The 55,868-nt window shown below is 59.1% G+C and carries 52 protein-coding genes, 2 pseudogenes and 1 riboswitch (1 of these 55 running past the window's edge); of the genes and pseudogenes, 26 read left to right on the top strand and 28 right to left on the bottom strand.

The window, feature by feature from the left end; translation table 11 throughout:
• The 3 genes from ACJ8OK_RS05850 to adhP form a co-directional block, all read left to right on the top strand.
• Positions 1–482: the 3' portion of a sulfite exporter TauE/SafE family protein gene (locus ACJ8OK_RS05850; protein ID WP_238545856.1), read on the top strand. 430 nt of this gene lie to the left of the window's left edge; the window shows 482 of its 912 coding nt (coding positions 431–912); its start codon lies beyond the left edge, outside the window; its stop codon occupies positions 480–482.
• Positions 483–498: 16 nt separating this feature from the next.
• Positions 499–1,788, top strand: coding sequence for a bifunctional sulfur transferase/dioxygenase Blh (blh, locus tag ACJ8OK_RS05845; protein WP_033633070.1), 1,290 nt, complete (start codon positions 499–501; stop codon positions 1,786–1,788).
• A 197-nt stretch (positions 1,789–1,985) separates the two neighbouring features.
• Positions 1,986–3,002, top strand: a complete 1,017-nt coding sequence (adhP, locus tag ACJ8OK_RS05840) for an alcohol dehydrogenase AdhP (protein WP_261456362.1) — start codon at positions 1,986–1,988, stop codon at positions 3,000–3,002.
• A gap of 56 nt (positions 3,003–3,058) precedes the next feature.
• On the opposite strand, the gene exaC is transcribed toward adhP, so the two are convergent.
• Positions 3,059–4,579, bottom strand: coding sequence for an acetaldehyde dehydrogenase ExaC (gene exaC, locus ACJ8OK_RS05835; RefSeq protein ID WP_442530447.1), 1,521 nt, complete (start codon positions 4,577–4,579; stop codon positions 3,059–3,061).
• Between the two features lie 276 nt (positions 4,580–4,855).
• Between exaC and ACJ8OK_RS05830 the strand changes: the two genes are divergently transcribed.
• Positions 4,856–6,631, top strand: coding sequence for a sigma-54-dependent Fis family transcriptional regulator (locus ACJ8OK_RS05830; RefSeq protein ID WP_442530446.1), 1,776 nt, complete (start codon positions 4,856–4,858; stop codon positions 6,629–6,631).
• Between the two features lie 53 nt (positions 6,632–6,684).
• Here ACJ8OK_RS05830 and ACJ8OK_RS05825 read toward each other — a convergent pair whose 3' ends face one another.
• Positions 6,685–7,602, bottom strand: a complete 918-nt coding sequence (locus ACJ8OK_RS05825; RefSeq protein ID WP_021504584.1) for an ABC transporter substrate-binding protein — start codon at positions 7,600–7,602, stop codon at positions 6,685–6,687.
• Between the two features lie 149 nt (positions 7,603–7,751).
• Between ACJ8OK_RS05825 and ACJ8OK_RS05820 the strand changes: the two genes are divergently transcribed.
• Positions 7,752–8,948: an MFS transporter gene (locus tag ACJ8OK_RS05820; protein ID WP_099982545.1), complete on the top strand. Its 1,197-nt coding sequence runs from the start codon at positions 7,752–7,754 to the stop codon at positions 8,946–8,948.
• Here the strand turns inward: ACJ8OK_RS05820 and ACJ8OK_RS05815 are convergent.
• Positions 8,945–11,038, bottom strand: a complete 2,094-nt coding sequence (locus tag ACJ8OK_RS05815) for a putative bifunctional diguanylate cyclase/phosphodiesterase (protein WP_048323433.1) — start codon at positions 11,036–11,038, stop codon at positions 8,945–8,947. The genes ACJ8OK_RS05820 and ACJ8OK_RS05815 overlap by 4 nt on opposite strands.
• A gap of 947 nt (positions 11,039–11,985) precedes the next feature.
• On the opposite strand from ACJ8OK_RS05815, the gene ACJ8OK_RS05810 reads away from it, so the two are divergent.
• The gene (locus ACJ8OK_RS05810; RefSeq protein WP_213929701.1) at positions 11,986–13,425 is read left to right on the top strand and encodes a serralysin family metalloprotease; all 1,440 of its coding nucleotides are present in this window, start codon (positions 11,986–11,988) and stop codon (positions 13,423–13,425) included.
• 98 nt (positions 13,426–13,523) lie between these two features.
• Entirely contained in the window at positions 13,524–13,838 is a 315-nt protein-coding gene (locus tag ACJ8OK_RS05805; RefSeq protein ID WP_004928502.1) for an AprI/Inh family metalloprotease inhibitor, read from the top strand.
• Between the two features lie 157 nt (positions 13,839–13,995).
• Here ACJ8OK_RS05805 and pqqF read toward each other — a convergent pair whose 3' ends face one another.
• The 11 genes from pqqF to ACJ8OK_RS05750 all read right to left on the bottom strand — a co-directional run bounded on the left by pqqF (position 13,996) and on the right by ACJ8OK_RS05750 (position 26,497).
• Entirely contained in the window at positions 13,996–16,308 is a 2,313-nt protein-coding gene (gene pqqF / locus ACJ8OK_RS05800) for a pyrroloquinoline quinone biosynthesis protein PqqF (RefSeq protein WP_306403568.1), read from the bottom strand.
• 2 nt (positions 16,309–16,310) lie between these two features.
• The gene (pqqE, locus tag ACJ8OK_RS05795; RefSeq protein WP_374930283.1) at positions 16,311–17,447 is read right to left on the bottom strand and encodes a pyrroloquinoline quinone biosynthesis protein PqqE; all 1,137 of its coding nucleotides are present in this window, start codon (positions 17,445–17,447) and stop codon (positions 16,311–16,313) included.
• The gene (gene pqqD, locus ACJ8OK_RS05790; protein ID WP_004929309.1) at positions 17,440–17,718 is read right to left on the bottom strand and encodes a pyrroloquinoline quinone biosynthesis peptide chaperone PqqD; all 279 of its coding nucleotides are present in this window, start codon (positions 17,716–17,718) and stop codon (positions 17,440–17,442) included. The genes pqqE and pqqD overlap by 8 nt, the downstream gene beginning before the upstream one ends.
• Positions 17,718–18,473, bottom strand: coding sequence for a pyrroloquinoline-quinone synthase PqqC (pqqC, locus tag ACJ8OK_RS05785; protein ID WP_085058685.1), 756 nt, complete (start codon positions 18,471–18,473; stop codon positions 17,718–17,720). The genes pqqD and pqqC overlap by 1 nt, the downstream gene beginning before the upstream one ends.
• A gap of 9 nt (positions 18,474–18,482) precedes the next feature.
• Positions 18,483–19,394, bottom strand: a complete 912-nt coding sequence (pqqB, locus tag ACJ8OK_RS05780) for a pyrroloquinoline quinone biosynthesis protein PqqB (RefSeq protein ID WP_135637835.1) — start codon at positions 19,392–19,394, stop codon at positions 18,483–18,485.
• A gap of 58 nt (positions 19,395–19,452) precedes the next feature.
• Positions 19,453–19,530 (bottom strand): pyrroloquinoline quinone precursor peptide PqqA, encoded by a 78-nt coding sequence (pqqA, locus tag ACJ8OK_RS05775; RefSeq protein WP_004937827.1) that lies wholly within the window; start codon positions 19,528–19,530, stop codon positions 19,453–19,455.
• 117 nt (positions 19,531–19,647) lie between these two features.
• Positions 19,648–20,697 (bottom strand): dipeptidase, encoded by a 1,050-nt coding sequence (locus tag ACJ8OK_RS05770; RefSeq protein WP_261237883.1) that lies wholly within the window; start codon positions 20,695–20,697, stop codon positions 19,648–19,650.
• Between the two features lie 136 nt (positions 20,698–20,833).
• Positions 20,834–21,757: a LysR family transcriptional regulator gene (locus ACJ8OK_RS05765; RefSeq protein ID WP_442530445.1), complete on the bottom strand. Its 924-nt coding sequence runs from the start codon at positions 21,755–21,757 to the stop codon at positions 20,834–20,836.
• 143 nt (positions 21,758–21,900) lie between these two features.
• A complete protein-coding gene (locus tag ACJ8OK_RS05760) occupies positions 21,901–23,370 on the bottom strand; it encodes a pyridoxal phosphate-dependent decarboxylase family protein (protein WP_442530444.1) in 1,470 nt (489 codons plus the stop codon).
• Between the two features lie 18 nt (positions 23,371–23,388).
• Entirely contained in the window at positions 23,389–24,771 is a 1,383-nt protein-coding gene (locus tag ACJ8OK_RS05755) for a diaminobutyrate--2-oxoglutarate transaminase (RefSeq protein WP_004937838.1), read from the bottom strand.
• A 505-nt stretch (positions 24,772–25,276) separates the two neighbouring features.
• Positions 25,277–26,497 (bottom strand): NADH:flavin oxidoreductase/NADH oxidase family protein, encoded by a 1,221-nt coding sequence (locus ACJ8OK_RS05750; RefSeq protein WP_261440769.1) that lies wholly within the window; start codon positions 26,495–26,497, stop codon positions 25,277–25,279.
• A 72-nt stretch (positions 26,498–26,569) separates the two neighbouring features.
• On the opposite strand from ACJ8OK_RS05750, the gene ACJ8OK_RS05745 reads away from it, so the two are divergent.
• Positions 26,570–26,977 carry a MerR family transcriptional regulator gene (locus ACJ8OK_RS05745; RefSeq protein ID WP_033633044.1) on the top strand — a complete coding sequence of 136 codons (408 nt, stop codon included), beginning with the start codon at positions 26,570–26,572 and terminating at the stop codon, positions 26,975–26,977.
• Here the strand turns inward: ACJ8OK_RS05745 and eno are convergent.
• The 3 genes from eno to ACJ8OK_RS05730 are packed head-to-tail and all read right to left on the bottom strand — an operon-like array spanning position 26,974 to position 29,671.
• On the bottom strand, positions 26,974–28,257 hold the full coding sequence (gene eno / locus ACJ8OK_RS05740) for a phosphopyruvate hydratase (protein WP_033633043.1): 1,284 nt from the start codon (positions 28,255–28,257) through the stop codon (positions 26,974–26,976). The two genes, ACJ8OK_RS05745 and eno, sit on opposite strands and share 4 nt — an antisense overlap.
• Before the next feature lie 16 nt (positions 28,258–28,273).
• A complete protein-coding gene (locus ACJ8OK_RS05735; protein ID WP_235363399.1) occupies positions 28,274–28,702 on the bottom strand; it encodes a universal stress protein in 429 nt (142 codons plus the stop codon).
• Positions 28,703–28,705: 3 nt separating this feature from the next.
• Entirely contained in the window at positions 28,706–29,671 is a 966-nt protein-coding gene (locus ACJ8OK_RS05730; protein WP_260952814.1) for a DHHA2 domain-containing protein, read from the bottom strand.
• A gap of 40 nt (positions 29,672–29,711) precedes the next feature.
• Positions 29,712–29,787, bottom strand: a riboswitch (Fluoride riboswitch).
• Between the two features lie 176 nt (positions 29,788–29,963).
• Here ACJ8OK_RS05730 and ACJ8OK_RS05725 point away from each other — a divergent pair.
• The 3 genes from ACJ8OK_RS05725 (at position 29,964) to ACJ8OK_RS05715 (ending at position 33,225) form a co-directional block, all read left to right on the top strand.
• The gene (locus ACJ8OK_RS05725; RefSeq protein WP_082996800.1) at positions 29,964–31,844 is read left to right on the top strand and encodes a diguanylate cyclase domain-containing protein; all 1,881 of its coding nucleotides are present in this window, start codon (positions 29,964–29,966) and stop codon (positions 31,842–31,844) included.
• A 71-nt stretch (positions 31,845–31,915) separates the two neighbouring features.
• Positions 31,916–32,764, top strand: a complete 849-nt coding sequence (locus ACJ8OK_RS05720) for an AraC family transcriptional regulator (protein WP_015377873.1) — start codon at positions 31,916–31,918, stop codon at positions 32,762–32,764.
• A gap of 53 nt (positions 32,765–32,817) precedes the next feature.
• Positions 32,818–33,225: a DUF2000 domain-containing protein gene (locus ACJ8OK_RS05715; protein WP_049241007.1), complete on the top strand. Its 408-nt coding sequence runs from the start codon at positions 32,818–32,820 to the stop codon at positions 33,223–33,225.
• A 36-nt stretch (positions 33,226–33,261) separates the two neighbouring features.
• Here ACJ8OK_RS05715 and ACJ8OK_RS05710 read toward each other — a convergent pair whose 3' ends face one another.
• Entirely contained in the window at positions 33,262–34,131 is an 870-nt protein-coding gene (locus ACJ8OK_RS05710) for a LysR substrate-binding domain-containing protein (RefSeq protein WP_033633038.1), read from the bottom strand.
• A 180-nt stretch (positions 34,132–34,311) separates the two neighbouring features.
• Here ACJ8OK_RS05710 and ACJ8OK_RS05705 point away from each other — a divergent pair, with 180 nt between their 5' ends.
• The 6 genes from ACJ8OK_RS05705 (at position 34,312) to ACJ8OK_RS05680 (ending at position 40,946) form a co-directional block, all read left to right on the top strand.
• Positions 34,312–35,484 carry an MFS transporter gene (locus ACJ8OK_RS05705; protein ID WP_342139034.1) on the top strand — a complete coding sequence of 391 codons (1,173 nt, stop codon included), beginning with the start codon at positions 34,312–34,314 and terminating at the stop codon, positions 35,482–35,484.
• Between the two features lie 16 nt (positions 35,485–35,500).
• Positions 35,501–36,553, top strand: a complete 1,053-nt coding sequence (locus ACJ8OK_RS05700) for an NAD(P)/FAD-dependent oxidoreductase (protein ID WP_197763559.1) — start codon at positions 35,501–35,503, stop codon at positions 36,551–36,553.
• A gap of 261 nt (positions 36,554–36,814) precedes the next feature.
• Positions 36,815–37,132 carry a cupin domain-containing protein gene (locus ACJ8OK_RS05695; RefSeq protein ID WP_015377878.1) on the top strand — a complete coding sequence of 106 codons (318 nt, stop codon included), beginning with the start codon at positions 36,815–36,817 and terminating at the stop codon, positions 37,130–37,132.
• 356 nt (positions 37,133–37,488) lie between these two features.
• Positions 37,489–38,280, top strand: coding sequence for an AraC family transcriptional regulator (locus ACJ8OK_RS05690; RefSeq protein WP_004937878.1), 792 nt, complete (start codon positions 37,489–37,491; stop codon positions 38,278–38,280).
• Between the two features lie 86 nt (positions 38,281–38,366).
• A complete protein-coding gene (locus ACJ8OK_RS05685) occupies positions 38,367–39,902 on the top strand; it encodes a phospholipase D family protein (RefSeq protein WP_085336899.1) in 1,536 nt (511 codons plus the stop codon).
• 378 nt (positions 39,903–40,280) lie between these two features.
• The gene (locus ACJ8OK_RS05680) at positions 40,281–40,946 is read left to right on the top strand and encodes a hypothetical protein (RefSeq protein WP_134942534.1); all 666 of its coding nucleotides are present in this window, start codon (positions 40,281–40,283) and stop codon (positions 40,944–40,946) included.
• Between the two features lie 84 nt (positions 40,947–41,030).
• Here ACJ8OK_RS05680 and ACJ8OK_RS05675 read toward each other — a convergent pair whose 3' ends face one another.
• The 3 genes from ACJ8OK_RS05675 to ACJ8OK_RS05665 form a co-directional block, all read right to left on the bottom strand.
• A complete protein-coding gene (locus tag ACJ8OK_RS05675) occupies positions 41,031–41,972 on the bottom strand; it encodes a sugar phosphate isomerase/epimerase family protein (RefSeq protein WP_442530443.1) in 942 nt (313 codons plus the stop codon).
• Positions 41,973–41,982: 10 nt separating this feature from the next.
• Entirely contained in the window at positions 41,983–43,158 is a 1,176-nt protein-coding gene (locus ACJ8OK_RS05670; RefSeq protein WP_033633035.1) for a Gfo/Idh/MocA family protein, read from the bottom strand.
• Positions 43,159–43,224: 66 nt separating this feature from the next.
• Positions 43,225–44,148: a substrate-binding domain-containing protein gene (locus ACJ8OK_RS05665; RefSeq protein ID WP_021503698.1), complete on the bottom strand. Its 924-nt coding sequence runs from the start codon at positions 44,146–44,148 to the stop codon at positions 43,225–43,227.
• 317 nt (positions 44,149–44,465) lie between these two features.
• On the opposite strand from ACJ8OK_RS05665, the gene ACJ8OK_RS05660 reads away from it, so the two are divergent.
• The gene (locus tag ACJ8OK_RS05660; RefSeq protein WP_033633034.1) at positions 44,466–45,488 is read left to right on the top strand and encodes a LacI family DNA-binding transcriptional regulator; all 1,023 of its coding nucleotides are present in this window, start codon (positions 44,466–44,468) and stop codon (positions 45,486–45,488) included.
• 34 nt (positions 45,489–45,522) lie between these two features.
• On the opposite strand, the gene ACJ8OK_RS05655 is transcribed toward ACJ8OK_RS05660, so the two are convergent.
• Entirely contained in the window at positions 45,523–46,185 is a 663-nt protein-coding gene (locus tag ACJ8OK_RS05655; protein ID WP_049277824.1) for a hypothetical protein, read from the bottom strand.
• 174 nt (positions 46,186–46,359) lie between these two features.
• Between ACJ8OK_RS05655 and ACJ8OK_RS05650 the strand changes: the two genes are divergently transcribed.
• Entirely contained in the window at positions 46,360–46,740 is a 381-nt protein-coding gene (locus ACJ8OK_RS05650; protein ID WP_033633032.1) for a nuclear transport factor 2 family protein, read from the top strand.
• Between the two features lie 253 nt (positions 46,741–46,993).
• Here the strand turns inward: ACJ8OK_RS05650 and ACJ8OK_RS05645 are convergent, their stop codons facing one another.
• Positions 46,994–47,335, bottom strand: a complete 342-nt coding sequence (locus tag ACJ8OK_RS05645) for a GrpB family protein (protein WP_050501253.1) — start codon at positions 47,333–47,335, stop codon at positions 46,994–46,996.
• Between the two features lie 271 nt (positions 47,336–47,606).
• Between ACJ8OK_RS05645 and ACJ8OK_RS05640 the strand changes: the two genes are divergently transcribed.
• Complete coding sequence (locus tag ACJ8OK_RS05640; RefSeq protein ID WP_033633031.1) at positions 47,607–47,984, top strand: VOC family protein; 378 nt, start codon at positions 47,607–47,609, stop codon at positions 47,982–47,984.
• An 85-nt stretch (positions 47,985–48,069) separates the two neighbouring features.
• Here the strand turns inward: ACJ8OK_RS05640 and ACJ8OK_RS05635 are convergent, their stop codons facing one another.
• On the bottom strand, positions 48,070–48,528 hold the full coding sequence (locus tag ACJ8OK_RS05635; protein WP_411260725.1) for a YbaK/EbsC family protein: 459 nt from the start codon (positions 48,526–48,528) through the stop codon (positions 48,070–48,072).
• Positions 48,529–48,696: 168 nt separating this feature from the next.
• Between ACJ8OK_RS05635 and ACJ8OK_RS05630 the strand changes: the two genes are divergently transcribed.
• Both ACJ8OK_RS05630 and ACJ8OK_RS05625 read left to right on the top strand, forming a co-directional pair.
• Positions 48,697–49,122, top strand: coding sequence for a DUF2231 domain-containing protein (locus ACJ8OK_RS05630; protein WP_021503704.1), 426 nt, complete (start codon positions 48,697–48,699; stop codon positions 49,120–49,122).
• Between the two features lie 10 nt (positions 49,123–49,132).
• Positions 49,133–50,434 carry a PQQ-dependent sugar dehydrogenase gene (locus ACJ8OK_RS05625; RefSeq protein ID WP_048323501.1) on the top strand — a complete coding sequence of 434 codons (1,302 nt, stop codon included), beginning with the start codon at positions 49,133–49,135 and terminating at the stop codon, positions 50,432–50,434.
• Positions 50,435–50,474: 40 nt separating this feature from the next.
• On the opposite strand, the gene ACJ8OK_RS05620 is transcribed toward ACJ8OK_RS05625, so the two are convergent.
• Positions 50,475–51,083, bottom strand: coding sequence for a class I SAM-dependent DNA methyltransferase (locus tag ACJ8OK_RS05620; RefSeq protein WP_033633028.1), 609 nt, complete (start codon positions 51,081–51,083; stop codon positions 50,475–50,477).
• Between the two features lie 230 nt (positions 51,084–51,313).
• On the opposite strand from ACJ8OK_RS05620, the gene ACJ8OK_RS05615 reads away from it, so the two are divergent.
• The 3 genes from ACJ8OK_RS05615 (at position 51,314) to ACJ8OK_RS05605 (ending at position 54,311) form a co-directional block, all read left to right on the top strand.
• Positions 51,314–51,715 (top strand): DUF2946 domain-containing protein, encoded by a 402-nt coding sequence (locus ACJ8OK_RS05615; protein WP_072010104.1) that lies wholly within the window; start codon positions 51,314–51,316, stop codon positions 51,713–51,715.
• A 226-nt stretch (positions 51,716–51,941) separates the two neighbouring features.
• Positions 51,942–54,008: a TonB-dependent copper receptor gene (locus tag ACJ8OK_RS05610; protein ID WP_033633027.1), complete on the top strand. Its 2,067-nt coding sequence runs from the start codon at positions 51,942–51,944 to the stop codon at positions 54,006–54,008.
• A 141-nt stretch (positions 54,009–54,149) separates the two neighbouring features.
• Complete coding sequence (locus ACJ8OK_RS05605; RefSeq protein WP_411750373.1) at positions 54,150–54,311, top strand: hypothetical protein; 162 nt, start codon at positions 54,150–54,152, stop codon at positions 54,309–54,311.
• Positions 54,312–54,330: 19 nt separating this feature from the next.
• Here ACJ8OK_RS05605 and ACJ8OK_RS05600 read toward each other — a convergent pair.
• The 3 genes and pseudogenes from ACJ8OK_RS05600 to ACJ8OK_RS05590 all read right to left on the bottom strand — a co-directional run.
• A pseudogene (locus tag ACJ8OK_RS05600) lies at positions 54,331–54,531 on the bottom strand (LysR substrate-binding domain-containing protein); the annotation flags it as partial.
• Positions 54,527–54,648: pseudogene (locus ACJ8OK_RS05595) on the bottom strand (LysE family translocator); the annotation flags it as partial. The pseudogenes ACJ8OK_RS05595 and ACJ8OK_RS05600, both read right to left, overlap by 5 nt.
• 91 nt (positions 54,649–54,739) lie before the next feature.
• Positions 54,740–55,294 (bottom strand): NAD(P)H-dependent oxidoreductase, encoded by a 555-nt coding sequence (locus tag ACJ8OK_RS05590; protein ID WP_131164679.1) that lies wholly within the window; start codon positions 55,292–55,294, stop codon positions 54,740–54,742.
• Positions 55,295–55,395: 101 nt separating this feature from the next.
• On the opposite strand from ACJ8OK_RS05590, the gene ACJ8OK_RS05585 reads away from it, so the two are divergent.
• A complete protein-coding gene (locus ACJ8OK_RS05585) occupies positions 55,396–55,755 on the top strand; it encodes a winged helix-turn-helix transcriptional regulator (protein ID WP_004937947.1) in 360 nt (119 codons plus the stop codon).
• The last annotated feature ends 113 nt before the right edge of the window (positions 55,756–55,868 follow it).

The following is a 55,868-nucleotide window of genomic DNA, read 5'->3' as shown; positions in this document are numbered from 1 at the left end:
TGACGGACGGGCACCATTTAACCCTGCCTTTCTCTCTGCTGATGCTGGTTGTCGCCGGATTGACGCTGAAAAAAAATCATCGGGCAGGCAACGGATTACCGTCCTCCCATCCGACATTTCATCCCGCCATCGTGTGGCCCAGCGTGCTGGCGCTGGGCGCGGTGGCCGGTTTTTTGGGCATCGGCGGCGGATTTTTGGTGGTGCCGGCGCTGCTCTGGTTCTTCCGCTTTTCGCTGGTTGAAGCGGTGGCGACCTCGCTGGTGGTGGTTTCCGCCATGGGATTATCGACAAGCGCAAGCTATGCCATGTCCGGCAAGGTGTCGCTGGTCATTACCTGCTGGCTCATCGTCGGCGGTGTTCTGGGGGGCGTCGTGGGGGTGGCACTCACCGAGCGCCTGAAAAAACGCGAGGACATTATCCGTGTGCTCTATGCCGGCATGTTGTTGGTGCTGGCCCTTTATATGCTTTTTAAAAGCCTATAAAACAAAAGGAAAAAATATGCACATCCGTACTTACCATCATCAGCTCTCCTTTTCGGGGGCGCCCGCAGCGAATGATTTCGCCATCCTGCATCAACAAGGCTATCGGTTTATCGTCAACAATCGGCCAGATGAAGAGCCGGGCGAGTACCTTAACCATCAACAAGAAAAAGCATTGGCTGAGCAATGGGGAATGGGCTACGTCTATCTGCCTTACACATTCGACACGCTGACCTGGGAGACCGTTTATACCTTCCATTACCTGTTGCGGCGGGGTGAGAAGAGCCTGGCGCATTGCAGGAGCGGAGCGCGTTCTGCCTGCCTTTCCCTGCTGTATGCGCTGCGTGAAGGCCAGATAGACGAAGCGCAATTTCGCAGCCAGTGCGCAGAGTATGGCGCCGATGCCGATAAGGCGCTGGGCTGGTATGGCCGGCATCAGGCCGTTCAGCCTCACGCGCAAGTGCACGCGTTTTATGAGCCGGAAAGCGGCAGCCTGCAGTATGTCGTCGCCGATCCCGCAGCGCGTCGCTGCGCCATCATCGACCCGGTGCTGGATTTTGATCGCCGATCGGGCACGGTCTCGCATCAGCAGGCCCGCACCATTTTAAGCTTTATCCAGCAGCAAGGATGGGGAGTGGCCTGGGTGCTGGATACGCACCCGCATGCCGACCATTTTTCTGCCGCCACCTGGCTGGCGCAGAAAACCGGCGCTCTCACCGGCATAGGCGAAAAAATTACCGCCGTGCAGGGGCTGTGGCAAGACATCTATAATTTGAAAGAATTGCCTCCCGCCGAAACCCTGTGGGATGCGCTATTTGCGGATGGGGACGTCTTTTTTATCGGCAACCTGCGTGCTGAAGTCTTGCTGTCTCCTGGCCACACCCTGGCGTCCGTCACTTATCACATCGCCGATGCGGCGTTTATTCACGATACGTTTTTCATGCCGGACAGCGGCACCGCAAGGGCCGATTTCCCCGGCGGAAATGCGGAAGCCCTGTGGGATTCGTTGCAGCGGATCTTGAGCCTGCCAGCGGATACCCGCCTGTTTACCGGCCATGATTATCGCCCGGCGGGGCGTGAGGCCCGCTGGGAAAGCACCGTGCGAGAGCAGCGCGAGAACAACCCCTGGGTGGCCAACATGGATAAAGCCCAATTTATCGCGCAAAGAAAGCAGCGAGACGCCACGTTGCCGCATCCGGAATTGATGCTGATGGCGCTGCAGGTCAATATTCGCGGCGGCGTTCTGCCAGATTGCGAAGATGATGGGCGGCACTACCTCAAAATCCCAGTTAATCGCTTCAAGGGATAAATCAAGCCATGGAGGCGCGATCGTTCACGGCTGCCAACCTCGAGGCGATCGCGCCGTCTGTTAATGGTTTTTTATGAAATAAGCAGACTGATTCATATTTAATTATTTGTTTTTACACAAAACAGGTGGCACTTGCCCTCACCGAATACAGTCACTACATTAACAACTGTACTTCCCACTCTGCTAAGGAAAACACCATGAAAGCTGCCGTAGTGACGAAAAACCATACCGTAGACATTCAGGATAAAGTGCTGCGCCCGCTGAAGCACGGCGAAGCGGCGTTGAAAATGGAGTGTTGCGGGGTGTGCCACACCGATTTGCACGTGAAAAATGGCGATTTCGGTGAGGTGCCGGGCATTACGTTGGGGCATGAGGGCATCGGCGTGGTCTCCGCCGTCGGTGAGGGCGTCACCTCGTTAAAAGTGGGTGACCGCGCCAGCGTCGCCTGGTTTTACCAGGGGTGCGGCCATTGCGAATACTGCGTCAGCGGCAACGAGACCCTGTGCCGCTCGGTGAAAAACGCCGGCTATAGCGTTGACGGCGGCATGGCGGAAGAGTGCATCGTGGTGGCGGACTACGCGGTGAAAGTGCCGGATGGGCTCGATTCTTTCGCCGCCAGCAGCATCACCTGCGCCGGCGTCACCACCTACAAGGCGGTGAAGATTTCCGATATCAAACCGGGGCAGTGGATCGCCATCTACGGCTTGGGCGGGCTGGGCAACCTGGCGCTGCAGTATGCCAAGAACGTGTTTAACGCCAAAGTGATCGCCATCGACGTCAACGACGGTCAGCTGGAGTTCGCCAAACAGATCGGCGCCGATCTGACCATCAACTCCAAAACGCAAAACGCGGAGGAGATCATTCAGCAGCAAACCGGCGGCGCTCACGCGGCGGTGGTGACGGCGGTGGCGAAAGCCGCCTTCAACTCGGCGGTGAATGCGGTGCGCGCCGGCGGTAAAGTGGTGGCCGTGGGGCTGCCGCCGGAGAGCATGGATCTGAGCATTCCGCGCCTGGTGCTGGACGGCATTCAGGTGGTGGGTTCGCTGGTGGGCACGCGCGAAGATCTGAAGGAGGCGTTCCAGTTCGCCGCCGAAGGCAAGGTGACGCCGAAAGTGACCAAGCGGCCGCTGGGGGATATCAACACCATCTTCGACGAGATGAAGGCGGGCACCATTCGCGGTCGCATGGTGATCGATCTCGGCATGGCGAAGTAGGCCACGCGAAAAAAAGAAGGCCACCTGCGGGTGGCCTTCTTGTCATTACGCCGGATTCAGAACAGGCCCAGCGGCTTGGCGTCGTAGCTGACCAGCAGGTTTTTCACCTGTTGATAGTGCGACAGCGCCGCCTTGTGGGTTTCGCGTCCGATGCCGGAGTTCTTGTAGCCGCCGAACGCGGCGTGCGCCGGGTACAGGTGGTAGCAGTTGGTCCACACGCGCCCGGCCTTGATCGCGCGGCCCATGCGGTAAGCGCGGTTGATGTCGCGGGTCCACAGCCCGGCGCCCAGCCCAAACTCGGTGTCGTTGGCCAGCGCCAGGGCTTCGGCCTCATCCTTGAAGGTGGTGACGCCAATCACCGGCCCGAAGATCTCCTCGCGGAAGAAACGCATGCTGTTGTTGCCGGTAATCAGCGTCGGCTGCAGGTAGAAACCGTTTTGCACTTCGTCGCCGCGCTGGGCGGGCTCGCCGCCCACAACGATTTTGCCTCCCTCGTTTTTAGCGATCTCGATATAGGACAGGATCTTGTCGTACTGCTGTTTTGACGCCTGGGCGCCGATCATGGTCTCGGTGTCGAAGGGATCGCCCTGGCGGATGGTAGCGATACGCGCCAGCACTTTCTCCATAAACTGCGGGTAGATGGATTCCTGGATCAGCGCGCGTGAAGGGCAGGTGCACACCTCCCCCTGGTTGAAGAAGCCCAGCACCAGCCCCTCAACCGCTTTGTCGATAAACGCCGGTTCCGCCTGCATGATGTCTTCAAAATAAATGTTCGGCGATTTTCCGCCCAGCTCGACGGTGCTGGGGATGATGTTCTCCGCCGCACAGGCGAGGATATGGCGGCCGACCGGCGTGGAGCCGGTGAAGGCGATTTTTTCAATGCGTTTGCTGCGCGCCAGCGCTTCGCCGGCCTCGGCGCCAAAACCTTGCACTACGTTGAGCACGCCCGGCGGCAGCAGATCGCCGATCTCTTCCATCAGCACGCTGATGCCGAGCGGCGTTTGTTCCGCCGGTTTCAGCACCACGCAGTTACCGCCCGCCAGCGCTGGCGCCAGTTTCCAGGCGGCCATCAGCAGCGGGAAGTTCCACGGAATGATCTGGCCGACCACGCCCAGCGGTTCATAGATATGGTAGGCCACGGTGTTCTGGTCGATCTCCGCCGCGGTGCCTTCCTGCGCGCGCAGGCAACCGGCGAAGTAACGGAAATGGTCGACCGCCAACGGCAGATCGGCATTCAGGGTTTCGCGGATCGGTTTGCCGTTGTCCCAGGTTTCGGTCAGCGCCAGCATCTCCAGCCGCGATTCGATGCGATCGGCGATCGCCAGCAGCACGTTGGAACGCTCCTGCACGCTGGTTTTACCCCAGGCTTCCGCCGCCGCATGCGCCGCGTCAAGCGCCAGCTCGATGTCTTTGGCGTCGGAACGCGGGAATTCGGCGATCGGCTGGCCGGTCACCGGCGAGGTGTTGGTGAAGTAGTTGCCGGATACCGGTTCGACGAATTTGCCGCCAATGTAGTTGCCATAGCGTTTGCGGAACGAAACCAGCGAGCCAGGCAAACCGGGGTGGACATATTTCATGTTAAGCACCTCTCTGCAGATGAAAAGCGGCGCTATTGGGCTGCGCCTGTGAATGCGGCATGTCGCCGCAGCAAAGAGAAGCACGGCGCGTGCCAGATTAGCGACAGAGGTAGCATCCGTAAAAAAAAGAACGAGTTATTAAAACCTTAAGCATTGAGAGGGCTGAGAACTTCGGGTGGCGCCGCCGTCGCCGATGATTTTTTGTGTCCCGTGTCGCAACGCCTGGTGCACATTTATGATACACATTTGCAACACTCGCGAACGGGGGAGAAACGCATGTTGTCTGACGACCGCTTGCCCGCAGAGGGCGCCAGCTTGCTGACCCAGCCGTTGGCGGAATCCTGGCAACGCAGCCAGGGTTATGGCTTGACGCGCACCGATCAACATATCCCGTTTATCAAAGCCGGATTGCTCGAAGAGCTGCGCAGCCGCAACGATTGGGTGCCGCAGCGGGTACAGCCGCTGATCGAGCAGCTGGGCGCGCAAATTACGCGCCAGCCCGCCATTGTGGTGATCGCCGACGCCGACGGGCTGGTGCTGGAAACCCGCGGCAATACCGACTTTCTGCATAAGGCGTCGCGCTTTGCGCTGGCGCCGGGCAACCAGTGGGGAGAAGCGGAGCGGGGCACCAACGCCATCGGCACCGCGCTGGCGCTGGGTGCGTTCTGCGAAGTGCGCGGCGACCAGCATTTTCTCAACCAAAATGCCGGATTGAACTGCACCGCCGCACCGATCTATCGGCCGGATGGCCGCATTGCCGGCATACTGGATCTCTCCGCACCCGCGCAGCGCCCGTACCGCGATGCACAGCGCCTGATCATGCAGGCGGTGCGGCATATCGAACACCGCTGGGTCAGAAGCGCGATCGCCGACCGCCACTGGACGCTGCGTCTGCACGCCGATGCCCGCGGCCTGGGCAGCGCGCAAGAGCTGCTGCTGGTGTTTCACGACGAAGTGCTGATCGCCGCCAATCGACTGGCGATGATGGAGTTCCAGCTCTCGTCGGCCTCATTCGGCTCCGTTGAGTTCACCCAGCTGTTTCCCGACCTGTTGCGACAGCCTTCCGGGGCACCGCGCCAGACGCTGGCCGGCAATCAACAGCACTATTATTCGTTGCTTGAGGCGCCGCAGCGCCGCGTCAGCGCTCTGCGTTCTGCGCCGCCGGCGGAACGGCACGACGAGCAGCATCAGAAAGCGCTGCGCATTCTCAACGCCGGCCTTTCGCTGTGCGTGACCGGCGAAACCGGCTGCGGTAAAGAGCATTTCAGCCGCCGCCTGTTTCAAGAGAGCCGCTGGCGCAACGGCAACTTCGTGGCGATCAACTGCGCGGCGCTGCCTGAGCCGCTGATCGAATCCGAACTGTTTGGCTATGCGCCGGGGGCGTTTACCGGCGCCAATCCGAAAGGCTACATCGGCAAGATCCGCGAGGCGGACGGCGGCGTGCTGTTTCTCGATGAAATCGGCGACATGCCGGCGGGTCTGCAAACGCGCCTGCTGCGGGTATTACAGGAAAAAACGGTCACCCCGCTCGGCAGCCGCAGCGCTTATCCGGTCGAGTTCGCGCTGGTCTGCGCCACGCACCACGATCTGCATCGGCAGGTAGAGGCGGGGGCGTTTCGCGAGGATTTGCTGTACCGCATACAGGAATACAGCCTGCGCATTCCGCCGCTCAGAGAGCGGGCGCAGCTGGAGGCCTTCATTTTGCAGCTGTGGCGAGAGCTGGGCGGCGAGCGGCGCGACATTCGTCTGTTGCCGGAGGCGCTGGCGATGCTGGCGCGCTATCCGTGGCCCGGCAACGTGCGGCAACTGTTGAGCACGCTCAAGGTGCTGCTGGCGCTGGCGGACGATCATGCGGTGCTTACCCTGGACGATCTTCCTCAGTCCATCGCGGTGCTGGCGCCGCGGCAAGAGAACGCCGATACCGATCTGGGGGCGCTGCAGGCGGCGATCGACAGGGCGGGCGGCAATCTCAGCCGGGCGGCGAAGGCGCTCGGCGTTTCACGCAGCACGCTGTACCGCAGGCTGGGGAGGCAGAAAACGGCGGCGGAATAAGGCGGCGCGATTGAGCGGCGATAAGGCCCCGCTGCGCGGGGCCTGTTGCTCTCTCAATCCCCCAGTCCCGGCGGGTTAATCTCGGAATGGGCAATCTTCTCGTCGCTCTCCGCCCAGCGATCCAGCACCTGCAGATAGCTGCCGTTGGCGATGGCGCTGTTGAGCGAAGCCTGCACCGCGTCCACCAGGCCGTTGCCTTTCTTCAGCGTGACGGCGATGTTGGCGGTCTTCGGCCAGCCGCCGGGCACGATGCCCACCAGCCGGGTTTTACCGGTCAGCCGCGCCTGATAAGCGCCGGAAACGTTGGGTCCGAAGGTGGCGTCGGCGCGGCCGGACTGAATAGCCAGCGTGGAGGCGGCCTTGTCGGTGACATACACCGGCTGCAGCGGCGCCAGCCCTTTGGCGCGGTTCTCTTTGTCCCAGGCCAACAGCACCGCTTCCTGATTGGTGCCGGAGTCGACGATGATCTTTTTACCGGCGATATCCGGCGCGGTTTTGATCTGGGTGATTTTACTGTCGGATTTGACGTAGAAACCCAGCGTATCCTGCCGATAGGTGGCGAAATCGAATTTGGTCTTGCGTTCGTTGGTCACGGTGATGTTGTAAACCGCGGCGTCATATTTGCCGGAGGCCACCCCCAGCGGCCAGTCTTCCCACGAGGTGGGCACCAGCTTGAGTTTCAACCCCAAACCGTCGGCCACCAGGCGCGCAATGTCCGCCTCGCTGCCAATCACCGTTTTATTGTCGCGAGCGTACAGTCCGAACGGCGGGCCGCTGCCCAGCAGAGAAATGGCGACCGTCAGCGTGCCGGGTTCCACGAACCGGAAGCCGGCGGGGATTTTGGCCACGGCTTCGGCGCTCTTCACCGTGTGGATCGGCGTTTCGTTGGCGACGAGATCCACGCCTGGTGCGGCGGCGGCGGAAAAACTCAGCAGCGCCGCAATCACTATCATCTTTTTGCTATATATCATTATGTTAATTACCTTCATTATTATGGGTGTCACACGGTCGTTGCACTATCTCTAAAGGCGGCAGATCTGTGAACGAACAAAATCAACTAACCAATCTTGGAAAAATCATGAGGCGCCTCTGGCGGCGCTGAATCGATCGAGGATGAACCATGTCGTCGCGTTTTGCTACGTTGGGCCGCATACCGCGCGGCGTGTGGGTATTGGGTGGCGTGAGCCTGCTGATGGACGTTTCCTCGGAGATGATCCATAGCCTGTTGCCGCTGTTTATGGCGACGACGCTCGGTGCCAGCGTGATCGTCATCGGGTTGATCGAAGGGCTGGCGGAGGCGACGGCGTTGATCGTCAAGGTGTTCTCCGGCGTGCTCAGCGATTACCTCGGCAAACGCAAGGGGCTGGCGCTGCTGGGCTACGGGCTGGGCGCCATCAGCAAACCGTTTTTCGCCATCGCGTCGTCTTCCGGCATGGTGATGAGCGCGCGCCTGCTGGATCGCGTGGGCAAAGGCATCCGTGGGGCGCCGCGCGATGCCCTGGTGGCCGACGTGACGCCGCCGGAGATCCGCGGCGCGGCTTTCGGGCTGCGCCAGTCGCTGGATACCGTCGGCGCCTTTTTAGGGCCGCTGCTGGCCGTCGGCCTGATGCTGCTGTGGCACAACGATTTTCGCGCCATCTTCTGGGTGGCGGCGATCCCGGCGGCGCTGGCGATTGCGCTGCTGTTTTTCGGCCTGAAAGAGCCGGCCGCCGCGATAACCCACAAGCGCACCAACCCGATAACCCGCGCCAACCTGCGGCTGTTGGGGCGCAGCTATTGGTGGGTGGTGAGCATCGGCGCGATCTTTACGCTGGCGCGTTTCAGTGAAGCGTTCCTGGTGTTGAAGGCGCAGCAGGGCGGCACGCCGCTGGCGCTGATCCCGCTGGTGATGGTCGCCATGAATCTGGTCTACGCCTGCTCGGCCTATCCGTTCGGAAAACTGTCCGACCGCATGAGCCATGAAGGATTGCTGAAAGCCGGGCTGCTGGTGCTGATCGCCGCCGACCTGGTATTGGCGCTGAGCGATCATTGGGCGGGCGTGCTGTTTGGCGTGGCGCTGTGGGGCGTGCACATGGGCATGACGCAGGGACTGTTGGCGGCGATGGTGGCGCACACTGCGCCGGCGCACCTGCGCGGCACCGCGTTCGGCATGTTCAATCTGATCAGCGGCGCGGCATTGCTGCTGGCGAGTCTCGGGGCCGGAACCCTGTGGGAACTGTTCGGTTCCGCCTCCACCTTTTACGCCGGGGCGATCATCTGCGTGGTGACGCTTATCGGCATGAAGCTGGCACCGTTCGGCGAACGGCAGGGCGCTTAGCGGCCCTCGACAGATTGCGGCATCGCCTGCAGCAACTCGGGCACCTGCTGGGACTCCACCGCCTGGCTGAACAGAAAACCCTGGCCGATATGGAAACCGGCTTCGCACAGCGTTTGGCGCTGCTGCTCGGTTTCCACGCCTTCGGCGATGATATCGATCGACAGCTTTTGACCGAGAATGCCGATGCTTTCCACGATCGCCAGGATCGCCGGTTCGGTGTTCATGCGTTGAATAAAGTCGCAGTCCAGCTTAATGCAGTCCAGCGGGTAATCCATGATATGGCTGAATGAGGAGTGGCCGGTGCCAAAGTCGTCCAGCGCGATGCGGATACCCATCTCTTTGAGCATTTGCAGCGCGCGCAGTACGTATTTCGAACCGTGCTTGTTGAACGCGTGTTCGGTCACTTCCAGTTCGATCAGGTGATGGGGAATGCGGAACTTCAGCAGACGTTGCAGAAAGGTTTCGGCGTAGTTGTCGCGTAAAAACTCGATCGGCGACACATTCAGCGAAATAGGCCGCACCGCCACGCCGGCCGCGCGCCAGCGGGCGATATCGGCGAAGACTTTCAGCTGCATGGCTTCGCTGATCTTGGTTGCCAATTCGTAGTCGTTGAACGCCTCGCTTACCGTCGCCGGCAGCTGTACACCGTTTTGCGGGCAGTGCCAGCGCAGCAGCGCTTCAAAGCCGACGATGCTGCCGTCGATCAGGCAGACTTTCGGTTGGTAGCTGGGGCGGATGCAGTTGTCGCGCACGATCTGGCGCGCGTAGTTGAGCTGGCTGGCGCGGGCGCGGGCTTTGTCCATCATCTTGCGATCGAACATGTAGACGCCGCCGCGGCCGCCGTCTTTCAGTTCATACAACGCGGTATCGGCGCATTTCATCAGCTCCGAAGCGTCGCGAGCGTCTTTGGGATAGATGGCGCCGCCGATGCTCATGCCGCAATGCAGCGTCTTGCCGCCGTGGGTGATCGGCGTCTCCAACTGCAGCAGAAACTTGTTGGCGATGCGGAAAATATCCTGCTCGTTTTCGACATCGCTGATCACCACGGCGAACTCGTCGCCGCCGAGGCGGGAGACGAACGAATGCGCACTCATGCAGGCGCTGAGCCTTTTACCCAAGACCCGCAGCAGATGGTCGCCCGCCGCGTGGCCCAGCGTGTCGTTCACCAGCTTGAAGTGGTCAAGATCCAGCAGCATCAGCCCAAGCGACTTTTTGCCGTGCAGGGCGCGTTTCATCTCTTGCTTCAGCTTTTTCTTGAATAAGCGCCGGTTGGGCAGGCCGGTCAATTCGTCATATTCGCTGGCGAGCAACAGACGTTGTTCCATCACGCGTTGCGACGTCACGTCGCGCGAGACGCACAAGATCTCGGCCACGGCGCCGTGTTCATCGCTGACCGGTGTGAGAATGTTGTCCCAGTGCTGTTTTTTACCCTGCGGCGTCACGCTCAATCCGGTGAAGCGCGCATTTTTTCCGGCTCTGACGTTGCGCAGCGCCTTGCTGCCGCGGCGACGGATCTCGGGGGACAGCAGCCCCAGCCAGGGCATGCCAAACTCTTTTTGCGCCGGATCAAGACCGAGCGCCAGGCTGCCGGAGCGATTCATGTGGCGCAGCGTGCCGTCGTGATTGATCACTTTGATGCAGTCGACGCTGGCGTCCAGCATGTCTTGCTGGATAGAGAGCGCCTGAACGTTTTGCTGGCGTTGCAGCATTTGCGGATGGATGTCGGTGGCGGTGAGGTACCAGCTGGGCTCCTGCGCCATGCCGTCCTGACGGGCGTTAAACGCCAGCATAAACCACCGGTAGGCGCCGCTGCGCTCGCGCAGACGGGCTTCGCCGGCGAACGAGGATAGGGCAACGATCGCCTGGCGCCATTGCGCGGCCAGGCGATCGCGATCGTCGGGATGCAGTGCATCGAGCCAGTCTGCGGCGGCATGCTCACCGGCGATGGCGCCGGTATAGTCGCGCCACTGCTTATTGAAGTAACCGCCAAGGCGGTTGCCGAAGCAAATCAGACCCGGCAAGTCGTCTACGATTTCGCTATAGAGATCAATCGGATTTTTGTTATTACTCTGCTTGGGCAACAGGGTCATGCGGTATTTCCTCGGAAAATTACCCATATTCTTGCTCTATAGCAGAGCCTCTTTCAATATAGTCATTGCCAATGAAAATGGGAATAGCCAGCGGGCGCGGCTAAAAACCGGCCTGGTAGCATGAAATAGATTACGCAAGAACGCATTAGGAATACTCCTGTTATTTATAAGCCCCTCTTATATTGCATCGAAAAATAAGTGCTCCGACCACGATGCTTTACTGTCGGAAAAAGTAATCAATATTGATGTTTCAATGTGGCGAAATGTTTAGCTGCCATGCTGTTGTTGCGCTCGGCATTTTGCTTGCGCTATGCACCAATACTGAAGAAATCCTCGCTTATGGCGGTGATGCTCACCATTTCATGCACGTTTCAACAGGTGCCGAAGCACGGTTCCCGGGCGATTACGAGAAAAGTGATGATATAAATCAAGAAATGTTTTGTTTCATCTGTTGACACTTTGCTGACGTGTGAGATAGCCTCGCGAATGATAATCATTAGCAAAACTGGATGGTATCGCAAATGCATTCACGTAATGATCCCCAGGTAGCGGTTCGGACGACAGGCAACGTTCATCACACGAGACCACGTCTGCTGTGGTCTCTGGCAACGAGACAATGTATCGAACGGCTGCTGTCATCAGGCCTCTTGGGCGGCATCTTCACTTAGCCTCAACCAGCAGATCCCAGTATTAAGCCATGGCCGGATCAAGGCGGCTATTATTTCCACGCATTTTTCGCGGATATATCGCGTTCTCACGGAGTTGCATACGTTCTCAATCATGGGTAAGGAGGCCTCGGGCGGTTAAAATTAAATTTACTCTCTGGGTGTAAATGAATTTGAAAAAAGAATGGGGCGTATCGGGTTATCGCTATTCTCAGGACTTTGATTAACCCCAAGAGACATTTCGGATGTCATATTAATACTAGCTTCTTTGTGGAGAAAGCTATGGGTAATACCATGAATGGAAACAAAACAGGTTGGGACAGTGTTAGCGATCTTATTCACTACCATGAGCGCGGGAATGGTTTGACGATCAATAATAAACCGTCCTATGACATAAATGATGCGGGGTTGCAGATAGCGCGCAGCGATAAAACCTGGAATGGCGTTCACGTCACGGGCAAAGATGCGACGGTGACCTATTCATTCCCGGATTGGGAATATAACGAACTGAACCTGGGCCACCGCTCCTCAGAACGCGATACGGGGCTAAGTGCGTTCACGCAACATCAACAAGAACAGGCGAAGTTATCTTTGCAATCCTGGGCCGATGTTGCCAACCTAAAGTTTGTCGAAGTGGCATCGGATCAACCTTCCAATATTACTTTTGGGAATTATGAGGGGAAAGGGCAAGCGTATGCCTTGAAACCATTCTCATATAATGGCAATGACTACAGAGGATACAATTCTGATGGGCAAAGTTGGTATAATATTAAGAACCATTCTGAAAACTTGCATCCTGAGCTGGGTAATTACGGCCGTTTAACCATTACCCACGAAGTTGGCCATACTCTCGGGTTAGATCATCCGGGAACGTATAATGCGGGGCAAGGAAGCCCAAATTATACCAAGGCAGTTTACGCCGAAGATACCCGGCAGTTTAGCGTAATGAGTTACTGGAATGAATCCATTACCGATGCGGATCATGGCCACTACTATGCCGCTGCACCGCTGGTTGATGATATCGCGGCCATCCAACATCTTTACGGTGCCAACATGACCACCCGAACCGGCGACACCGTTTACGGGTTTAATTCAAATACAGACCGAGACTTCTATACACTCAAGGGCAGCCACGACAAGCTGGTGATGTCTGTCTGGGATGCAGGTGGTAATGATACCCTTGATTTCTCGGGGTATAGTCAAAATCAACGTATCAACCTGAACGAAGGCGCTTTCTCCGACGTCGGGGGATTAAAAGGGAATGTTTCCATCGCTGCCGGTGTCACCATCGAAAACGCGATAGGGGGCTCAGGTAATGACATTATCGTTGGGAATCACGCAGACAATACGCTCAAAGGCGGCGCCGGCAATGATGTTATTTACGGCGGGGCTGGTCAGGATCAATTATGGGGAGGAGACGGTAATGACATTTTTGTCTTCTCTGATCTTAATGACTCGCCTGTTCAGGCACCTGATACAATTTGGGACTTTGAGTCAGGCAAGGACAAGATCGATCTGTCCTTCTTCAACCAAGGCGATAAAGGCAGTGATTTCATTCAGTTCGTCGATCATTTCAGCGGGCAGGCCGGTGAGGCGCTATTGTCCTATGATAGCCAGAACAATCTGAGTGAACTGGCCTTCAACATCCAGGGCGGTGCAAATCCAGACTTCCTGGTGCACATCGTTGGACAGGCTGACGTCGCTGTTGATTTTATCGTTTAAAATGGCAACGGTGGGCGATGATGCCCACCGTTTCACATGGGCCACCTATGTATAAATTTATTCTTGTCGGAATAATATTCTTGTTTTCAGGAGTCTCTATGGCAAGCAGCCTGGTTTTACCTTCCGCCGAAACGCTATCCGGGCAGTGGACGGTCAGTGATAAATCAAAATCTTGTGTTGTGCAGCTCAATACGGAGAGTGTAGATTCGGCTGGCGGCTATAGCCTGAAATTCTTGTCTGATTGCACGCCAGACGTATTGCCGCAAGAGCCTGCCGCATGGCGTCCTGCCCCCGATGGCATTGCGCTGTTGGACAAGGATGGGCTAACCGTACTTTTCTTCTCTCAGGAAGACGATCATTACCGTAGTCAAATCTGGGCAGAGACAGGAAAGATCTTGAAGAGAAATAACTAGCCAACAACGCCTTCTTATCCCTCGGCCTCGGCCGGCGCTTCTGAACGCGGTCATCACGTTTCACGTCGCTCCGCTCACGACTTTCTGAGATATCGTCCCCTTGGTTATTCGTTGCCTTGCTGCGTTTATATTGCGTCGGGTGGACACCGGCGCAATATCAGCCGGCAACGAACAGCCGCTGTTGCCAGTGCAACAGTTGTGTCAGCGTGATTGGCGCAGCGGCAGCAATGGTCGCGCGATTTTCCAACGCAATCTCCCGCGCGCGTTGCAACGGCTCGGCGCTGAGGCGTTGCAAGTTTTGTTGCAGCGCCTGTTGCGTTTGCTCCAGCTCACCAACGCTAACGTGCGTCAGCTCATGATGCATCTGCTGCAAGAATTCGTCGGTTAACTGCCGCAGCTGTTCCGCGGTGAACGTCGGGGATTGCAGCGCGAACAGCAGGCCTTCGGCATGGGTGCAGCGGTGGAAGGCACATTGCACCACGTAGCCCACGTTGCGTTCCACGCGCAGCCGCTGAAAATAGCGCGGCGCGTAAAGCCGGGCCAGCACGCGCAGCGCCCAGCGGCCTTCGGCTTCATCGCTTTGCAGCGGGTAAAATTTCAGCAAGGCGTGTTCGGCGCCGCTTTCCGTCAGCGTGACAGGAGGATGTAAACGCGGCGGCGTTTGCGGCTCAGCCGTTATGGCGTAGGGGAAGTCATACAGCAAATGTGACAGCCGCCGTTTTAACTCGCCATCGCCGCCGACCAGGGTGGCATGCCAGTGTGGCGCGGTTGCCGTAGAGACGTTCAACGCCGCCGGCAATTGGGCTAACAGGCGGCGAATGGCGATATCGTTTTGTTGTTTTAACTGCGCGTGGCGCAGGTTTCTCGCCGCCTCGTTGATGACGGCCGGCGGCTGCGCCGCCAGGGCTCGGTTCACGACGTTCAGGCCGTGGCAGATCAGCCCGTGGCTGCCCGCCAGCTGCAGCAGCCACACACCCTGGTGGCGTTCGACGCTTAAATGTCCCTCCCGATGCGCTAACTCGGCCGCTCCGGGGCGCAATGCCGCCTGCAAACCACAGGCCTGTTCTTCGCTGAGTGCGCCATGCGACGATGGGCGCAGCAACAGCACCGGCTGCGCCTCGCCGGAACGTAGATGCTGCAGCGGCGCCTGGCCGGCCGGCAAGGGCGGTATCGGCAGCGCCGCCGAAGCGGAGAAAAAGCGGAAAGGCTCCACTGTAGGCGTCAGCGCGGCGCCGACGAAGGGGCCAAGGGTCAGCGGCAGCCCTTGGATTTCGCGCGTTTCACCGCCCCCCTCGGGCAGCACGGCCAGGCGGCGGCGCGGCGCTGCCATCAGCATAGCGAGTTGCCGTGTCCAGTCGTCATGCTGTTCCGTCGGCGGCAGCCCCAATGCCCGGGCCCGCAGCTGATCGAGCGGCGCCAAACGGTGAAAATCGCGGTTCGCCAGTTGCCCGAAATGCGCAAGCTGGCCCGGTGTCAGCGAGTTCAGCGCCTGCAGCCATGCCAGCAAGGCGCTTTCGATATGGGCGGCCTCAGACGCCGAGCCGTGATTGACGGTGAAAATAAAACTCAGCAGGGCGCAGTTTTCGCCGCAGCAGGCATAATCCAGACGAACGGCGTCGCCCCACGCGTGCGCGCGCAGCCGTGCCAGCAGCCCGCCAGGGGCATCGTCCAGCAATAAACGCTCAAGCCGTCGCAGCCAGCCGCGTGAACGGCAGTGCGGCAGGGCAAACACCAGCCGCAGCTGCGGCGCGCCGGGAAGATACAGCGTGTAATCTTGTCCGGCGGCCAGCGGCGGCAATGTCTCGGGCGGCGCGGCGCTGCCCGACGGCAAGCCGCCACCGTAGCGTTGTGCCAGCGCATGCAGCTGCTCGAGCGATTGCGGGCCTTGCAGCCACAGCGTCATGTTCGGTGTGCGGTAATAGTGGTGGTGAAACTGCCGCAACGCCTGCTGCAATGCGGAAATATCGCTGCCGAAAGCGGCGCGGCTGCCGATATGAAAGCGATGCAGCGCGTCAAATCCGCTGAACATCTGCCGCTGCGCCGCTTCGCAGCGGGTTTCACCGTCGGCGCGCAACAGGCGGTATTCGGCGTCGATGACCTCGATCTCCTGGGCGATGGCCTCAGCCGCCAGCTGCGGGGCGGCGAGCATATCGCTCAGCCGAGCCACCCCCTCCGCCAGAGGGTCAGCGCCCACCTCAAAGAAAAACGCGGTTTGCGTGGCCTGGGTGGTGGCGTTTAGCCGGCCGCCGGCCGCCTGCGTCCAGCCCATCAGCCCATCTTGCGCGCTGAAGTTCGCGCTGCCGCGAAACAGCATATGCTCCAGCAGATGCGCCAGGCCGGGCCAGGCGGCAGGCGCCTGAAAGCTGCCCGCCTCGATGCGCACCAGCGCGGCGGCGGCCTCGGCGCCAGGGGTGCTTATCGCCCTGACGGCCAAACCGTTATCGAGCTGCCACGAAGCGGCGAGTGTCATCGTTAGCCCTTGAAGATCAGTCGGGAGTTGGTCTGATTGCGAAAACGCAGCTGATCGATACCGATCTGCGAGCGATTCGCCGCTTCACGCGCCGCCAGAATGGTGCCGTGGTGCGGCGATTTGCCGCACACCGGGTCGGCGTTGTCGGCGTTGCCGGTCAGCATGAACGCCTGGCAGCGGCAGCCGCCGTAGTCTTGCTCTTTCTCCGAACAGGAACGGCAGGGCTCCGGCATCCAGTCATAGCCGCGATAGCGGTTAAAGCCGAAGGAGTGGTACCAGATATGCTGCAGATCGTGCTCCAGCACCGACGGAAACGTAATCGGTAACTGACGGGCACTGTGGCAGGGTAACGCCATGCCTTCCGGCGTCACGCTCATGAAGATGGCGCCCCAACCGCCCATGCAGCCTTTAGGCCGCTCCTCGTAGTAATCCGGCGTGACGAACAGCAGGTTGGCCAGCTTGCCGTCGGCAGCCATGCGCTCGCGATAGCGTTTCACCACCGCTTCTGCCTCGGCGATCTGCTCGCTGGTCGGCAGCAGGCCTTCACGGTTCAGATGCGCCCAGCCGTAGAACTGGCAGGTCGCCAGCTCGACGTCGTCGGCATCCAGCTGGATCGCCAGTTCGATGATGCGGTCGATCTGGCCGATATTATGGCGATGCAACACGAAGTTGAGCACCATCGGATAGCCGAGCGCCTTGACTGCCCTGGCCATCGCCAGCTTCTGCTGAAACGCCCTGGCGGAGCCCGCCAGGGCGGCGTTCAGCGTTTCGTCGCTGGCCTGAAAACTGATCTGAATATGATCCAGCCCGGCGTCGGCGAAGGTTTGCAGCTTTTTCTCGGTCAGGCCGATGCCGGAGGTGATCAGGTTGGTGTAAAACCCGAGATCGCGCGCGGCGGCGATCAGCTCGGGCAGGTCTTTACGCACCAGCGGCTCGCCGCCGGAGAAGCCGAGCTGCACGCTGCCCATCGCCCGCGCCTGGCGAAACACCTCTATCCACTGCGCGGTGGTCAGCTCTTTTTCCTGCGCGGCAAAATCGAGCGGGTTGGAGCAGTACGGACACTGCAGCGGGCAGCGGTAGGTCAGCTCCGCCAGCAGCCAGAGGGGCGGATTCACCGCCGGCGCACGTGGTTCAGTCACGGAAGGTCACCCATTTTTGTTCGTAGGCGCGCTGGAAAAACTCCAGCACGTCGTCCGCCAACCCTTCGGCACCGGGGAAGCGGGCGTTCAGCTGGGCAATGATGCCGTTCAGCGTGGTGTGGCCGTCGACCAGCTGCAAGATGGCGGCGGCGCTGTCGTTCAGCTTGGCCATGCCCTCCGGGTAGAGGATCACGTGGCTGTTTTGCACCGGCTCCCATTGCAGGCGGTAGCCACGGCGGAATACCGGGGTGTGTTCAGGATTCAGCGTCATTACACCAGCCTCTGGTTGTGCCAGACCCGCGCGGCGGTCACGCTGTGGTAAGGCGGGCGGTTCAGGGTATAGGCCATGCTCATGGCGTCCAGCATGCTCCACAGAATGTCCAGCTTGAACTGCAGGATCTCCAGCATGCGCTGCTGCTTTTCAACGGTATCGCAATAGTCCAGCGCCAGCGCCAGGCCGTGTTCCACGTCGCGGTTGGCCTGGCCGAGGCGGCTGCGGAAATAGTCGTAACCGGCGGCGTCGATCCACGGGTAGTGCTGCGGCCAGCTGTCGAGGCGCGACTGGTGGATCTGCGGCGCGAACAATTCGGTCAGCGAGCTGCAGGCCGCTTCCTGCCAACAGGCGCGGCGCGCGAAGTTGACGTAGGCATCCACCGCGAAACGCACGCCGGGCAGCACCCGCTGCTCGGATAGCAGGGCGTCGCGCTGCAGCCCAACCGCCTCGCCGAGGCGCAGCCAGGCCTCGATGCCGCCTTCGCTGCCGCCGTAGCCGTCGTGATCCAGGATGCGCTGCACCCATTTACGGCGGGTTTCCGGCTGCGGGCAGTTGGCCATGATCGCCGCATCCTTGATCGGAATGCTGGTCTGGTAGTAGAAGCGGTTGGCCACCCAGCCCTGGATCTGCTCGCGGGTCGCTTCGCCGTTGTGCATCGCGATGTGATACGGGTGATGGATATGATAATAAGCGCCTTTGGCGCGCAGCGCCGCTTCAAATGCCTGCGGCGTCAGGGGGCGTGGTTGCGTCATGGCGATTCCCTACAGTTCGATATTCATGCCGTCCCAGCTCACTTCGATGCCGGCGGCGGTCAGGCTCTGCCGTTCCGCGGAGTCTTCATTGAGGATCGGGTTGGTATTGTTAATGTGGATCAGGATCTTGCGTTTGGCGGGCAAGGCGCTGAGCAGGGCCGCCAGCCCGTGCTCTTCCGCCAGCGCCAGGTGCCCCATGTCCTTGCCGGTATTGCGCCCCACGCCGGCGTTGGCCAGCTCGTTGTCGCGCCACAGCGTGCCGTCGATCAGCAGGCAATCCGCCCGGCGCAGCCAGGGCATCAAGGCCTCGTCCGGCTCACCCAGGCCCGGTGCGTACAGCAGACCGGCCCCGCGCGCGGTATCTTCGATAAACAGCGCCACGTTGTGGCCCGGCAGCGGGCGATCGCGGTACGGCGAATAGGGCGGCGCGTTGCTGAGCAGCGGAATGGCGGTGAAGCGCACGCTTGGACAGACCGCCGTGCGGAACGGTTCGCCGGGCGTTACCGGGTGATGAATCAACCCGCCGTTCCAGTGAGAGAGCATGGGAAACACTGGGAAACCGGTGCTGAGATCGTCATGCACTTCAGGGGTGCACCAGACGTGGTGCGGGCAGCCCTCACGCAAATTGAGCAAGCCCGCGCAGTGATCGATCTGGCTGTCGGTCAGCACGATCGCGCCGATGCCGGTGCCGCGCAGCACGTCGGGATTGTTCAATTCGGGCGAGGCCAGCAACTGATGGCAAATGTCCGGGGAAACGTTGCACAGCACCCAGTTTTTACCGTCATCGCTGACGGCGATGGAAGACTGCGTGCGGCGCGTGGCGGTGATGCTGTGGTCGCGAACGCCGCGGCAGTTGTCGCAGTTGCAATTCCACTGGGGAAAGCCGCCGCCCGCTGCCGAGCCGAGAACTTTTATCTGCATGTCTAAATCAGAAGAAAAGGGAAAGAAATGCCCGCGCGAAAGGCGGGCAGACGGGCGATTAACGGTTGGAAATGTACAGCGTCACTTCCAGCCCCAGACGCAGGTCAACAAACTCAGGTTTAGTCCAGGTAGTCATAGCGGTGCTCCTTTACATGCATCGTGATAGTTCGAGCCCAATGAGAAATTTTCGCATTAGGCCGGCCCAATGTTGGCGAAATGTGACGAAGATCGCAACCTTTAAAGCGTAACCGGGTTATTCACCCCAGGTGGCGGCGAGCGCGTTCAGCCAGTTGCGCCAGGTCAGCTTCTCCAGCAGCCGGTTATCGAACCCGGCCTGCGCCAGCGCTTGCGTCAGGCGCGGCAGGCCGGCGGCGTCCTCCAACGGTTGCGGTACGTTGACCCCGTCAAAATCAGAGCCAAATCCCACGCGATCTTCACCAAGTTTAGCGATCAAATACTCAACGTGTTTAACAATTTCTGTTAGGTCGGTCGTTGCACTGTCACGTTTGCCGTCAGCGCGCAGGAAGGCGGTGCCGAAATTGACGCCGACTATCCCGCCGCTCTGGGCGATGGCCTCCAGCTGCGCGTCGGTCAGGTTGCGCGGCTGCGGGCAGAGGGCGTGGACGTTGGAGTGGGTGGCGACCAGCGGTGCGCGGCTCAGCGCGGCGGTTTGCCAGAAGGTTTTCTCGTTCATGTGCGAGACGTCGATCATGATGCGGCGCTGGTTGCAGTCGCGGAGCAGCGCCTCGCCGGCCGGCGTCAGGCCGGGGCCGGTATCGGGGGAGCCGGGGAACGGCCCGCTGACGCCGGTGCCGAAGGCGTTCGGCAGATTCCAGAATGGCCCGATGCTGCGCACGCCCAGCCGGTAGAAGGCCTCCAACTGCGTCAGCTCCGTATCGATCATGCCGGCGCCTTCGATATGCAGCACCGCGGCAATTTGCCGGTTGAGGCGGCATTGTTCTATCTCGGCGGCGGTACGGCAGATGCGCAGCCGCCCCTGGGAAGCCTGTTCCAGCTGATAAAGGATAGCGATCTGCCGTTCGGCGATCGCCAGCGGATCGAAGGCGGCCTGCGCCTCCTCCGGCGTTTGATTACGCATCTGGGCGATATAGCTGACCGGGGGAATAAATACCGCGAACAGCCCGCCGCAGAATCCGCCGCGCTGCATGCGGGAGAAATCGAGGTGGCCCGGCGTGACGCGGGAATAAAAGGCGGCGACCGGATCGTCGTCATGCTGCAGCCACAGGTTGAGCAGCAGATCGTTATGGCCGTCGAACACCGGCCAGAGAGGGGGAAGCGTCATGGGTGTTTCACTGAGTCAGGCATCGTGAATGCTATGTTCTCCCATCGCGCGAGGGGGAACAACCCTCAGGCTATGGGGGTTTTGCCGTCGGTTGGATCACTCGACATCAGCAGGGCAAAACTTAGTGACATTGTCACTATTCGCAAAGCGGTTCCTGCACGCGTTGGCGGCAGACCGTCAGCAGTAGCTGCCGCAGCCAGCGGTGATCCGTCTCGGCGTCCAGACGCGGATGCCACATCTGCGAGACGGTGATGGGCGGCGTTCTTACCGGCAGCTCGAAGACGCGCAGCGGGCCATCGGCAGGTTGAGCCTGCAGGAAAGAGGCGGGCAGCAACGCCAACAGGTTCGAGGCTTGCGCCACCGCCAGCGCGGCCGGAAAGCTCGGCACCACGGCGGCGATATGGCGTGCCAGCCCCAGCTCCGCCAGCGCGGCGTCTACCGGCCCGAGGATGCGCCCGCTGCGCGAGGCCACCACATGGCCGCAGGCGGCGTAGTCGGCGGCGCCAATCTCGCGCTGCTGCGCCAGCGGATGTGCGGTTCTCATCACACCGACGAAGCGATCGCGGAACAGCGCCTGCAGGCGGATTTCCGGGCCCATGTCACCCAGCACGCCGATCTCCAGATCGACCAGCCCTTCACGCAGGGGGCGGTCGCTTTTCTCCGGCTTGGGCGCAAAGCGCAACCGCGCCCGCGGCGCCTGTTCGGCAGCGGCGGCGATCAGCGCCGGGCCGAAGGCCTCGACGAAGCCGTCATTGGCGCGCAGCGTGAAGGTACGATCCAGCGCGGCGGGATCCAATGCTCCCTGCGCCGGGCGCAACACAGCGCGCGCTTCGAACGTCGCGTGCCGCGCCCGCTCGCACAGCGTTTCGGCATAGGGCGTCAGCACCATATGACGGCCGGCGCGCACCAGCAGGGGATCGCCGGTGGCCGCGCGCAGTCGGCTGAGGGTGCGGCTCATCGCCGAGGCGCTTAAACCGAGACGGCGCGCCGCGCCGGCAACGCTGCCCGCCGTCAGCAGCGCGTCGAGCGCGATCAACAGGTTGAAATCCGGGTCGGTCATGCGTTTATCCTGTGGCGCTGGAAATAAGGGAAAGCGTTTGCTGCAGTATATCAGCGTAAGCGCTGCGCCACTTGTTCTCTGATGGACAATAAAAAAGCCGATAACCTGGAGGTTATCGGCTTTTAATGCGCAGTGGCGGAGGGTTACGCCGGCAGCTGTTGCGCAGTTTTCTCGACCAGCGCCAGCAACAGCTTGATGTCTTCCAGCGTCACGATCGGGTTCAGCAGCGTCATTTTCAGGCAGGTCACGCCATCGAACTCGGTCACGCCGACGTTGGCGCGGCCCGATTCCAGCAAGGCGTCACCAATGCGCTGGTTGAACAGGGCGACGGCCGCGTCGCCTTTCGCCGCCAGCTGCGCCGGACGGTAACGGAACAGCACGCTGGCCAGCTGCGGCTGCATCACCAGTTCCAGTGATTCCTGGTCGGCGATGTAACGCGCCACCTGTTGCGCCAGCGTGACGCCGTGATCGATGATCTCGGCGTATTGCTTCTGCCCCAGCGCTTCCAGCCCCATCCACAGCTTCAACGCATCGAAGCGGCGGGTGGTCTGCAGCGATTTGGAGACCAGGTTCGGCACGCCTTGCGCCTCGTCGAACTCGGAGTTCAGGTAGGCCGCCTGATAGCGCATCAGCTCATAATGGCGCGCGTCTTTCAGCAGGAAGGCGCCGCAGCTGATGGTCTGGAAGAACTGCTTGTGGAAGTCCAGGGTGATAGAGTCCACCAACTCCAGGCCGTCCAGGTGGTCGCGGTACTGCTCGGAGAGCAGCAGCGCGCCGCCCCAGGCCGCATCCACGTGCACCCAGATTTTCTGCTCCGCCGCCAGCCGCGCGATATCGCGCAGCGGGTCGATCGCGCCGGCGTCGGTGGTGCCGGCGGTGGCGACGATCGCCATCACCTGCTCGCCGTTGGCCTTCGCCTGCGCCAGTTTTTCCGCCAGATCGTTCACGTCCATGCGGGCGAAGCGATCGGTTTTCACCTGGGTGACGGACTGATAGCCGAGGCCCATCAGCGCCATGTTCTTCTGCACCGAGAAGTGGGCGTTTTCAGAACAGAACACTTTCAGCTTGCGCAGATCGCCCACCAGACCGACCTGCTGCACGGAGTGGCCCTGACGCGCGAAGAACGCATCGCGCGCCAGCATCAGCCCCATCAGGTTGCTCTGGGTGCCGCCGCTGGTGAACACCCCGGCGTCGCCGGGCTGGTAACCGACCTGGGCGCGCAGCCACTCGATCAATTTCATTTCGATCAGCGTGGCAGACGGGCTCTGATCCCAGGAGTCCATGCTTTGGTTGGTGGCGTTGATCAGCACTTCGGCGGCCTGGCTAATCACCAGGCTCGGGCAGTGCAGGTGCGCCACGCACTGCGGGTGGTGCACCGACAGGCTGTCTTTCAAAAAGTACTCGATGGCGCGCTCGATCGCCGCCTGGTTACCCAGGCCTTGCGGGGTGAAGTCGAGCTGGATGCGCTCGCGCAGTTCGGCAACGCTTTTGCCCTGATACATCTCGGGCTGTTGCAGCCACTGCACGACAGCTTCACTGCTCTGCGCGATCGCCTGGCGGTAAGCCTCGGCGCTGTGCGCCGAGGAAGCCAGAATCGGGTTTAACTTGGACATCGCGGTCATTCGCTCCACTCAGACTGGCTTGACGCCGGCGGCCAACAGCGCCTGCTCAAATTTATCCAGGAAAATACCCAGCTCATCATTGGTGATCAGCAGGGAAGGCAACAGACGGAGCACACAGCCATTGCGCCCGCCGCGCTCCAGGATCAAGCCGGATTCGAAGCATTTTTTCTGCAGCAGCGCGGACAGCTCGCCATCGGCCGGGTAGCAGCCCATGTGATCCTGCGCTTCGTTCGGCTTGACAATCTCGATGCCGATCATCAAGCCCAGACCGCGGACGTGGCCGATCACCGGATAACGTTTCTGCAGCTCGGCCAGCTTGCCTTTCAGCCACTCGCCCTGAGCGGCCACTTTGTCGGCGACCTTATGCTCCTTCAGGTACTGCAGGGTGGTCAGGCCGGTGGCCATCGCCAGTTGGTTGCCGCGGAAGGTGCCGGTGTGGTGGCCCGGTTCCCAGGCGTCGAACTCTTTTTTGATGCCCAGCACCGCGAGCGGCAAGCCGCCGCCGACCGCTTTCGACATCACGATGATGTCCGGCTCGATGCCCGCGTGTTCGAAGGCGAACAGCTTGCCCGTACGGGCGAAACCGGCCTGAACTTCGTCGATAATGAGCAGAATGCCGTGTTCCTGGGTCACTTTGCGGATGCGCTGCAGCCACTCGGCCGGCGCCGGGTTAACCCCGCCTTCGCCCTGAACGGCTTCCAGGATCACCGCAGCCGGTTTACGCACGCCGCTTTCCACGTCGTTGATCAGGTTGTCGAAGTAGTAGGTTAGCGCCTTGACGCCGGCTTCACCGCCGATGCCCAGCGGGCAGCGGTATTCATGCGGATAAGGCATGAACTGCACTTCCGGCATCATGCCGTTGATCGCCGCCTTCGGCGACAGGTTGCCGGTGACCGACAGCGCGCCGTGGGTCATGCCGTGGTAGCCGCCGGAGAAGCTGATCACGCCGGAACGGCCGGTGTGCTTTTTCGCCAGCTTCAGCGCGGCTTCCACCGCATCGGCGCCGGACGGGCCGCAGAACTGCAGGCAATACTCTTTGCCTTCGCCAGGCAACAGAGAGAGCAGGTAATCGGAGAAACGATCTTTCAACGGGGTCGTGAGATCGAGAGTATGTAACGGCAAGCCGCTGGTAATGACATTTTGGATGCTTTGCAGGACGTCGGGGTGATTATGTCCAAGAGCCAACGTTCCCGCCCCGGCCAGGCAATCAAGATATTGATTATTCTCAACATCAGTGATCCAAACGCCCTGGGCTTTCGCAATTGCCAACGGCAATTTGCGCGGATAACTCCTAACATTCGACTCAAATTCGGCTTGACGCGCCAAATAGGTTTCATTGTTTCCGTTTAATGAGTTTGCAACTAAAGTATCAATACGGACTTTATCCGTCATCATATCTCTCCTACAACCGAAGGTCTCAAGACGCAACGATTGAATTAATGAATTAGAAAAGTAACTGCCTTGTGAAAAGCGCGACCAATATATGGCTTTTTCGCCTGGGACTCAATAGCCGATTTTGTTTTGAATTGTTTAGTTTTTTCTTAGGCTCATCAATATGTTGTTGATTTGTTGACCGTTGGTTTTGCCGGCAGAAAACAACATTTTTTTAACATTGCGTAAAAATCCTTTTCTGCTTTCCTTTGGCTGCTTCTTTAATGCATTTATTATTAAGGTGAATTTCCGATTAATAACATAAATAGAAAATAGCGGCTTATTTTCATCTATTCACCACCTTAAGTCCTATAGCGGTTATATACACAAAATTTGTGATGAATATAAGCGGTCGAGCGTTAAAAGCGCAGTATCCAGAGTGGTGATTTCTTGCAGATTTTACGTAGCGCGATCAAAACAGCGGGATTTTTGTGCGGTGCCGGCATGTCTGCCGGCGCCGCGGTCATTAACGTTGCTGTAACCAGGCATGATAGCGCCGCAGAGTGCGGCGGGTGCGCCACCGATCGATGAGCAGCGACCACAGCGGGGAGTAACGCACGTTGCGCGTCCGATCGCGGCTCAGAGCGTGCATGCGGCGTTTGATCAGCGCCATGCGGGCGAGCAGCGTCAGCGTTTTGTCGCGCCATGTTACCGGCGCGGGCAGCGCATGAGGGGCTTCGCCGGTTTGCCAGCGGCGCGGCAGATCGGGAATTTCCGCCATGGCGGTGGCGATGCCGACCACCGCGACGCCGCTGTTCAGCACCCGTTGCGCCACCGTCGGGCGGGTGATGCCGCCGGTGGTCATCACCGGCATGCGGGCTACTGCGGCGAGATCGCGGGCAAAGGTCAGAAAATAGGCTTCACGCGCCAGGGTACTGTCGTCTGCCGTTTCGCCCTGCATCGCCGGGCTTTCATAGCTCCCGCCCGATAACTCCACCAGATCGACCGGCAGTTCGTTGAGCATCAGCAACACCTGCCGGGCTTCGTCCGGCGAAAAGCCGCCGCGCTGAAAATCGGCGGAATTGAGCTTTACCGCCACGCAAAAACCTGGCGAGACCCGCTGGCGCACCGCGCGCACCACCTCCAGCAGCAGGCGGGCGCGATTCGCCAGCTCGCCCCCCCAACGATCGCTGCGCTGGTTGGCCAGCGGCGACAAAAACTGAGAGATCAGGTAGCCATGCGCCGCGTGGATCTGCACGCCGGTAAACCCGGCCCGTTCGGCGGCGTGCGCGCTGGCGGCAAAGCGGGCGATCACCTCGGCAATCTGCGCTTCGCTCATGGCTTCCGGCCGCGCGAACGCTTTGCTGTACTTACCCATGGCCATCGGAATGGCGGAGGGCGCCCAGGCGTTGCCGCCCATGTCGGCCATTACCTGGCGGCCCGGGTGGCTGAGCTGCATCCAAACCTGCGCGCCTTCCTGGCGCGCGGCCTTGGCCCAGGTTTCGAACGAGGCGAGCGGCGTATCCTGTTCCAGCACCACGCCGCCGGGTCCGGTCATGGCGCGGCCGTCGATCATCACGTTGCCGGTGATGATAAGACCGGCGCCGCCGATACCCCAGTGGCGATACAAGCGCCATAGCGCGGGGCCGGGCAGTTGGCCTTCATCGGCCAAATTTTCTTCCAACGCGGCTTTGGCCAAACGGTTGGTCAGGCGGCTGCCGTTGGGCAGTGTCAGTGGAGTAAACATCGGGTTTGCGCTCCTGTCGCAGGGGGAATGGCGCTATACTAGGTTTAAAGTTAACTTTAAGGTCAATAGGGCATGAAGATCGGAGAATTGGCGGAACGGGCCGGCGTGGCCGCCTCGGCGATACGCTACTACGAGCAGCAGGGTCTGCTGCCCAAAGCGGTGCGCGGCGTCAACGGTTATCGGGTGTATAGCGAAAGCGCGCTGGAACGGCTGCATCTGATCCAAATTGGCCAGAATCTGGGCTTTTCGCTGCAGGCGATCCAACGCGTGCTGGCGCTGCAGGGCAGCGCTTATGAGGATGGGTTGATACAGGGCGTCGAGACCCGTCTGGCGGAAATCGAGCGGATGTTGGTCACGCTGAATGAGCAGCGAGAAGCATTGCTGGCGACCCGACTTACCTTGCTGGAATCCGGCGTGGCGGGGTTATGCCAGGTCAAAAATGAAAAGTTGGCCGGTGCGTGGCCGGCCTGCAAAGATTAGCGGCGTTTAAAGGCGGAGCGCCCGGCATATACCGCCGCGGCGCCCAATTGGTCCTCGATGCGCATCAGCTGATTGTATTTTTCGATGCGCTCGCCGCGGCACGGCGCGCCGGTTTTCACATGGCCGGCTCGCATCGCAACCGTCATATCGGCGATAAAGCTGTCGACGGTTTCGCCGCTGCGGTGCGAGATAAAGGCGCCCCAGCCGTTCGCCTGACAAAGCTGCACGGCGGCGAAGGTTTCGCTCAGGGTGCCGATCTGGTTCAGCTTGATCAGCGCGGCATTAGCCAACCGTTCATCAATCCCGCGCTGGATATATTTCACGTTGGTGACGAACAGATCGTCACCGACCAGCTCTACCTGATCGCCCAGGGCGTCGCTCAGAATACGCCAGCCGGCCCAATCGTCCTCGGCCAAGCCATCTTCAATCAGCACAATGGGGAAATCCTGCACCAGCCGCTGGTAATAGGCCGTCATCTGGGTTGCGTCCAACTCGAGGTTCTCGCTGCGCAGGCGGTATTTGCCGTCGGCGTAGAATTCACTCGAGGCCGGATCCATGCAGATAGCGATATCTTCGCCCGGTCGGTAGCCGGCTTTCTCTATAGCGTGCACGATCAGCTCCAGCGGTTGGCGGTTTGAGGCGACCGCCGGCGCGAAACCGCCTTCGTCGCCGACGCCGACCGACAGGCCTTGTTCCAACAGGATTTGGCGCAGCGCCTGATAGACTTCACTGCCCCAGCGCACGGCCTCGCGCAGCGACGGCGCGCCCAGAGGGGCTATCATAAACTCCTGAAAGTCCGCCCCTTGCCAACGGGCGTGCACGCCGCCGTTGATGATATTCATACAGGGCACCGGCAGCAGGTTGGCGCCGATGCCGCCCAGATAACGATACAGCGGCAACTGCGACAATTGCGCCGCGAGGCGGGCGGCGGCCAGAGAAACGCCGAGCAGGGCGTTGGCCCCCAATCGGCTCTTGTTCTCGCTGCCGTCCAGCGCGATCAGCCGGCGGTCAATCTCCTCTTGTTGGCGCACATCCACCCCGCGCAGCGCCTCATTGATCGCCGTTTTGACGCTGTGCACCGCCTCCAGTACGCCTTTGCCGCCGAAACGGTGCGGATCGCCGTCGCGGTGTTCCACCGCCTCGCGCGACCCGGTGCTGGCGCCGGAGGGGACCGAAGCCCGGGCCACGACGCCCGCCGCGCTCATTTCGACTTCGACGGTCGGGTTGCCGCGCGAATCCAGGATTTCTCTGGCGGTTATGTTTTCAATCTCATAGCTCATGGGGAGTCACCTCATTCTAGGGAGTTGGCACATGCTTTATCAGCACGTCGATGGACAAATGGTTAATGAACTCGAAGCCGAAGGAGGAAAAGACGCCGAACGGACGGTTCTGATGGCCTAACAGCAACAGATCGACGCCTTCGTGGGCAATCAGGGCTTCGACGTCTTTGAAGCGATGGATACTGACAATTGCGCGCACCTCCAGGGGGATTGAGCAGTCTTCCACCAAACGGCTGAGCATGGCCTTGGCGGCGATCACCTCGCTGGACTGGCGATCTTTGGTCAGCGAATCGCTGAGGTAGTCCAGCTCGGCATAGTCGGCACTGATGTGCGCCACGGTAATGCGCGTATTCATCTGCTGATTGAGGCGTTCGGCATGATGCAACAGCAGCCGGCCTTCGCGTTCATCCTGCACCAGCAGTAAAGCATGTTGGTAGAGCGGCATGACTTATCTCCCTGCGTTGGCGATCTGGCGGGTTAACCACGGTAAAACCTCTTTTTTCCGGCTCGTCATGCCGGGCAGAGACACCTGACGAATGTCGAGCACCCGGTTCGGCGAGAAATACAGGGTGGAGCGACGGCAGGTGATATCGGTGACCAATAGCGCGGCCATCTCCAGCCCGGCTTCCTGCTTCGTGTGTTCAAGCGCCTGTTGCAGTGTGGGCAACAGCGGATCGATGTCGCTCATGGTCCGCACTTCTATCTGCGACAGCAGCAGCGAGACGCTATGGATGCGGTAATTCTTGGCGTCGCGGTGCAGCAACTGCGCGGCGGATTGCCCCGAGAGATCGGTTTTGGCGGCGAGCAGCCCGGCGGTGAAGGTGTCATAGTCGACATGAGAAATTGCGCCTAACCGTTCGGCGGCCAACCGATCCTGCTCGGTGGTGGTCGGGGCGCTGAGCGCGACGGTATCGCTCAAAATGGCGCCCAGCAGCAGCGTGGCCTGGGCGGAAGAAAGCGGCATCGGCCTTTCCGCCGCCAGGATCTGCAGGATCACGGTGGCGCAACAGCCGACGGCGCGAATCCAGACATCGGGAGGATTGCGAGTGATTAATGTGCCCAGCCGGTGATGGTCGATAACGCCGACCACATCGCTGTCGGGCAATGAGGCCGGCCCTTGTTCGACGTCGGTAAAATCGACCAGCCAGACTTTACGGTCACGGAGATCGCCTTTCAGCAGCGGAGGCGCTTGTACGCCGGCGGCGGCCAGTATGTAGCGGGTTTCCGGCGTCAGTTCGCCAAGGCGGAAAGCGACGGCCGGTTTGCCGAGGTGATTGAGCCAGTCCGCGACCACCAGCGCGCTGCAGATGCTGTCGCTGTCGGGATTTTTATGGCCGAAAACGTACAGCGGCATTTCCCGAACGGTGAGATCAGGCTGGGGCAGAAAAGGGGTAAAACGTGAGATTTCATTCATAGCGACTCCTGACATACCTGCCTAAAAAATAAAGCGAAGTTGTATATCAGGCGTCATCATCCGGTTCGAGCGAACGCGGCGGTTGGGAAAGGTGGAACACCATCACCTTGTGAACGACTGTAGCGCAGCGCGGTGACAAACGCAACGCCCGGCAAAGCTGGCGAGAATGCGCAATCGGATTGATACTGAGTGAGTCTATGATGGACAAGGATATTTGCCGCTAACCGACGGAAACGCTGAACGGACTCACGCCGGCTATGCCGGGTCCGTCGGTGACACAATGGGAGACAACATGCTCGAACCCTGCTTCCCCGAAAACGAAGCCGAACGCCTGTCGGTATTGCATTCGCTGAACGTGCTGGATTCAAACTCGGTGGAAAAACTGGATCGCATCACGCGGCTGGCGGCGAAATACTTCGGCGTGACCATCGCGCTGGTGTCGCTGATCGACCGGGATCGCCAATGGTTTTTATCGCGTTACGGTCTGGATGCCCGGGAAACGCCGCGCAATATCTCGTTTTGCGGCCATGCTATCTTGCAACGCGAAGCGCTGGTGGTGCCCGATACCGCCAAAGACCCGCGCTTTTTCGATAATCCGCTGGTGATTGGCGGGCCGCGGATCGGTTTTTACGTCGGGCAGCCACTGCTGTCGCTCGACGGGTTGCCGCTCGGCACCCTGTGCATTATCGACAGCCAGCCGCAGCCGTTTTCCCCGGAACAACTGGCTGACCTGCACGATTTCGCCGCCGTGGTGGAGGAGTATTTGCAGAGCATTGAACGCCACGTCTATACCGAAAACCTGAAGTCCAATCTGCAACGCTCGGAAGCCCTGTTCGAACAGACCTTCGCCCAGGCGGCGGTAGGGATGGCGCTGGTATCGCTGCAGGGGTATTGGCTGCGGGTCAATCCGCGCATCTGCGAAATGTTGCGCTATTCCGAGCGCGAGCTGATGGATCGCACCTTTCAGGACATTACCTATCCGCTCGATCTCAACACCGATCTGGAAAAACTGCAGCAACTGCTGAGAAACGAGATCAGCACTTACTCGCTGGAGAAACGTTATTTCCGCGCCGACGGCTCGATCATCTGGGTGCAGCTGACGGTGGCGTTAAACCGGCTGCCTAACGGCAAGCCGGACCATTTCATCTCGGTTATCGTCGATATCAGCGAGCGCAAGGCGGCGGAGGCCGATCTGTTCGCTCTGCAACACGAGCTGGAACAACGCGTCGAAATCCGCACGCGGGAGCTGAACGTGGTCGTCAAGAAGCTCAACGAAGAGATTGAAACCCGGGTGCTCGCCGAATGTCAGCTCAGTGCGGAGAAGGAGCGTTTGCGCGCCATTACCGACAACATGCCGGCCTTAATCAGCCAGATCGACGGCAATGAACGCTACCTGTTCGCCAACAGCGCCTACAAAACCTGGTTCGGGCTGGAGGAGTCCAGTCTCAGAGAAATGACGGTGCGCGATTTCATGGGGGAAAGCGTTTATCGGATAGCAAAACCGATGATCGAACGGGCCCTCGCGGGCGAAATGGTGAGTTTCGAGAATGAGCTCCAGACCCAGAAGGGATTGCTGATGATCCACACCACGCTGGTGCCGTGTGAAGCGCAGGGGTTTTACATTCTGTCGATGGACATTACCGAGTTGAAGCGGCTGCAGCAGCGGCTGGAATATGACGCAACCCACGACATGCTGACCGGATTGACCAATCGCCGCGCGTTTCTGCGCCGGCTGTCGGGCACGCTGCAGGCCTGTTGCCATCAGCGGCAGATGGCGCTGTTGTTTATCGATCTCGACGGGTTCAAAACCCTTAACGACAGCTATGGTCATGACTTCGGCGACGCGATCCTGAAGACATTCGCCACATTGCTCAGCGCCTGCGCCGGCGAGCACCACAGCGTCTCGCGCCTGGCCGGTGACGAGTTCACGGTGATCCTGTGGCCGTTGACGGATCCGCGGCGCGAAGTCAGCGAGTTTTGCGAAAACGTGTTGGCGCAACTGGCCAAAATTACGCAGATCGGGCCGCAGAAGGTACGGCTTTCCGCCAGCATCGGCGCGGCCATTTCCCCACGCGGCGATGTGACGGAGGAGATGCTGCTGACCCGCGCCGACGGCGCGATGTATCAGGCGAAATCGGCCGGAAAGGGCACTTATGCCATCTGCGAGCTGTGAGCGTGCAACGGTGGCGGTCTCAGGGTAAGCTGTTTTTTCTTTTCCTGTGAGCAGAACTCCGGATTTATTGCATGGCGTCAAATCATCAACATACCGACTGGCTCGAACTGCGGCGCGATGACGAAACGGGTATTGAGAGCGTCAACGCCCACTTTCAGGGGCATGCCTACGATCCTCACGATCATGATGAAATGCTGGTGGGCGTCACGCAGCAGGGCTTGCAGCGTTTCAATTGCCACCGTTCGCTGCATACCAGCCGGCCGGGGCGCGCCATGCTGATCGAGCCGGGCGCGGTGCACGATGGTCATGCGCCGCAGGCCGAAGGGTTTACCTATGCGATGCTTTATCTGCCGCAGCGCTGGGTCTCCGACGCGATGCAGCGCCGCGGATTGGGGGACGCTTCAGTGCTGGAGGGCGCTTTCCACAGTACGTTGACCGACGATCCGATGCTGGCGACCGCGATACAGCAGGCTTTTTTTGCGTTGCATCAGAGGGAAGGCCGGCTGGCGCGCGATCAAAGCCTGGACCAACTGCTGACGCTTTTGGCGCGGCATATACGCGTCAGGCCAACGTCCCAAAGCGATGACGCTTTGATTGAGATGAATCGTTTACGGGACTACTTGCACGAGCACATGGCGGATAATCCCAGTCTGGAGGAGCTTGCGCTTCAGTGCGGCCTGGATCGTTTCCGTCTGACTCGCCAATTCACCCGCGCTTTCGGCCAGTCGCCGCATGCTTACCTGATCCGGCTGAGGCTGCGTGCCGCGCGACTGTTACTGGCACAGGGGGAAGAGCCGGCGCAGGTAGCCATGCAGGTAGGCTTTGCCGACCAGAGTCATTTGGGCCGCTGGTTCCGGCGCGCCTACCGTTTATCGCCGGCGGCCTATCAACGCCAGTGCACAAACGTTCTATACCGCTGACTCGCTCATCGCCGATGATGCGCTTTTAAGAGCACAACGGAGTAAAGCGAAACATGTTTGATACCAAGATAGCGTTTATCGTGCGTGACGATCTGCAAACCTGGCAGCGGCTGAACGTGGTGGCCTTTCTGGCGACGGGGATCGCCGCTGCGGCCCCGGAGATTATCGGCGAATGTTACGTGGATGCGGAAGGCAGACGCTACGGCGGCATTTCCGGGCAGCCGATGCTGATTTTCGCCGCGGACCTGCCGGGCCTGCAAAATGCGCATCGTAAAGGGCTGGAACGGGAATTGACGCTGATCCCCTATGTGCACGCCATGTTCTCGACCGGGCACGATGAAGCCAACCGGCAGGTTTTTCTCGCTGAAAACGCGGACAACCTGGATTTGGTCGGCCTGGCGCTGCGCGGGCCGAAGAAAGCGGTGGATAAGGCGATAAAAGGGCTGACGCTCCACGCCTGAGAATACCGTTAGCGCGGTGCGTTTCCAATACGGCGCTTAGGCCTGGAACGTCTGCAGCCAGGCGGCGAATTTTCTCACGATCTCATCGTCCCGATCGCGCAACAGCAGGGAGTAAACGCCGGTTCGGATAGTCAACGCCGGGAAAGGCGACACCAGCCGACCGGACGACAGATGTTTGGCGCAGAACAGGTAAGGTACGACGGCCAGCCCCAGGCCGTCTTCGGCCGCCTGAATGGCGGCGAAGGTATGGTCGAGCGTGAGCGGCGGCGGTGAGGCGTCCAGCGCCGTCGGGTAGGTATTCAGCCAGCTGTGCCATAAATCTTCCCGGGCGCGAATGCGGATGGCGGTATGCCCGGCCAGCCTGGCGGGCGCACTGACCGGCATGGCGCGCAAATAGCTCTGGCTGCAGACCAGCAGGCTGTCTTCCTGCAGGAAAGGGATCGCCTTCAGCCCGGAGAAGTGCGCGGGATCGCGCCGGATCGCCACGTCAAACGGCGTATTGCGATCGACGGCGCCGGTGCTGGTGGTGATATCAACCGCGATCCCCGGATGTATCTCATTGAATGCCGCCAGCTTTGGCATCAGCCAGTGCATGGTAAACGTCGGCAGGCTGTGCACTACCAGCCGCTGCCGGCCGGCGCTCGCTTTCAACGCGCTTTCCGCCGCAAACAATTCGCTTATCACCCGAGACGCGGTGCGCGAAAAATTCTCACCGGCCGGCGTCAGCCGCACGGACTTGTGCGCGCGATAAAACAGCGTGATCCCCAGCTGTGCTTCGAGACTGCGAATATGGCGGCTGACCGCGCCGGTGGTGAGAAACAGCTCATCCGCAGCGGCGCTGAAGCTGCCAAGACGGGCGGCGGCTTCGAAAGCGGGCAGGTGCGGCAGGGAATAAAGTCGCTTCATAGGTTGAGTTTAGCTCAACCAAATGAGGGAGAAAAGATCGTTTGTCGGCCATTGATTTTGCTCATTATTATGGCGCATTCTCCCTTGTCTGTGAGTGTGTCATGCTGACGTTTTCCCCGCCTGTCGCCCGTGTTAGTCGAGTCATCCTCACCCATCGATGGACAGGGAGGCGGCGCTGAGATGCGAGCTTTCTTTCTGCTTTGCGTAAGCCGGGCCGGCCTCTGCCTGGGCACCATGATGTTCGCCGGCGCGCTGCCGACCATCAGGAGCGAGTGGCAGCTCGACGCCGCTTCGGCCGGCACGGTGCAGACGGTGTTCAGCCTGACCAACGCCCTGGCGTTGCTGGTGGCCTCCTGGTGGTGTGATTCGTTGGGCGCCCGCCGGGTTTATCTGCTGTTCTCCTGGCTGGGCGCCGCTGCGTTGATGCTGTTCGCCGTATTTGCCCATTCTTATCTCGGCGCGTTGGTGTTGATGGCCTTCGTCGGTTTGACGCAGGGCGGGGCTTATACGCCGGCGCTGCTGTTGGCGATGGGGATGAACGGTCCGGCGCGGCGCGGTTATGCCATCGGCATGGTGCTGGCGGCCAGTTCGCTGGGGTATTTTCTGTCGGTTTTCATCGCCGGTTGGAGCGCCACGCGCTGGGGCGCCGGCGTGGCGTTTTCTCTGTGCGCCGCCGGTGCGTTACTGGGAGCGCTGGCGGGATCGTTGGCCCTGGTCGGTTATCGGGAACCGCAACCGCGCACGCTGGGGAGGAAGACGAAATGTGAAAGCTATGCTATCACCGATGCGACCCTGCTGTTGCTGATCGGGTATATCGCCCACAGCTGGGAGCTGCTCGGCAACTGGGCCTGGGCACCCAGCCTGGTCAGCGAGGCGTTGAGCGGCTTCTCTCTGGATCCGCTTAGCGCCGGATTGATCGTCGCGGCGGTGATCCACCTGGCGGGCATGGTGGCTACATTGATTGTCGGCACCGTTTCGGACTATTTCAATCGCGCGTCGGTGCTGATGTTTATGGGCGCCGCCGGCGCATTGGGTTCGCTGTTGATGGGATGGTCGGCGAACTGGGGGCCGGGCTGGACGCTGCTGCTCGTCAGCATCGGCAGTTTCTTCATCCTCGGCGACTCCGGGGTGCTGTCGGCTGCGATGGCGGACAACGTGCCGCCGCAACAGCTTGGCAGCGTGATGGGCTGGCGATCGTTGCTGGGGTTCGGCATCGGTTCGTTCGCCCCGTTATCCTTTGGCGTGGTGATGGATACCACCCACAGTTGGGGCGCGTCTTACGCCGTGCTGGCCTGCGGCGGCGGGGTAGCCTGTCTGGCGGCATGGCTGCTTTGGCGACAACATTTGAAATGAGGCACGGGCATCATTAATGAATGGAACATCATCACGCATTATTATCGTGGGCGCCGGGATTGTCGGGGCATCGATCGCCTATCATCTTGCGCGTCAGGGGCAGCGCGTTATCGTCGTTGAGCAGGCGTATCCCGCAGCGGGGGCCACAGGCAGCTCGTTCGGCTGGATCAGCGAAGGCGTACCTGACGGCGCTCCCGACGCGTTTCTGCGGCGCGAGATCGTGGCTGACTGGATGCGCCTGACGCAGGAGATCCCGGAATTGTGGGTGAATTGGTCCGGCGCGCTCAGCTATGGTCAGGCGCCGGCTACGCAAAACCCCGACAATCGGCGTCTGTCCTTAGCCGAGGTGATGGCGCTGGAGCCGGCGCTCTGGCGGCCCGATAGCCAGGCCTATTTTGCGGCGCGCGATGGCGCGGTCGATCCGCAAGAGGTGACACAGCGGCTGCTCGAACGGGTAGGCGCGTTGGGCGGCGAGTTGCTTCTGGGACGTGCGGTCAGCGGATTTCTGCGCGAAGCCGGTGGGCAGATAACCGGCATCGTTACCGATGAGGGCGCGATCGCCGCCGAACGGGTCGTGCTCGCCTGCGGTACGGGGATCTCGGCGCTGCTGGACGGCAGCGAATTCTCGTTGCCGATCGAGGCGTCGCCGGCAATTTTGTTGCGCTATCACGCGGCGGCGCAGGCGGTGAACACGCTGATTGCGGGCGACGACATCGAAGTGCGTCATGCGCAAAATGGCGATCTGCTCGCGGCGGAGGATTATCCCGCTGGCGGCGATGTCAAACACGTGGAAGAGGACGCGCGATCGGCGCTTCAAAACCGCCTGCACGGCTCGGCGCCATTGCAGCTGCAGACGTGTTCGGTGGGGCTGCGCCCCAGGCCGCGCGACGGTTATCCCATCCTCGGGCCGCTGGGCGCCACCTGTCTCTATGTGGCGGTGATGCATCCGGCCGTGATGTGCGCTCCGACTCTGGGGCGGCTGGTCAGCGACGAGCTGCTGCACGGCGTTAATCCCGCCATTCCTCGCGGCTACCGCCCGGCGCGATTCACTGATCGGGCTGCTGGATAATCTTTCCGACTATGGATTAACACCGTAATGCGCTCAACGTTGCAGCGGTTTTTTGCGCCGTCGGCGAGGCTCTTATATATTTATTAGCATGCCTGAGGCAGGTTAGGCATGAAACGGCGGTCGATCGGGCCGCTGCAAGTACGACAGTTAATCCGTTCGCCAAGAGGCTGCGAGCCTGTGCTTTCGGTAGGGACAGCCGCCAATCGTTTCTACGGCGACCGAAGGCGGAGCAGCTACTCACCGGTCACGAGGACACTTACCATGCATAAGAGAACACTGGCGTCACTGCATTACGAAAACATGCCTTACGATGGGGTACACTTTCACATTTTGAAACGGGAGACGCCTGGCCATACGGCGTTGCTGAAGCTGGATGCGGGCAGCCGGCAACCGGCGCGTTTTCATCCGGGCTGGGTGAAACTGATGGTGCTGAGCGGTGAACTGAAGGTTGACGATCAGACGTTGCAACCCCATGAGATGTTGATCATTCCTGCCAATACCGCTTATACGGTACAGGCCATCACGGAAGTGATTTGTCTGGCGATTTCCGAGCTGGACGGCGCCGAGTTGGCCCGTTGATGAGATAACAACGTTGGATGGAGGAGAGCCTAGGCGCTCTCCCTATCCCTTCAGCAGTAAGCCGTCCCCCAGGCCGAGCTACCTGCTGATTGATGCGTACACCTCCTGATTATGCCACCGCGCTTTCCCTCTCCATCACTTTCGGCCGCGTCGCCCCCGCAACGAGCCGCCATCGCGCAGCGCATGCGCAACGTCATCGCCTCCGTTTTACGCAGAACGATGAAATTTTGGTGTAAATAGTGAGTTTCTTCGCATAAGGCCCCTGGTGTGGCTTGCGAGAACGTCACTATATGGAGGATCATGCGCTCCCTCTATCAAATAAAAGACATTCGCGTTATCAAAAGGGACAAACGATCATGGGATTCGAAGTCGACAACGCCGAAACGAAACGCATTGACCTCAGCAGCCACGAAAACTCCTCGTTCGAGGTGACGGGGCTGGTGAAACACTATCCGGCGGGCTTCGTCATTCCTTACCACTCGCATAAACGCTGTCATTTGCTCTATTCGCAACAGGGCGTTATGGCGGTCGAGGCGAGCAGCGGTCGCTGGATCGTGCCGCCCACCACCGCGGTTTGGTTGCGGCCGGGGGTAGAACATCAGATCGTCATGCAGAGCAACATCTGCGTTTACGGGATTTTGGTCGATGAAATCACCGCCGCGCGTTTGCCGCTGCGCGACGGCGTATTACAGGTTTCACCGCTGTTGCGAGAACTGATCGCCCAGTTGGCGACGCTGGCGCCTGAAGGGGCGGAGACCAAACGCAATGCGCTGCTCAGAGCGTTGTTCCTGGAGGAGCTGAGCCTGCAGCCGCAGCTGGCGCTGCATCTGCCTTGGCCGGTAGAGGCGAGAATGGCCGAAATTTGCCGGCAGTTGGTCATCACACCGGCCGACGAACGCGGTATTGAGGCCTGGGCCGATTCACTGTCGATCAGCGTAAAGACCTTTCAACGCCACTTCAGCCAACAAACCGGCATCACCTTCGGCCAGTGGAAACAACGCCTGCGGCTGTTGTCGTCCATTCCGCTGCTGCTGGCCGGCAACTCGATCATCCACGCCGCCTTCGAAAGCGGTTACGAGAGTCACAGCGCCTATTCGGTGGCGTTCAAAAAACTGTTTGGCGTTTCGCCTTCGCGCTTTACGCTATAGCCTTATGGCATAGCGCGCTTCTCCTATAGATTGAAGCAACCTAATGACGTATAAAGCAAAGCAGTCAACTTCCGAGGCCGCGTCCCGTGATAAAAATTGTCGTGTATCTGATTCTCGCCGTGACGATCGCCATTATTGCGGCAAGAGTCCTCTTTCGTTTGCCGGATATTTCCCAACGTTCACCGCAGGCGGCGTTGCCGGCGGATCCTGCCGCGCTATTGCCGGCGCGGGCCGCCGAACTGATGGCGGCGCATCCGGGCCTGAGCGGCGTGGTGCCGCTGGTCAGCGGCCACGATGCATTCGCCAGCCGCCTGGCGCTGGCGCGAATGGCGGAAAGGTCGATCGACGCCCAGTATTACATCTGGCATAACGACACCTCCGGGCAGATCCTGCTGAAAACCCTGTATGACGCCGCCCAGCGCGGCGTGCGCGTGCGGCTGCTCTTGGACGATAACGGCGTCGCCATGGACGAGACCCTGGCGGCGCTGAACGCCCAGGAAAACGTCGAGATCCGTCTGTTCAACCCATCAACCGTGCGCACGCCGAAGTTGGCCGGCTACGCCTTTGACTTTATGCGCATGAACCGGCGCATGCATAACAAGTCTTATATCGTCGATGGCGCTGTGGCGATCATCGGTGGCCGCAACATCGGCGACGAGTATTTCCAGGTCGGCGACGAAAACTATTTCCTCGATCTCGACGTGTTGAGCGTCGGTAACGTGGTGGCGGAAACCGCCGAGGTCTTCGATCGCTACTGGAACAGCGCCTCGGTGTTTGGCGTTGAGCAAATTATCCGAGGCAAAGGCAATCTTTCTGCTTTCCTGACGCAGGCCACCGCGACCGAAAGCAGTGACCGGGCCCGCAAACTGGCGGTGCAGCTGGAAACCAGTGCGGTGCGCTTTCGCGATGGCGCCGTGCAGCCGGAATTCACCCAGGTCGAGCTGGTGGCCGACGATCCGGCGAAAGGGTTGGGTAAGGCTTCGCGCGATCGTTTGATGGTGACGCAGCTCAGCAAGATCATCGGCGGCGTCAACCAGCAGTTGGAGCTGGTTTCCGCCTATTTCGTGCCGGGCCGGGAAGGGGCGAGCTTTTTTGAATCGCTTGCCAAACAGGGAAAATCCATCCGTGTGCTGACCAACGCGATGAACACCACCGACGTGCTGGTGGTCCATGCCGGTTACGCCAAATACCGCCGCGATCTGCTGCAGGCGGGGGTGGAGCTGTTCGAGCTGAAATTGCGAGCTGGCCAACCGACGGGGCGCAAGGAGCTCAAACCGCTGGGGCTGTCCGGCGCGGCGCTGCACGCGAAAACCTTCGCCATCGATGACAAACGGGTGTTTATCGGTTCGTTCAATTTCGATCCGCGCTCGGCGCACCTGAACTGCGAAATGGGCTTTTTGATCGACAGCCCGACGCTGGCGGCCGACACCCGCCAACTGTTTGATGGCCCGCTCGAGTATGCCGCCTACCGGCCGACATTGACGCCCAAGGGCAAAATGGTGTGGAACGAAGCCTTCGAAGACGGCCACACCGAGGTGCACCAGCAAGAACCCGGCGCCGGCTGGGTAAAACGCATCGTTCTCACCGTGGCCGGCTGGCTGCCGATCGAGTGGATGTTGTAATGGCGTGGGGGTAGGGAAAAGGAGGGTACGCCGGTTTTGGCCGGCGAGCCTTGCGAGGTTCAGTAGGCAAGCCTGTCGCGGTGCTTGCGGATAAACGCCCTTAGCCGCATCGGCTCCCTCTCCGCAATCTGCGGGAAATTATCGAAAACCTCGTCGTACCTCGGAATGTTGCTGGCCGCTACGCGGTGAAATTAACTAATTTTTATAAATTTGTTTGTTTTTTATTTCGATTAAAATCGTTTTTATTTTAAATAAAGTTGTAGGCATCAATAATGGCAGCTAATGTTTAAATGAGATTTTCGTTGAGATCATTCTCAATGGGCTAGTTAAGTCCGAAATTAACTGTGTGGGTTAAATTTAATTTAGAGTGGGGCTTAAATGAAATTAAATATTTTTCTGCCAATCGCTATTTTTGGCTCTTTTTCAAGTGTAGCTATCGCTGACAGTTTTAACCTGGAAAACCCAGATGGTTTGCACTATCAGCTAAAGTATGGACAGACGGTTGTCAAAGAGGGCAAAGACACAAGATTCTATGATGCACGAAATCCTGTCTCTCCACAGGAAAGTATTTTAATCTCCGTCGAAGATGAAAATGGTACTCGCATTGCTGAAAAGTCAGTGCCATCATCCCTCCATGGAAATAGTCAAGGGTGTAACTATTCAATGATTGTTACATCACATCATGGCTGGAGAATCACTGGGAATTGCATTAAAACAGAAGGCAACTACAAACCTGATGCACCACATATCTATACGGTAGAAAATAATTCAAAGAAAAAAGTTTATCCGGCTTTTTCAGTGGATAAGACCAATAACTTTTCTTCAGATTCTGTCTTAGGATATCTAAACCCCCATGAAAAACGATTGTTCTCAGTAAGTACCGATTACTGGAAGGCAACATCGATTAAAGAACACTCAATGATTCAAGTTGGCTTTTATAATCCTTTCACAACAAAATACATTCCGTGCAGTGATAAAACTGAAGAGATTGATAAGGATAGAGTCTTCACACTCAATGAAGATTTGACCTGCTCTGTAAAATAATAGTTTTCATATCAGTTCCCGAGGCCAGCTTTGAGCTGGCCTCATCCAGAAAAGGCGCAGCGACCGCAACCGCTGCGCCCGGTGTTACCTGCTGATCGTCTGCTGCAGCGCTTGAACGGAAGAGGCGATGCCGGCATCGACCGACATGGTCAAGTCTTCCATCTCCAGCGACACCCAGTCGTTGTAACCCATCATGCGCACCACCGAGAAGAATTCCTTCCACCACTGCAGATCCCGGCCGCAGCCGACGGCGACATAGTTCCAGGCCCGGCCGGCCACCTCGTCTATCGGTTTGGTCTCCAGCAGCCCGTTGATCTCGACGACGCCGCGCTCCAGGCGCACGTCCTTGCCGTGTACATGGTGAATAGCGGGGCCGAGGGCGCGAGCCACCGCGATGGGATCCGCCCCCATCCAGATCAAGTGGCTGGGATCGAGGTTCAGGCCCACCATTGGGCCAACGGCCTCGCGCAGCCGGAACAGCGTTTCCGGGTTCCACACCAGCATGGCGCTGAAGTTTTCCAGCGCAAAGCGCTCGACGCCGCACGCTTTGGCTCGGGCGACCAGCGCCTGCCAATAGGGGATCGCCACCTCATTCCATTGATAGTCCAGACAGTTTTTCACCGTAGGCGGCCAGCTGACGGTATAGGTGATCCAGTTGGGGATGGTGTCATGCGGGCTGGCCGGCGGCAGGCCGCTCATCATCACGATCTTCTTCACTCCCAGCAGGCCGGCCAGCTCCAGCGTATTGTCGGTTTGGCGCAGATGACGCTGCCCCAGCTCGCCCGGATCGAGCGGATTGCCGGAGACATTGAGCGCGGCGATCTCCATGCCGCGGCTGGCCAGCGCTTGCTGCAGCCGCCGGCGTTTGTCGGGGTTGACCAGCAGTTCCTCGGTATCCAGATGGGGCGCCGGGGACCAACCGCCGGTGGTCATCTCCACACCGCGCACCCCCAGCTCCAGCAGCCGATCCAGCATCGGCTCGAAGGGTAAATGGCTCAGGCAGTCGGTACAGAACGAAAGTTTCATGGTGCTTTCCTTATTGGTAATTAACCCAGGTGGCGCCGTTGTCGGCGGAACGAACACAGTTCTCAATCCAGCGCACGCCTTCCAATCCGGCATCGATATCCGGATAGATCAGCGCGGCCAGCGTCTGCCGATCGCCGCGCTGACTGGCGCTGATGGCGATGGCGAACTTGAGGTAAATATTGGCCCAGGATTCGGCCAGCCCTTCGGTATGCAATGCGCCGAGCCGTTCCTCGGCCAGCGCGCTGTCGTCCAGATAGGGCATGCCGTGGTGCAGCGTCTGGCTGGGCCGCCCCTGGATCTCATAGCGTAATTCGCCGGGTGTGGAATCACTCCATTGCAGGCTGGCGCGTGAGCCCACCACGCGGATGCTTTGGCTGTCCATCGCGCCCGCGTTGATGGCGGAGGCCCACATGCGCCCGACGGCGCCGTTTTCGTAGTGCATCAGCACCATGGCATTGTCTTCCAGCGGGGCGCGGGAAGGGATAAAGCTCTGACGATCGCACAGCAGGGAGGCTATTTTCATGTCGGGCATGACCAGCTGTGAGATGTAGAAGGTGTGGGTAGAGATGTCGCCCAGCACAAAGGAGGGGCCGGCGATTTTCGGATCGACGCGCCACTTTTGCGCCTCGAACGTGTCCGCGCTTTCATTGGCGTTGAAGCCATGGGTGTACTGCAATTCGACCATGCGTATTTCGCCGATGTCGCCGTTCGCGATCATGGCGCGCATCTGCATCAGCAGCGGATGCCCGGAGAAGCCGTAGGTCACCCCGACGATCAGGCCTTTCTCCGCCGCCAGCGCCTTGATTTCTCTTGCCTCCGCCGTGGTAAAGAACAGCGGCTTTTCGCAGATGACATGCAGGCCGGCATTCAGCGCGGCGCGCGTAATTTCATAGTGGGTGCCGTTAGGGGTGGCGATGGTCACCACCTCAACGCCATCTTCGCGGTTGGCCTCTTGTTTCAGCAGCTGTTGATAGTCGTCATAGCAGCGTTCGGCGGGCACACCGAGATTGACGCCAAACTCACGTCCGCGCGCCGCGTCGATATCAAAAGCGCCGGCAACCAGCCGATAGGCGGTATTGTCGCGCAGTGCGCCGGAACGATGCTTGTAGCCCACCTGGCTGAGGCGGCCGCCGCCGATCATCGCCCAACGCAGCGGGCGAGGGATGCTTCTTTCACCATTTAACATGCTGACTCCTGATATTGTGGTATTGCACTCGGGTGCAAAATGGGTTGAAAAGAGAGTGGCAACGGTTTATTTCTGGTTCATCTGTGCAAATTGCGGGTAGTTTTCTCGCGTCACGGTGGCATAAGGCACCCAGTTGTAAGACTCGGTTTTGGCGCGATCCAACATCGCTCGGGTCACTTGCACCGCGCCGATCGCCTGGGCTTTGGCATCCTGGAAAATGGTCACCGCCAGGTCGCCATTTTTGATAAATTGCAGGCCGTCGGGCGTGCCGTCGATACCGGCAACCAGTACGCCGTTCTTTTTGGCCTGCTTCAGCGCCATGATCGCGCCGATGGCCATCTCATCGTTGTTGGCGGCGATCGCATCGATCGGTACGCCGTTCAGCAACCAGCCGGAGACCACGTCGACCGCTTCATTGCGCTGCCATTTGGCGGTCTGTTTCTCTACCACGTTCAGGTCTTTGTGTTTGGCGATCACCGCCTCCACCGCGCGGGTGCGTTCGCGGGTTTCTTCGTTGGAGAGGGCGCCCATCAGGATCGCCACGTTGCCGCGGTAATTCATTTTTTTCGCCAGGGCCTCCATCTGCAGGCGGCCGCTGAGCGCCGAATCGGAGCCGACGTAGGCCGTCGCGCCGCTCAGCGGCACTTCGGGTTTGCGGTTGACGAAGATAAGGGGGATAGCGGCGCGTTTGGCGGCCGCTATCATCGGCTGGACGCCTTGCGTATCAACCGGGTTGAGGATAATGGCGTCCACGCCCTGATTAATCAGATCGTCTACCTGCTGCACCTGCAGGGCGACATCGCCTTTGGCATCGACGAACTGGCCTTGCAGCTGTTGCGCAGCCAGTTCTCGCGCCATTTGGCTGCGCAGGATGGAGACAAAGTTGAGATCGAAATTGGCCAGCGCCACGCCGACCTGATAGCTCTTGGCCTGAGCGGTCACGACAAACAGCGAGCAGGCTAACATCAACAGCAGTCTGGTTTTTTTCATTACGGTATCCTGTTGAGAAGAGAGGTGTTATGTAAAAACAGCGTTTCTGCAACCGGGTGCAAATCAGAAGAAAAAACGGCGATGAGTCTCTGAATGCCACCGTGAATGTCGGCCATGGATAAAATTTGGTCAACAGGGGAAAGGTGAAAATAGCGCGGACGATCACAAACTCTTTACTTTTTGCACCCGGTTGCACAGCAAATTGCAATCGGGTGCAAAAGCGATACATAATTGCAGCTGATATGCCGGCAGGCGCTTAGGGGATCTGAGCGAGCAGGGTATAGTTTAACTTCACCGAAGCAGGGATCGACGCAACCATGAAAAAACACCACAAAGCCACCGCCAGCGACGTCGCCGAAAAGGCAGGCGTCTCTAAATGGACGGTATCGCGAGCCTTTACGCCCGGTGCGTCGATCTCGGACAGCGCGCGTGATAGCGTGTTGGCGGCGGCGGCCGAGCTGGGCTATCGGCCAAACCTACTGGCGCGCAGCCTGTCGCAAAAACGCACGCACATCATTGGCGTGGCCATCGACGAGATGAAGAACCCGCATTCGATGATGATGCTCGATATGGTCACCAAACAGCTGCAAACTCGCGGTTATATGGCGCTGCTTCTGAACATCACTGCGGGGGAAAACTACCGGGCGGTGATGGCGATGGCCGATCAGCTGCAGGTCGATGGCATTTTGTTCCTGGCGACGGTGTTAACCAAAGAGTGGGCGGCGATCGCGCAAGATCTGCATCAGATCCCGCTGGTGCAGGTATGTCGCAATACGGAAAGCGAACACATTGATGTGGTCAATATCGACGGCTACCGCGCCGGCGAAGAGATCGCTGCGCTGCTGATAGAACAAGGGCATCGGCGCTTTGGTTACATGAAGGGGCCGGACACGCAAAGCAGCCATTTGCTGCGCATGGAAGGCTACCGCGACAGGCTGATGGCCGCCGGCTTTCGGCTGGATCGGGTGCTCACCGCCGGCCACTACGATCGCCAACGCGGTTTCCAGCTGATGAGCGAATACCTGCAGGCAACGCCGGAAAGCGAGCGGATTGAGGCGCTGTTCTGCGAGAACGACGTGCTGGCGCTGGGGGCGCTCGAAGCGCTCAGGCAAACGGCGCCGTCGTCCGCGATGGCCGTGGTGGGCTTCGACGATATCGATGAGGCCGGCTCAGCCAATTGGGCGTTGACCAGCTATAGCCAACGCATCGACCGGCTGGTTGAAGAAGCCTTGAATCGCCTGATCGACAATCGCGCCACGGCAGACGGCGCCTGGCGGCATGGGGAGCTGCGGGTTCGGCGGTCGCATGTGAAGCAAGACAGAATTCAGATCGCTGATTGAGCTCATGGCGGATAACATTTCCGCCATGCAAAAATTATGGCGTTTCATCTGGCACTGAGATAAGCCAGGGTGTAGCTGAGCCATTTTTTATGGCTTCAATATAATTTTCTGCCAAAATCTGATTTTTTGCAGATATTTCACAGAACATTACCAGCTGGCCGAATAGTTCAGTATCATCATTGATTTCATTAGGGATTGCTTCCGGAACGAATGTAACTGCGCGTTTAGATAACGTTCGCACGGTGAATTTTTTACCAATGACAGGTAGGTCATCAAACGCATTAACACCTATCTCAAGTGAATTTAGAGAGGGTGAGTAGACGGCATACCAAGATTTTTTATAGCAAAAAATGTCGCTTTTGAATTTTGGCATTTCTTTGAAATCAATTGAGTTTTCCGTTTTTATTCGCTTTATGGCAGCTAATATATACTTTTTCGTTGAGTATACATCCTTGATTAAGATGGCAACACATAAAGAAAAAAAGCCTGCTGCAATAAAAGAAAATATGGCAATCAGAATGCTAGTGCCAGAAAGGTCTGAATTTAATAAGAAAATTATAACAATGCCGATAACTAGAGAGGAAGCTATATTTATCAACCCATCTTTGCTTTTTATTTCCTTCTTGAACTTCACAATAAAATAAATTAATGCAACAAAGACTAAACCATAAAAAAAGAGTAGTGACCGATCGGGCATGATTCCATTCGCCAAAAAATTGATATTACGTTTAATTTATAGTAATGGTTTAAAATAAGCAATGTCAGGTTTGATTTTCAACCGTTATGGCAGGAGTCACATCAACTCAAATCTGACCCTGTGTGAGTTTCTTGTCTCCAGATTTTACGTAGCGCGATCAAAAAAGAGGGCATTTTGACCTGTTTTGCAGAGTTGCTGAATCTAATCCAGATGCTTGAAGTTGAACTGCATCGGCCAATGGTGCGCCGCGATCCGCGGCGCGTCGCGGCATTGCTGCATGAAGACTTTGAAGAGATTGGTCGTTCAGGGCTGCGTTATGACAAACGCCAAACCGTTGCGGCGCTGGAAATGGAAACTGAACATCCGCAGATTTTTGCCGAAGGTTTTAAGCTGGCGCAAATCAGCAAAGGCGCCGTGTTGCTGACGTATAAAAGTTTTCAGCGTGATGCGCAGGGCCACGCCGTTCGTTGCACCGAACGTTCATCGATTTGGCTTCTGACAGCCAAGGCAGGTTGGCAAATGCGGTTTCATCAAGGCACGCCGACTGATGAGTGATTGCATTTAAAAGCGGCCTAGTGGCAGTAAGCCTGGCGGTAAAACGGGATGTCAGAGGGATGGATAGCGTTGAAGGTGAGGCGGGAGATAATGTGCAGGGCTAAACCCGGTACGTCTCCAGTGATTAAATTTAACATAATATACATTATGCGCACCTAAGTGCGGGTATGTAGATTATGCGTCCAGGCCTGATTCATGGGGTTTCTTCTGTGGCCAACCAGGCCAGCGCCAACTGCTCGTGCCGTTGAATAAATTAGTTTTTCAACCGGCCATAAGCCGCTGGGTTTTGCCGGCAGTCTTCTGCTGCCTGGTATTTGATTGCCGCGTATTGCTGAGCAACACCATGATGCTTGCGCAGATAATCTCTGAACGCCAAATGCCCGATCGCCTGTTCACTTCCCGCAATAAATGCATGCACGTGATGCGTGCGTTTGCCGTTTCCCTTGATGTCGTAACGCCTGCCGGCAATGCCGTTCTCGCCACGCGGCGTATATCCCATGTCACGCATCCTGTCATTCAAGCTATCCAACGCCGGCAGACTTTCAACCTCCAGCAATATATCAATCGTTGGGATCGTGATGATGCGCGCTGACATTTTCCACTCCAATAATGATGACCGGGCATGGTTTCCAATGGCGCATACCTGCCGATATTGGCCAAAAATCCCCTGCTTTTTTGATCGCGCTACGTGAAATCTGATAAAACGTGGCGGCTACAATACTGCAGATTTCTCCCAAACGCGTCATATAAGCGGGCAGTATTTGCACGCTAAATGCGCATTGGCGCGCGTTTCATCACTTTCGGCGCCCACTACGGCGTTGGCTATACTGAATGGGAATATTCCTCCATGCTCCAGGAGCCTCTCCATGTTTGATCATGTGAAATTTGGCGTCAGCGACTTTGCCCTCAGCAAAGCGTTTTTCCTCAATGCGCTGGCGCCGCTGGGCGTAAAGATCGTTGCCGAAGGCGAGCCCGGCTATGGCGTCGAACTTTGTCCCGATCGGGGTAATGTGTCATTGTGCCTGTTTCAAACCGACGAAAAGCCGGCACACCTACACCTGGCATTTGTCGCAAGCAGCCGTGAGCAGGTCGATGCGTTCTACCACGCCGCGCTAAAAGCCGGCGGCAAAGACAATGGCGCGCCCGGTTTACGGCCCAATTACCATGCCCACTACTATGCGGCATTTGTGATCGCCCCGGATGGCCACAATATCGAGGCAGTTTGCCACAATCCGATGGACTAGTGATTTTTCCAGTTAAAACAGCATATTAATCACGAGGTAACGCATTGGATTTAACATAACACAATTGTGACATCGTCACTTAAAGTTACCCCGTCACGTCAATCCATTCTGCTCCGGTGATGCCGGCCAGCCGCTGCGGCGCAATTCTCACGCCTGAGTTATCGCTGCCGCCTGCCGGAAGCACTTCACTGTAGCTGCACAGGCTGCGATCGCAGTAAACTCTCACCGTTGCCGGAGCGGCAAAGGGGCAAACGCCGCCGGGCGGATAGCCGGTCAGCGCCTCCACCTCCTCCGCCGGCAGCATGCGTGCCTTTACGCCAAAAAATTGCTTGTACTTCTTGTTATCGATTCTGGCGGTTCCCGCCATCACCAACAACACCACGCCGTCGTTCACGCGAAACGAAAGCGTCTTGGCTATCTGCCCGCCCTCCACGCCAAAGGCTTCCGCCGCCAGCGCTACCGTCGCGGTGTTCTTTGCCAGCACCGTCACCGCCGTTTCCGGCGCGTGCTCGGCCAGAAATCGCTGAACGCGCTCTACACTCATGCCCTTCCTCCAGATGTGGCTAAGCCATTGATAATGCCGTAGTGACGGTTTCGGTTTTAACATCGCATGCTAAAAATGAGAATCAAAATTGTTCAAATCGGTGAATCTGAACAAAGCTTTAAGGGGCCAACGCCTTTTTTATCTATCATTTTTCATGGAGATAACCGTATGACCACGCAAACGACAGCAAGGCCTTCAGCGGCCGCGGTGGCCGTCTATGAATGGCTCAATCCGATACCCTACGGATTTTTTACCGCGGCGCTCATTTTCGACATCATCTATGCCTGCACGGCGAATATTCAATGGGTCAATGGTGCCAGTTGGCTGATCGCCATCGGCCTGATTTTTGCCATTATTCCCCGGCTGATTAACCTGGTGCAGGTGTGGTTCGGCAGCGGCCGGCTACAGGGCTCATCGGTCAAGCTCCATTTCTGGCTGAATCTGTTGGCCATCGTTCTTGCCATTATCAACGCTTTCGTGCATAGCCGGGATGCGTATGCCGTGGTGCCGCAAGGCCTGGTGCTGTCTGCGATCGTGGTCGCGCTGCTGAGCTTCGCCAACATTCTGCTGGCCGTGAGCGCCCGCGCAAAATAAGGAGGTTTTCATGAAGCTATCATCCATTGCGATTGCGCTTTCGGCCGTGTTGGCGCTGGTCGGCTGCGATAACAGCGCCGTCATTTCGCCGGAACAACAAATGGGGCCGGATCCGGCGTTGCCGGCGGCGCAAGACTTCCTGATGCCGCCGATGCAGGTGCCAAAGGGCGTGGGCTGGCAGCAAAACCAGATGCCAAAAGTCGCCGAAGGCTTGAAAATTGACAAGGTGGCAGACGGTTTGCTGCACCCGCGTCAGTTGCTTACCCTGCCCAACGGCGATGTTTTGGTGGTGGAGGCCAACGGGCCGGGCACCGAAGCGGTCAGCACGCCCAAGCAGCTGATCGCCGGATTGGTTAAGGGCAAGTCAGGTAAAGGGGGAAAAGGCGGTAACCGCATCACCCTGCTGCGCCCAACCGCCGACGGCAGTTGGGAAAAGCATGTCTTCCTCGAGGGGCTCGATTCTCCGTTCGGCGTTCAGCTGATTGGCAACACCCTGTATGTGGCCAACACCGGCAATATCATGCAGTACGCCTATCAGCCGGGCGAAACGCGCATCAGCGATCCGGGTAAAGAGCTGGCCGATCTGCCGGACACCATCAACCATCATTGGACCAAGGCCCTGCTGGCCAGTCCGGACGGTAAAAAGCTGTATGTCGGCGTCGGCTCCAACAGCAACATCACCGAAAATGGCCTGGCCGTAGAGTACCGGCGCGCCGCCGTGTTGGAAGTGGACACCGCCTCCGGCGCCAGCCGCATCTTCGCCAGCGGCCTGCGCAATCCGACCGGGCTGCAGTGGGAACCGCACAGCGGCAAGCTGTGGGCGATTGTCAACGAGCGTGACGAGATCGGCGCCGATCTGGTGCCGGACTACCTGACCTCGGTGCAGGACGGCGGCTTCTACGGCTGGCCTTACAGCTATTTCGGCCAGCACGTCGATCGTCGGGTACAGCCGGCGCGGCCGGATCTGGTGGCGAAAGCCATCAAGCCGGACTACGCCCTCAGCTCGCACGTCGCGCCGCTGGGGCTGCTGTTCTACACCGCGAGCGCTCTGCCGGCCGACTATCGCGGCGGCGCCTTTGTCAGCGAGCACGGCAGTTGGGATCGCTCGCCGCTGAACGGCTATCGGGTCAGCTACGTGGCGTTTGAGCAAGGCAAGCCGGTCGGTAAACTCAAAGCGGTGGTCACTGGCTTTGTCTCCGACGACGAGAAGGAACTCTATGGCGCACCGGTTGGATTAGCGGTCGATAGGGCTGGCGCCCTGCTGATTGCGGATGATGTGGGCAATACCGTTTGGCGCGTCAGCGCTAAATAACGTTAACGTGCAGGTTCCGAAGAACCTGCACGTGACATTGTCACTCAATGCTTTGCGCCAACCAGACCGTTCTTCCCCCGCAGGCGGGATCTTCCACCACATGATCAACCACGCGGAAGCCGTTCTCCTGCAGCAAGCGCGTATACTCCTCAGGCGCCAGGCTGGCGTGAAACAGCGGCTGGCCTTCGAAATTGCCGATCGCCACGCCGTCTTCAGGGCCGCTGGTGAACATCAGTGCGGCATTCGGCTTGGCGTGCCGCCTGAACAGTAGAAACATGCGGCGCTGATCGTCGCGCGCCAAATGGAAGAAGCTGTCCCAGGCCAGCAGGCCGTCGAATCTTGTCGCCAGATTCAGCTGGCGCATATCCATCTGCCGCCACTCCTGCTGTGGAAAACGCTGCCGGCAGCGCGCGATCATCGCCTGCGCACCGTCGATGCCGGTGACTCGATACCCTTGTTCGATAAAATAGGCGGCGATCGGCGCGCCATTGCCGCAGCCGAGATCGAGCAGCCGCGCATTGGCCGGGGTAAGCTGTAAAAAGCGGTCGAGCCACGGCCGCTCAAACAGCGTGGTGGGTCTGAGGCGTTCCCAGGCGGCGGCATGTGCGTCATAAAGCGGAATAATCGTGCTCGCCAGTTCTTCCGTCATTAATATTTTCCCCGTTATGTTATTGGCGCAATAAAAATAGCCTTTGGTCAAAATTAACGCGCTTGTCCGATAATATATTCATCAACAGGCCGTTGACCAGAAATAAAAGGTTTTAACATTTCGACATAAACCAGTACAATTCCCTACCCTGTGTTAACCCTTTTTTTAGGTTGATTGTGTCGTTAATTCAGCCCCATGCATCGCGAAATCGGGCCGCCGCCTGGTTAGGGATGTTTGCCATTCTGATGTTGTTCATTGCGCCAGTGATCTCGCGATCCCTGGAGCATGCGCGCGCCGGAAGTGCTGGAACGACCGTCATGGCGGATTGCGGCATGGATATGCCGATACATCACGAGATGCACTCGCCGCCGCCTGAACCTGAAAAAGCCGCGCAGCCGCTGATGCAGCACGGCGGCGGCCACCACAACATGGCGATGATGATGGACGACAGCGCCTGCGGCTACTGCGTGCTGTTGTTGCATGCGCCGCTGCTGGACGTGAGCCACGCCCCGCTGTTCTGGTCCCTGCCGCTGGCTTCACGCCCGCCGCCGATCCACTATCTCGTTCCCCTGTTTGCCCACGTCGTTCACACCGAATTACAGCCGCGCGCGCCGCCCGTCTCTTTCCTCTGATTTAACAATAAGCCCATTGCCGTTCTCTGTATTGCCGTTGATCGCTTCAACCCGGCGGAATTAATTCGCCCAATGGTTAATCATCGAGACGACATTATTAGCCCGGTTATTTCCGCGTTCAGGGAATTACCCCCCCGTATTTACCGATGGTGATTTTCGCCAGGCCTCCCCACGCCTGAATAATCCCTCGGCCAAGAACGGAAAAGAGTTAGCTTAAGGAAAGATGATGTTTAAACCCGTTTATAAAAAGAACGCCGCCGCCCGCGCCATCACCGCCGCCATGCCGCTGTTCCTGCTGGCTGGCCACGCGGCGCAGGCGCATCAGCACCCTGCCGACACACAGGTTAATGATGGCGACGTGATCACCGTCACCGCACCACTCTACTCTCCGCTGACCATCGTGACGTCACCGAAAACTCCGCGTCAGCCGGTGCCGGCCAGCGATGGCTCGGACTACCTGAAAACCATTCCCGGTTTTTCTCAGATCCGCAACGGCGGCACCAACGGCGATCCGGTGTTCCGCGGCATGTTCGGTTCGCGGTTGAAGATCCTCACCGACGGTTCGGAAATGCTGGGCGCCTGCCCATCGAGAATGGATGCGCCCACCTCTTACATCTCGCCGGAAAGTTTCGATCTGCTGACCATCACCAAAGGGCCGCAGACGGTGCTGTGGGGGCCGGGATCGTCGGCGGGCACCGTGCGTTTTGAGCGTGAACGCCCACGCTTCGACAAGCCGGGCGTCAAGGGCAACGCCAGCGTGCTGACCGGCTCCAACGGCCGCTGGGACGAGAATATCGACGCCAGCCTCGGCGCCGAGCAAGGTTACTTGCGGGTGATGGCCAACAAATCTCGTTCCAACGATTATCAGGACGGCACCAATACGCGCGTGCCGTCGCGCTGGGACAAGTGGAACGGCGATCTGGCGCTCGGCTGGACGCCGGATGCCGACACGCTGCTGGAAGTGACCATGGGGCGCGGCAACGGCGAAGCGCGCTATGCCGGCCGCAGCATGGACGGTTCGCAGTTCAAACGCGAAAGCCTGGGCATGCGGGTGGAAAAATCCAACATCGGCGAGGTGCTGGATAAGCTGGAAGCGCAGGTCTACTACAACTACGCCAACCACGTGATGGACAACGTCACCCTGCGCTCGCCGGGCAGCGGCGGCATGGGTGGGCACGGCGGCCATAGCGGCATGAGCATGGGCGGCCATGGCGGGCATATGATGTCCTCCGGCATGACGATGCAGCTCGATCGCCGTACCGTTGGCGGCCGCGTGATGGGCACCTGGCAGTGGCAGGACGTGAAGCTGGAAAGCGGCCTGGACACCCAAACCAACACCCATCGCAGCATGAGCCGCGGCAGCTGGGAAAAAGACGCCCAGTTCAACAGCTACGGCGCCTTCAGCGAACTGACCTGGTCCACCAGCGAACAGGATAAACTGATCGGCGGCGCGCGTCTCGATCGCACCCTGGTGGAAAACTTCCGCAACGGCGGCGATGCGGAGCGTTCCGACACCCTGCCGAGCGGCTTTATGCGCCTTGAGCACACGCTGGCCGAGCTGCCGCTGATGCTGTACGCCGGCGTCGGTTATACCGAGCGTTTCCCGGATTACTGGGAGCTGTTCTCGCCGAAGCTCGGCCCGAACGGCAGCAAGGATCCGTTCTCCAGCGTCAAGAGCGAGAAAACCACGCAGCTTGATATCGGCGCGCAGTACAACGGCAAGCGCTTCAACGGTTGGGTCTCCGCTTACCTGGGCCGCGTCGATGATTTCATCCTGTTCAAATACGCTCCGCACAACGCGCGCCTCAGCCAGGCCGACAACGTCAACGCCAACATCATGGGCGGCGAAATGGGCATGGGCTACCAGCTGAGCGAACACTGGAAAACCGACGCCAGCCTGGCCTACTCCTGGGGTAAAAACACCCGCGACGGCCGCCCGCTGCCGCAGATCCCGCCGCTGGAAGCGCGCCTGGGGCTGACCTACGAGTACGGCGACTGGAGCGGCACCGGCCTGTGGCGTCTGGTCAGCAGCCAAAACCGCGTGGCGATCAACGAAGGCAACGTGGTGGGCAAAGACTTTGCCGAAAGCGCCGGCTTCGGCGTGCTCTCCGCCAACGCCGCCTACAAGGTGAATAAAAACGTCAAGCTGAGCGCCGGTCTGGATAACATCCTGAACAAGACCTACAGCGAGCACCTCAACCTGGCGGGCAACAGCGCCTTCGGCTATTCGGCCAACAGCGCGGTGAATGAACCGGGCCGCACCCTGTGGGCCAAGGTTAACGTCACCTTCTAAGCTATTCACCGGGCGATGGATAACCGTCGCCCGGTCAGGCGATATGCGATCCGGTTCTTAGGATATGAGTTTTAAGTTTTTCCCATTCGGTTAGGCGGCGATTACTATCATTCTCAGGTTAATCATTGCCCCGGAGGGAATATGCAAAAGATCACTCGTTTTCTGGCCCTGCTCGGCGAGCTGATGATCGAAAAAGCCGAAGACACCGCACCACAGGCTGCCCAGCCTGACGATTGTGACGACGCGTTGCCACCGCGCCTTGAGCGTGGCGTTCCGCTGGCCGACCGCTTCCTGTTCATGTAATTTCCCTCGCTGTTTCCGCTCACACTGAACGCACGATATGTTCGCGCAGCCACTGGTGAGCGGGATCCCGATGCGATCGTTCGTGCCACAGCATAGTCATTTCAAAACCCGGCACCGCCAACGGCGGCTTGAGTTGCTGCAATAAAGGGTGGTTGCGCGCCAGCCGCTCCGGCAATATCGCCACCAAATCGGACTGCGTCAGTACCGAGATAACGAAGAGAATTGAGCAGCGCGATACGGCGGCCTAGGCCGATACCCCGGGCCAGCGTGAGCATCATGTCTGGCCCGGGAGAGTGAGTGCAACAAGAAAAGCAATAAACGTTTCGGCCGAAGGCATGGGGTTATCACCGGCGAGTCATAGGAGACGGTAATCATATTCCTCCCCGGACATTCGCAACAGCACTATCAGGCGCATCAGGGGCGTGTCGTTAATTCAGGCCGGCGAGAAATGCCCGATAGCCCTGCGCGCTGCTGTCCAGCTCGTGCTGCTGAACCTGCTCTGCCGCCCCGTCCGAAGCGGCTTCCTTGCCGTAAAAGGCAAAGAACGAAGCATAGTCGGCCCGCACGTAACCGGCGGTGACTTCAAACGGCCGGAAGATTTCCTCCAGCGAGTAGCGATAACGCCCTTCACGCGCGTAATCTTCTGCGCGCACGCCCGCCGTGACCGCCAGCGCCAGTTTCTTGTTCTGCATCTTATAGCCGCTGCGGGAACCGTAGGCCCAGCCGTAGGTGAGCACGTCGTCCAGCCATTTTTTCAGCAGCGGCGGGCTGCTGAACCAGTAAATCGGGAACTGCAGCACGATGTTGTCATGGGCTTCGATCAACTGCTGTTCTTTGGCGACGTCGATCTGCCAGTCCGGATAGGCCTGATGCAGTTCGTGCACGGTATACAGCGCCGGATAGCGACGCAGTTCCTCCAGCCAACGTTTATTGACCACCGAGTTCGCCATATCGGGATGGGTCACGACCACCAAGGTTTTCATACTGAGTTCTCCAGTCAGGTGTTTCGACGCATCTTAGGGTATGCTGACAGAATGTAAAATACGCACACTCACGACACATACTTACCCTGGAGAAAGTGTAAATGACCGCCGAATCCCGCTGCAGCCCAACGGGCATCAGCCTCGAAGACACCGGCTATGGCTATACGCTGTCGGTGATCAACGGCAAATACAAAATGATTATTCTTTACTGGCTGGCGCTGTATAAGCCGGTATTGCGGTTCAACGAACTGCAGCGCTGTATCGGCACCATTTCGTACAAGACGCTCAGTTCGACGCTTAAAGAGCTGGAAAAAGATCGGCTAGTGGTGAGAAAGGAGTATCCGCAGATCCCGCCCAAGGTGGAGTACAGCCTGTCCGAGCGCGGGCGTTCGCTGATCCCGGTGATCGACATGATGTGCCACTGGGGCGAACAGCACCGGCCGGAGCCGCCGGTGCCATAAGGGGTTAATTGTCCGCCGCCGCTGAGGTTGCCGGAGCGGGTTCATCGTGCTCGACCAACGCGTCTGCCGGCCGGCACTGGCGGGGGGGGGGGGGGGGGGGGGGGGGGGGGGGG

Source organism: Serratia sp. CY71090 (assembly GCF_052166845.1).
Lineage (GTDB): Bacteria > Pseudomonadota > Gammaproteobacteria > Enterobacterales > Enterobacteriaceae > Serratia > Serratia nematodiphila.
Note: the sequence above shows the minus strand (reverse complement) of the source record. Positions and strands in the feature narration are given on the sequence as shown.

Bases quoted from the DNA above. Each gene is read 5' to 3' on its own strand.
- ACJ8OK_RS05620 (WP_033633028.1), bottom strand. From the start codon at position 51,083: ATGACGGAAGAACTGGCGAGCACGATTATTCCGCTTTATGACGCACAT.
- exaC (WP_442530447.1), bottom strand. From the start codon at position 4,579: ATGAAATATGTCCACCCCGGTTTGCCTGGCTCGCTGGTTTCGTTCCGC.
- ACJ8OK_RS05585 (WP_004937947.1), top strand. From the start codon at position 55,396: ATGACCGCCGAATCCCGCTGCAGCCCAACGGGCATCAGCCTCGAAGAC.
- ACJ8OK_RS05760 (WP_442530444.1), bottom strand. From the start codon at position 23,370: ATGTCCAAGTTAAACCCGATTCTGGCTTCCTCGGCGCACAGCGCCGAG.
- ACJ8OK_RS05745 (WP_033633044.1), top strand. From the start codon at position 26,570: ATGAAGATCGGAGAATTGGCGGAACGGGCCGGCGTGGCCGCCTCGGCG.
- ACJ8OK_RS05825 (WP_021504584.1), bottom strand. From the start codon at position 7,602: ATGATATATAGCAAAAAGATGATAGTGATTGCGGCGCTGCTGAGTTTT.
- pqqC (WP_085058685.1), bottom strand. From the start codon at position 18,473: ATGACGCAACCACGCCCCCTGACGCCGCAGGCATTTGAAGCGGCGCTG.
- ACJ8OK_RS05750 (WP_261440769.1), bottom strand. From the start codon at position 26,497: ATGTTTACTCCACTGACACTGCCCAACGGCAGCCGCCTGACCAACCGT.
- ACJ8OK_RS05770 (WP_261237883.1), bottom strand. From the start codon at position 20,697: ATGACGCTTCCCCCTCTCTGGCCGGTGTTCGACGGCCATAACGATCTG.
- ACJ8OK_RS05590 (WP_131164679.1), bottom strand. From the start codon at position 55,294: ATGAAAACCTTGGTGGTCGTGACCCATCCCGATATGGCGAACTCGGTG.
- ACJ8OK_RS05660 (WP_033633034.1), top strand. From the start codon at position 44,466: ATGAAAAAACACCACAAAGCCACCGCCAGCGACGTCGCCGAAAAGGCA.
- ACJ8OK_RS05725 (WP_082996800.1), top strand. From the start codon at position 29,964: ATGCTCGAACCCTGCTTCCCCGAAAACGAAGCCGAACGCCTGTCGGTA.
- ACJ8OK_RS05765 (WP_442530445.1), bottom strand. From the start codon at position 21,757: ATGACCGACCCGGATTTCAACCTGTTGATCGCGCTCGACGCGCTGCTG.
- ACJ8OK_RS05720 (WP_015377873.1), top strand. From the start codon at position 31,916: ATGGCGTCAAATCATCAACATACCGACTGGCTCGAACTGCGGCGCGAT.
- ACJ8OK_RS05625 (WP_048323501.1), top strand. From the start codon at position 49,133: ATGAAGCTATCATCCATTGCGATTGCGCTTTCGGCCGTGTTGGCGCTG.
- ACJ8OK_RS05605 (WP_411750373.1), top strand. From the start codon at position 54,150: ATGCAAAAGATCACTCGTTTTCTGGCCCTGCTCGGCGAGCTGATGATC.
- ACJ8OK_RS05645 (WP_050501253.1), bottom strand. From the start codon at position 47,335: ATGTCAGCGCGCATCATCACGATCCCAACGATTGATATATTGCTGGAG.
- ACJ8OK_RS05820 (WP_099982545.1), top strand. From the start codon at position 7,752: ATGTCGTCGCGTTTTGCTACGTTGGGCCGCATACCGCGCGGCGTGTGG.
- ACJ8OK_RS05695 (WP_015377878.1), top strand. From the start codon at position 36,815: ATGCATAAGAGAACACTGGCGTCACTGCATTACGAAAACATGCCTTAC.
- ACJ8OK_RS05730 (WP_260952814.1), bottom strand. From the start codon at position 29,671: ATGAATGAAATCTCACGTTTTACCCCTTTTCTGCCCCAGCCTGATCTC.
- ACJ8OK_RS05680 (WP_134942534.1), top strand. From the start codon at position 40,281: ATGAAATTAAATATTTTTCTGCCAATCGCTATTTTTGGCTCTTTTTCA.
- ACJ8OK_RS05735 (WP_235363399.1), bottom strand. From the start codon at position 28,702: ATGCCGCTCTACCAACATGCTTTACTGCTGGTGCAGGATGAACGCGAA.
- ACJ8OK_RS05815 (WP_048323433.1), bottom strand. From the start codon at position 11,038: ATGACCCTGTTGCCCAAGCAGAGTAATAACAAAAATCCGATTGATCTC.
- ACJ8OK_RS05610 (WP_033633027.1), top strand. From the start codon at position 51,942: ATGTTTAAACCCGTTTATAAAAAGAACGCCGCCGCCCGCGCCATCACC.
- pqqA (WP_004937827.1), bottom strand. From the start codon at position 19,530: ATGACTACCTGGACTAAACCTGAGTTTGTTGACCTGCGTCTGGGGCTG.
- pqqB (WP_135637835.1), bottom strand. From the start codon at position 19,394: ATGCAGATAAAAGTTCTCGGCTCGGCAGCGGGCGGCGGCTTTCCCCAG.
- ACJ8OK_RS05635 (WP_411260725.1), bottom strand. From the start codon at position 48,528: ATGAGTGTAGAGCGCGTTCAGCGATTTCTGGCCGAGCACGCGCCGGAA.
- pqqD (WP_004929309.1), bottom strand. From the start codon at position 17,718: ATGACGCTGAATCCTGAACACACCCCGGTATTCCGCCGTGGCTACCGC.
- pqqF (WP_306403568.1), bottom strand. From the start codon at position 16,308: ATGACACTCGCCGCTTCGTGGCAGCTCGATAACGGTTTGGCCGTCAGG.
- ACJ8OK_RS05615 (WP_072010104.1), top strand. From the start codon at position 51,314: ATGTTTGCCATTCTGATGTTGTTCATTGCGCCAGTGATCTCGCGATCC.
- ACJ8OK_RS05705 (WP_342139034.1), top strand. From the start codon at position 34,312: ATGCGAGCTTTCTTTCTGCTTTGCGTAAGCCGGGCCGGCCTCTGCCTG.
- ACJ8OK_RS05675 (WP_442530443.1), bottom strand. From the start codon at position 41,972: ATGAAACTTTCGTTCTGTACCGACTGCCTGAGCCATTTACCCTTCGAG.
- ACJ8OK_RS05710 (WP_033633038.1), bottom strand. From the start codon at position 34,131: ATGAAGCGACTTTATTCCCTGCCGCACCTGCCCGCTTTCGAAGCCGCC.
- ACJ8OK_RS05640 (WP_033633031.1), top strand. From the start codon at position 47,607: ATGTTTGATCATGTGAAATTTGGCGTCAGCGACTTTGCCCTCAGCAAA.
- ACJ8OK_RS05830 (WP_442530446.1), top strand. From the start codon at position 4,856: ATGTTGTCTGACGACCGCTTGCCCGCAGAGGGCGCCAGCTTGCTGACC.
- ACJ8OK_RS05810 (WP_213929701.1), top strand. From the start codon at position 11,986: ATGGGTAATACCATGAATGGAAACAAAACAGGTTGGGACAGTGTTAGC.
- eno (WP_033633043.1), bottom strand. From the start codon at position 28,257: ATGAGCTATGAGATTGAAAACATAACCGCCAGAGAAATCCTGGATTCG.
- blh (WP_033633070.1), top strand. From the start codon at position 499: ATGCACATCCGTACTTACCATCATCAGCTCTCCTTTTCGGGGGCGCCC.
- ACJ8OK_RS05655 (WP_049277824.1), bottom strand. From the start codon at position 46,185: ATGCCCGATCGGTCACTACTCTTTTTTTATGGTTTAGTCTTTGTTGCA.
- ACJ8OK_RS05665 (WP_021503698.1), bottom strand. From the start codon at position 44,148: ATGAAAAAAACCAGACTGCTGTTGATGTTAGCCTGCTCGCTGTTTGTC.
- ACJ8OK_RS05700 (WP_197763559.1), top strand. From the start codon at position 35,501: ATGAATGGAACATCATCACGCATTATTATCGTGGGCGCCGGGATTGTC.
- ACJ8OK_RS05755 (WP_004937838.1), bottom strand. From the start codon at position 24,771: ATGACGGATAAAGTCCGTATTGATACTTTAGTTGCAAACTCATTAAAC.
- adhP (WP_261456362.1), top strand. From the start codon at position 1,986: ATGAAAGCTGCCGTAGTGACGAAAAACCATACCGTAGACATTCAGGAT.
- ACJ8OK_RS05670 (WP_033633035.1), bottom strand. From the start codon at position 43,158: ATGTTAAATGGTGAAAGAAGCATCCCTCGCCCGCTGCGTTGGGCGATG.
- ACJ8OK_RS05805 (WP_004928502.1), top strand. From the start codon at position 13,524: ATGGCAAGCAGCCTGGTTTTACCTTCCGCCGAAACGCTATCCGGGCAG.
- ACJ8OK_RS05630 (WP_021503704.1), top strand. From the start codon at position 48,697: ATGACCACGCAAACGACAGCAAGGCCTTCAGCGGCCGCGGTGGCCGTC.
- ACJ8OK_RS05715 (WP_049241007.1), top strand. From the start codon at position 32,818: ATGTTTGATACCAAGATAGCGTTTATCGTGCGTGACGATCTGCAAACC.
- ACJ8OK_RS05690 (WP_004937878.1), top strand. From the start codon at position 37,489: ATGGGATTCGAAGTCGACAACGCCGAAACGAAACGCATTGACCTCAGC.